This is a genomic window from Pseudomonas sp. M20 (assembly GCF_045037865.1).
Classification (GTDB): Bacteria; Pseudomonadota; Gammaproteobacteria; order Pseudomonadales; family Pseudomonadaceae; genus Aquipseudomonas.
In genome coordinates this window covers 4832097-4889547 of the sequence record NZ_CP173611.1, presented here as the reverse complement: position 1 = coordinate 4889547, position 57451 = coordinate 4832097, and the positions used below count along the sequence as shown (strand labels likewise).

Here is a 57451-nt window from a genome sequence, read left to right as displayed (position 1 = left end):
ATAGCGACTTGAACTGTCGACTTTTGAAATCTCTTATTATTTTCGTAGCTCCCTACTGCGCGCCTAAGAGCGGCCTTTTGACCAGCATGTACACCTAAATCCGAACAGATATCGCTAAATAGCTGTTCGTGCAGATCAGGCAAACCTTTTTGAATATTTGCCATCGTGACCTTGTCAACATCTAGACTGGTCAATCCCTTATTTTTCAGGAGCGCATCCCACTCTCTAAAATCATGGACGACAATTCCTTTTCTTCTAAGGTCGTCCATTAGGCTCCGATATATGGTTTGCGGACTACATAAAGCTCCGCTATGCTTACTGTCAACCACGTCAGCGATTTTACTAATCACATAATGATTAAATCCAGAGGAGGGCAGTTGGGGTCTAACGAAATTTAGAATTGTAGGAAGCTCAGTCTTCTTTCCGAACTCCTGGTTCAGCGCGGCTTCGATTTCCGTTATGCACTTATCATGCAAATCACCAACCCGTAAGAGACTTAGGTTTAAGCTTTCATCTTTTAGCTTTAGTGAGAATCCACACGTTGCAACCAAATTTAATTGATTGATTTTTTCTTTAAATGTCTTTCCTTCGACACCATGAAGCATTTTTCCAATTATTGAGTTCTTTTTAGAGTCTTTGGCCCCTTTTGGTCGATAGACCATTTTTTTTAATGTGTATGCGCTGCCAGAAATATTTTTAACCTGGTTGAACTCAAACATTGCATGTTCGGAGCTCAAGGAACTTCCAATAACTACATCCTCATGTAGTTCTACAAATACGACAAATTCGCGGTCTTTACTATATTCATCTAGAGCGCGAAATAGCGCCCAGTGGTATTGGTAATCATACTTTTCAAAAGTACTAGCTCCCGAGGTTTCACGCTGGGTAGCCAGCAGGGGATTTGAATCGCCCATGAATACTTTGCCTCCTTGTGTCAGGGCTGAAGAGGAATCTCAATGCAGCTCTACCGTCGTGCTCTGTGCACTCAGCTTCCAAAAAAGCTCCTTGGGGGCTGATCTACCATTTTCATTGATGATTTTTAACTCAATGGCCACCAAAATCAAATAGCCACTATAGCTCAGATGCAATGAGTCGAAACGGAAGGGGGGGCAGGAGGAAATTGAGCTCCCAAGCAAGTGCTTAATGGATAGGTGGTAACCCCGCTAGCGACGCCTCGACTCGGAGCTGAGTTTCTAGAAGGTCGCGCCCAGTGACCTTCGAGCAGAACACAGCCAATCAAATTGGTGATTCACACTGCCTTTGAAAAGATAGTTCATCCGGCGGTGTAACAAGTGCTGTCACAACTCGTGACACAAGCAATTGCAATCTAGTGCCTTGCGTCGTTACGATTCGGCCACCTGATTCCTTGAAATTCTGACTAGTCAGCGAACTGCATTTCACGGGTCTGCCCCATCAACAGACCCTGATTACGCTCAGTCACCTCCCTGATGTAATCCCACAACAAAGTGATCCGTTTCAACTTCCTCAGATCCTCCCGGCAGTACATCCAGAACTGCCGGGTAATATCGATTTCCTCCGGTAACACCGGCAGCAGGCGCGGGTCCTGTGCGGCGAGGAAGCACGGCAGAATCGCCAGCGAGCGCCCTTGCTGCGCTGCAACGAACTGCGCGATCACGCTGGTGCTGCGCAAGTTGGCGCTGGCGCCGGGCAACACGTTCGCCAGGTACAGCAGCTCCGAGCTGAACGCCAGATCATCCACATAACTGATGAATTGATGCTTGCTCAAGTCTGCCGGGCGGCGGATCGGTGGGTGTTGGTCCAGATAGTCCTGGGTCGCGTAGAGCTGCAAGCGGTAGTCGCAGAGTTTGCAGCACACGTACGGCCCATGCTCCGGGCGTTCCAGCGCAATGACGATGTCGGCCTCGCGCTTGGACAGGCTGATGAAGTGTGGCAGCGGCAGGATGTCCACCGAGATGGCCGGGTAGGCGTCGACGAAATGGCTCAGCTGCGGCGTGATGAAAAAACTGCCGAAGCCTTCCGTGCAACCCATGCGCACATGCCCGGACAACGCCACGCCGGAGCCTGACACCTGCTCGCAAGCCATGTGCAATGTGCTCTCAATCGACTCGGCATAACCGAGCAAACGCTGACCTTCGGTGGTCAGGACGAAGCCGCTGGTCCGCGACTTCTCGAACAGCAAAGTCCCCAATGCCGCCTCCAACGAACTGATCCGCCGCGACACCGTGGTGTAGTCGACAGCCAGCCGTTTGGCAGCAGTGCTGGCCTTGCGGGTGCGGGCGACTTCGAGGAAAAACTTGAGGTCGTCCCAGTTCAGCGAGCCTAGAGAGGTGATGTTTTTTTGCATGATGGACGGGCTTATATGTGCGTTCTTATTAGAAGTTTGCACATCTATACTCCAAAAACAGTCCGACAACCAATTCGTGACACACGCCTCATCTCAAGGCGAACCTTTCGCCTTGGCTCCTACGATAAAAACAAGTTTCGGAGACCAGCATGAACGCATCGCTTACGCCCAACGAAACCACCGTCCAGAAGGTCAAACTGCTGATCAATGGCGAATGGGTCGAGTCGCAGACCACCGAATGGCACGACATCGTCAACCCGGCGACCCAGCAAGTGCTGGCCAAAGTGCCGTTTGCCACCGCAGCTGAAGTCGATGCCGCCGTAAGCGCCGCTCAGCGCGCCTTCCAGACCTGGAAACTGACCCCGATCGGCGCGCGCATGCGCATCATGCTCAAGCTGCAAGCGCTGATTCGCGAACACTCCAAACGCATCGCTGTCGTCCTGAGCGCCGAGCAAGGCAAAACCATTGCCGACGCCGAGGGCGATATTTTCCGTGGCCTGGAAGTGGTCGAGCACGCCTGCTCCATCGGCAGCCTGCAAATGGGCGAGTTCGCCGAGAACGTCGCCGGCGGTGTTGATACTTACACGCTGCGTCAGCCGATCGGCGTGTGCGCTGGCATCACGCCGTTCAACTTCCCGGCGATGATTCCGCTGTGGATGTTCCCGATGGCCATCGCCTGCGGCAACACCTTCGTCTTGAAGCCTTCGGAACAGGATCCGCTGTCGACCATGTTGCTGGTCGAGTTGGCAATCGAGGCCGGCGTTCCGTCCGGTGTGTTGAACGTGGTCCACGGCGGTAAAGACGTGGTCGATGGCCTGTGCACGCACAAAGACATCAAAGCCGTGTCCTTCGTCGGTTCGACCGCTGTCGGCACTCACGTTTACGACCTGGCGGGCAAGCACGGCAAGCGCGTGCAATCGATGATGGGCGCGAAGAACCACGCCGTGGTGCTGGCCGATGCCAACCGCGAGCAAGCGCTGAATGCCTTGGTCGGCGCCGGTTTCGGTGCGGCCGGGCAACGTTGCATGGCCACCTCCGTGGTAGTGCTGGTCGGCGCGGCGAAGCAATGGCTGCCGGATCTGAAAGCGCTGGCGCAGAAACTCACCGTCAACGCCGGCAATGAGCCGGGCACCGATGTCGGCCCGGTGATCTCGAAGAAAGCCAAAGCACGAATTCTCGATCTGATCGAAAGCGGTATCAAGGAAGGCGCCAAGCTGGAACTGGACGGTCGCGACATCAAGGTGCCGGGTTACGAGCAAGGCAACTTTGTCGGCCCGACCCTGTTCTCGGGCGTGACCACCGACATGCAGATCTACACCCAGGAAATCTTCGGCCCGGTGCTGGTGGTGCTGGAAGTCGACACCCTTGATCAGGCGATTGCGCTGGTCAACGCCAACCCGTTCGGCAACGGCACGGGCCTGTTCACCCAGAGCGGTGCGGCGGCGCGTAAATTCCAGACTGAAATCGACGTCGGCCAGGTCGGCATCAACATCCCGATTCCAGTGCCGGTACCGTTCTTCAGTTTCACCGGTTCGCGCGGTTCGAAACTCGGCGACCTCGGCCCGTACGGCAAGCAAGTGGTGCAGTTCTACACGCAGACCAAAACGGTCACCGCGCGCTGGTTCGATGACGACAGCGTCAACGACGGCGTGAACACCACCATCAACCTGCGCTGAGGAATCGACCATGAAAATCGCATTTATCGGTCTTGGCAACATGGGCGCACCAATGGCGCGTAACCTGATCAAGGCCGGCCACTCGCTGAGTCTGGTCGACCTGAACAAAACCGTGCTGGCGGAACTGGAGCAACTGGGCGGCAGCATTCGTGCCTCGGCCCGCGAAGCCGCTGAGGACGCTGAACTGGTCATCACCATGCTACCGGCGGCGGTGCATGTGCGCAGTGTCTGGCTCGGTGATGACGGTGTGCTGGCTGGCATTCGCCAAGGTGTGCCAGCGGTGGATTGCAGCACCATCGATCCGCAGACTGCCCGTGACGTAGCGGCCGCTGCGGCAAAACAGGGTGTGGCCATGGCCGACGCGCCAGTGTCCGGTGGCACCGGCGGTGCGACCGCCGGCACGTTGACCTTCATGGTTGGCGCCACGCCAGAACTGTTCGCCACGCTGCAACCGGTGCTGGCACAGATGGGCCGCAACATCGTGCATTGCGGTGAAGTTGGCACCGGGCAGATCGCCAAGATCTGCAACAACCTGCTGCTGGCGATTTCGATGGTCGGCGTCAGCGAGGCGATGGCGCTGGGCGATGCGCTGGGCATCGACACCTCGGTGCTGGCCGGGATCATCAACAGTTCGACCGGGCGTTGCTGGAGTTCGGAGATGTACAACCCGTGGCCGGGAATTGTTGAAACCGCGCCGGCCTCGCGTGGATATACCGGTGGATTCGGTGCGGAACTGATGCTCAAGGATTTGGGGCTGGCGACCGAAGCGGCGCGTCAGGCGCATCAGCCGGTGGTTCTGGGCGCAGTGGCGCAGCAGTTGTATCAAGCGATGAGTCAGCGTGGGGATGGCGGGAAAGACTTCTCGGCGATCATCAACAGCTATCGCAAGCCTGCAATAGACGGACAGCGCTGAACAAACTGTGGGAGCGAGCCTGCTCGCGATGACGGCGGTCGCTTCAACGCGGAGGTGACTGACCGTCCGCTTTCGCGAACAGGCTAGCTGCCACAGGGGACTTTTGTGTAACAGACATTGTTTGCCGGGACATCACGTCGGGTGATCTCCCGGCTTTTTTGCATCAGGCAAACACGAAATATTTGCGCACGGTCTCAACCACTTCCCACGTGCCTTTCATGCCCGGCTCAACCACGAAGATGTCGCCGGCACGCAGGTGAATCGGCTCCATGCCGTCCGGGGTGATCACGCAATAGCCTTCCTGGAAATGGCAGTACTCCCACTTCACATAATCGACGCGCCACTTGCCCGGTGTGCAGATCCATGTGCCCATGATCTTGCTGCCGTCTTCGCTGGTGTAGGCGTTGAGGTTGACGGTGTGCGGGTCGCCTTCGAGTTTTTCCCATTTGCAGGCGTCGAGTACCGGCAGCGGATGGGTGTCGCGTAGAACGGTGATAGGGGCAGTCATGTGTCGGCTCCAGACAAGGCGATCAAACGGAAGCTGCACCCTATAGCGCCGTGCTTTTGCCCAGATGTCTGTGCTCGACATGCAGATATCCAGAAACGCTGCCAGCGTCTACGGATGGAGACGTAAACCTTCCAGCAAAATCAATTAACGGCAGTACTGATCTAAAACAAAGGTTATGAAGTTATAACTATTTTACTTGTCTGGTTTTTACTTTTAGTACGTCTGTTCCGTTGCGTCCTTAGTTGCTTTCGATAGTCGGCCTGCCTGATACCGCGGGCGCCCCACCTTACCCCGTCTTTGTTAAGTAAATAAGTCGTTCATCGCACCAAGGAGGTGCGGTGTCAGTAGGGTTTTGCAGACTTTTTTCGAGTTGTAAAAAAACCTTGAATAGTTCGTTGACTCTCCCCTTAAGGGCAGAGTTTAGATTTCCGCCGCGTGAGAAGTTGCTGTGGGAAAAGTTACTTTTCATAAGTCGAATTCATGAAGTAGTCACGACATATAGGGAGATAGAAATGAATAATCCATTGGACTTGGAACATGTCGTTGCCAGCACTCGCGAAATCCTCGCACAGCTGTTGGTGATGGATGCGAATGACATCGAAGAAAACAGCAGCATTGTCGAAGACCTCGGTGCCGATTCCCTGGACATCGTCGACCTGAGCTTCCAGCTGGGCCGTCAATATGGCTGCACACTGCCGAAAACCAGCGTGCTGGATCATGCGGTGGCGGTTTGCGGTGATGCCAGCGAGTTTCTCGCCAGCGGTCGCATTACCGAAAGCGGCAAAGCCCTGCTTGAGCAAAGCCTGAGCGCCTACACCCCGGATCAACTGAAGGCGGGCATGCAACCGGCTCAAGTGTTCGCCGCGACCACCGTGCGCAACTGGGCCAACCAGTGCCGCAATCTTTTCAACTACCTGCCGGCGACCTGCCCGGATTGCAACGCTCACCAGGCGGTTCTGAACGAGCGCCAACAAGTGGTCTGCGGCGCGTGCAGTGCGCGTCTGGTGCCGGCGGATGGCGATGAAGTGTCCCGTCAATTGGTTGAGCAGTTTGTTACCACTCACGCCAAAGAAGCGGTGTAGGAGTTCTCATGCGGGCACGAGAAGTCTATGTGAGCGGGTTCGGTCTGGTGGCGCCGATGGCGCTGGACGCTGCCACGTTGTTCGAGCGGATTTGCCGGAAGCAATCCTGTGTCCGCGAACATCCTCGGTTCAAGGCGCTGGGATTCAACAACAGCGCCGCCGGATTTATCGACGATACGCAGTGGCAGCGCATCGCGGCCGGTTTCGGCGGCAACGCGGCGCTGCACCCACGGCAAAGTGTGCTGGCCGAGTACGTCGCCCGGCAGGCGCTGGAGCACGCCGGCCTGACGCCGGCAGACTTTGCCCACAGTCGCAGCGGTCTGTTTCTGGGCGCCAACAAGTACTGTGCCGACAGCCACGATCTGCAGCGGCTCAGCCGTTGCATGGATGAGGCCGGACGGGTCGACCTCGACCGTCTGCTGGACAGTCCGGCAGCGTCCAGTGCGACCTTCATCCGGCGGGTCGATCAACAGACGCAGCATCTGGCTGATCGGCTCGGCATCCGCGATCACATCTCGACCCATTCCGATGCCTGTGCCGCCGGCACCATGGCCATCGGCAGTGCTTACCGGGCCATCGAGCGCGGTGAGATCGATCTGGCCATTTGTGGTGCCGTCGAGTTGATGGCCAACGAATTGCCCTACTACATGTTCAACAGCCTCGGCGCGCTCTGCCAGGCCGACTTGCCGGCGAGCGAACAAAGCCGCCCGTTTATGCCTGACCGTAGCGGTTTTGTCCTCAGCGAAGGCTCGGCGATGGTGATTCTCGAATCCGCTGAACACGCGCAGCGGCGCAAGGCTGCGCCACTGGGCCGGGTGTTGGGTTACGCGAATGTCTGCGAGGCGCAGAAAATGACCTCCAGCAGTCGCGACGGCAGTAAATACGAGGAATGCATGGAAGCCGCAATCGAAGACGCCGGGCTGCTGCGCAGCGCCGTGCAACACGTCAACACCCACGGCACCTCCACGCAGGCCAATGACAGTTGTGAAGCGTTGGCGCTGCAGCGTCTGTTCGGCGGCTGCCAGGACTTCATGACCTTCACCGCCAACAAGTCCGCCATCGGTCATTCACTGGCAGGCAGTGGCGCGATCGAAGCGGTGCTGTCGCTGATGAGCCTGCGTGACGGTGTGCTGTTGCCCACCCTGAATTACGACCCCGAGCGTGCCGAATACCCTTCGCTGAAGTTCTTGAGTGAGCCGGTGCGACAGCCGATCAGCGTGGTGATGTCCAACTCGTTCGGCTTCGGCGGCATCAACAGCTCGCTGGTTCTGGGGAGGGCATGACATGAACCGAGCTATCTATCTCAATGCCGCTGCGGTGCTGAATGTGGCGGGCAGTGAATGCGCTGACTTGCTCGGCACGCCCTGCGCGGCGCAACCGCTGGCATTTGATGCTCAGCGTCAGGCATTTGCATTGCCGACACCGCGACTGGCCAGTGACCTGTTTGATCGCAAGATCCAGCGCAGCGTCGAACCGCAGGGCTTGCGCCTGTTGCATTGCGCCGCACGGTTGGCGCCAGCACTGGCGGCGCTGCAATTGCCCGCGCCACGCATTGCCCTGACAGCGGCCATTCCCGAAGTCGATGCGCCGAGTCCTTGCTGGGATGCGGTGCAGGCGATCATCGAACAGCCGCACAAACAACTCAGCCAATTGTTGGCCAACACACCGCCCCTGCATGCGCTGACCCTGCTCAACAGCAGCGTGATGGCGTATGTGGCTGAAGCGCTCAATTGTCACGGGCCGATGGGCGGATTTTGTTCCCAGGACAACGCCGGGCTGGATGCGCTGATCGAAGCTTGCCAGCAGATTGGCGAGCGACATGCCGACGCCGCGTTGGTGGTCAGCAGCAGCCCGAATCTGACCCCGGCCCTGTACCTGCGCGAGCCCGATCAGACGAGCGAAGCGATTTTCGGTGAGGGCGCCGCCGCGCTGTTGCTGGCGTCGACACCACCGCCGGGTGCGGCACACGTCGTGCGCATTGCCGGGTTTGCCCGTGGTTACAGCACCGATCCACAGCGGTCTGTGGCGGTGGGGCGGCGCGTCATCGACCAGGTCCTGAGCGTCGAGAAACTGCGGGTCGGCGACGTCGAGCATATCGTCGGCAATTGCGCTGACGGGCAAGTGATGAAGTTGCTCGAAGCTTTCCCGCGCGAGATTCGCAGCACTCGCGCCATGACCGGTGAACTGGGCGCCAGCGGTTTGCTGACAGAGATCGCACTGACCTTGCACCTCAGTCGTGAAGTCGCGGCGACGCCGGGCTACACGTTGCTTGTCAGCCACACTCGCGCCGGTCACTGGGGCGCATTGCTGTTGGCCAGTGAAACCATGGAGAAGCACGCATGAGTGCGACACGGATTGTGATCACCGGCATGGGCGCCGTCACCGGTTTCGGTTTCGAATGGCAGACCCTCTGGGAAAAAATGCTCGGCGCCGAACATTGCGTGCGGCCATGGCAGCCGGACGACTTGCAAGAGGCGTCGTTCGCGGTGCGTTATGCCGCGCCTGTCGACATGCGCCTGTTGCCGGAAAAACTGCAAAGCCATCCGGCCTGGACGATGCCGCTGGAAAAGCGCAGCCGGTTTGGCTGGGTGGCTGCCACGCAGGCCGTCGGTGACAGCGGCTTGCAGCCAGAACAGTTGCGTGGCGCGGCGGTGCTGTGTGCCTCGGGAGCACCGCAGCATATGCTCGCCGACATGCTGCTGAGCGAAGCCCCGAATGGCGGCACCCCGAGCTGGTCATACCTGATGCCGCGGGCCGGGCAAGTGAATGCCGACGGCTCGCTGCGTCAGAGCAACGATCGTCTGGCGCGGGTAATCGCCGACGACCTGGGCTGTGAAGGGCCGGTGATCAACATCAGCAGTGCCTGTGCCGGCGCTTCGCAAGCCATTGGCAATGCCTTTCAGATGATTCGTCGCGGCGAAGTCAGCGTAGCGCTGGCGGGGGGCGCCGACTCGGTGCTCAATCTCGACACCATGGCTGCGTTGTATCTACTCGGTGCTGCGTCCGGCGAGCAGCGCTGGGGCGCGGATCTGTGTCGCCCGTTCGATCGTGATCGCAGCGGTCTGATTGCCGGCGAGGGCGGTGGTTTCGTCGTGCTGGAAAGCCTCGAACATGCCTTGGCTCGTGGCGCGACACCCTATGCCGAAGTGCTCGGTTTCGGCAGCAGCCTGGACGCTTATAAAGTCACTGCACCGCAACCCGAGGGACGTGGCGCGGCACTGGCGATGCAGGCCGCGCTCGACGACGCCGGGCTACGCCCGCAGCAGATCGATCTGATCAACGCCCACGGCACCTCGACACCGCTCAACGACGTTGCTGAAACCCTCGCGATCAAAAGTGTGTTCGCCGAACACAAGCATTATCAAGCCTTGGCTGTCAGCGCCAACAAATCACAGTTCGGTCACCTGATCGCAGCGGCCGGCGCACCCGAATGCATCGTCACCGCATTGGCCTGCCTGAACGATCTGGTCACACCCACGGTGAACCTGCACGACGCCGACGAACAGTGTGATCTGGATTACTGCGCCGGTCAGGCCGTCAGTCGTCGAGTGGATTACGCACTGAGCAATTCCTTCGGTTTTGGCGGCCTCAACACCTCGCTGGCCCTTGGCAAATATCGGGAGCACGGACAATGAGCAATGCCTCTGCACGTATCGCCATCACCGGCAGCGGTTGTGTGTTGCCCACCGGCTGGGGCGTTGAGGGTTTCTGCTCGGCGGCCCGCGAAGGGCGTAGCGCGATCTCGCCCCTGAACTCGTCGTTGTTCCACAGCGAGCGGGTCACTGCATTCGGACACATCGCTGATCGAGATCATCAACGTAGCCGTCAGGACATTGCGCAAAACCTCCAGCGTTACTGCCCGCCGGCGGTGATCTGGGGCGTCAGTGCGGTGCGCCAGGCGCTGGCCGAGGCCGGGCTTGAACCGGGCCGCGACAACGTGCGTTTTGGTCTCTATTGCTGCCAGGGCGGTTACACCCATCCGTCGCTCGCGTCTTACGGCGAACTGTTGCACGAGTGTCAGACCGAGACCGGTGCCGACATGCAGCGTCTGGCCAAACGCGTGTTGCAGGAGCGCGCGCTCGATCCGTTTCTAGTCCTCAAAAGCCTCAGCAACGGTTTGCTCGGCGTCGTCAGTCTGGCCTTGAAGCTTGAGTGCGAATGCAACGCCTACATGCAAGGCGTGGCCGGCAATCTGGCGGCGTTGCGCGAAGCCTGCGCGGCGTTGCAGAGCGGTCGGATCGACGCAGCCATTGTGGTGGGCGCGGGCAGTGAACTGGATCCGCTGGCGCTGGCCGCACTGGCCGAGGCTGGCGTAATCAGCACCGATGCTTCGCAAAGCCTGCGCGCCTTCGATCGCCAGGGCAGTGGTGGTATTGCCGGCGAAGGTGCGGCGGCACTGGTGTTGCGCCGCGCCGATGATCTGCCGGCCGGGCCGCAAACCTGTCTGACCGCTCTGTTCGCACACCCGCGTCTGGATTCGCTGAACCTGCCGGACAAACAGGTGGATCTGCTGATCAGCAGCGCCACGGGCGATCCGCACAAGGATGCCGATCTGGCCCGCACGCTGGCGCGAACCGGCGCGGCGCACATCACCAGCAGCACACCGCTGACCGGCATTCTGAGTGGTGCACCGAGTCTGGTTGACCTGATCTTTGCCCGGCAGGCCTTGCAGGCGCAAAGCATCCCGCCGGTCAGCGGTCTGCAGCAACCGCTGGATGCGCATCTGCCGTTTGTGATCGGTGGGCCGCGCGATGCCGTGCTGCACGATTGCCTGGTGATCAACCGCGACGACAACGGTTTCAGTGCCGGTTACCAACTCGAATTTCACGCGGCCGACTGACCGTCGGCACGCAACGAAACGCAGCTGATTTTTTACTTAAGGGATAGAACTGTCATGGATTACCGCGATTACGTACGGCCGAAATTCGTAGAATTGATGCAGGCCCTGGGCCTCGAATGCCAATTCCACAGAGCGCTGGGCAGCAAACTGTTTTACCGCGACCGCCAGGGCGAAGAGGTGACTGTCACTGACTTCCTCGGTGGTTACGGCGCCGCGCTGTATGGCCACAACGATCCGCAATTTGTCGATCAACTCGTCGACCTGCTGCGTGCCGATGTGCCGTTCAACGCGCAGATGTCGGTGCGCGGTGCGGCGGGGCAGTTGGGGCGTGAACTCAGTGAAGCGTTCAATCGTGAACTGAACAACAGCGAACGCTACATCTCGACCTTCTCCAACAGTGGCGCCGAGTCGGTGGAAATCGCCGTCAAGCACGCCGAATACCGTCGTCAGAATAACCTGCAGAAGCAATTCGACGAGCGTGATTTCGCCCTCGCCAGTCTGGTTGCCAGCGACAAGGCTTACGTCGAACTGGACATCGACGATCTCGATTTGCCAGCCGGTCTGCTGCCGCAGAATCTGTCCTGCGTCACCGTACGCCAAGTGGCCGAAGCGGTGCGTCAGCACAACCTGGCGCAGTTGCATGTCGAGCCGGTGTTCCTGGCGGTGCGCGGCAGCTTCCACGGCAAACTGGTGAACACCGTTCAGTTGACCTATGGCAAGCAGTACCGCAAGCCGTTCGCCCGTTTCGGTCTCAACGTCGAGTTCATCGACCCGCAGCAACCCCAGCAATTGCAAGAGCTGCCGGCCCGTCATATTCGTCACTGGCTGAGCCTGGAATGGCGCGGCGAAACCCTGCAAGTGCGCCGCGAAGCATTCAGCGCGATCACGGCGGTATTGCTTGAGCCGATTCAGGGCGAGGGCGGCATCAATGAGTTCGCCAATGAGTTCTATCTCGGCCTGCGGCGTCTGTGCAACGAGCAGCAATGCCCGCTGATCATCGACGAAGTGCAATCAGGTTTCGGCCGCACCGGCACTTTGCTCGGCGCCAGCCATTTCAACTTGCAGGGCGATTACTACTGCCTGTCGAAAGCGCTCGGCGGTGGCCTGATGAAGATTGCCGCGACGGTGATCCGCGCCAGCCACTACGAAAACGATTTCAGCTACATCCACAGTTCGACCTTTGCCGAAGATGATGCGTCCTGCCATATCGCCCTGTCGGCCTTGCGCCGTCTGTTCGAGAACGACAGCGCGATGCTCAAGGACGTGAACAAGAAGGGCGAGTACCTCAAGGCTTCGCTGCTGGAACTCAAAGCAGCGTACCCGGACGTGATCGCCGACGTGCGTGGGCGCGGCTTGCTGCTGGGCTTCGAACTGCACGATCTGACCGGCACCAGCTCACTGGTTCAGGCTTCGGCGCAGTACAACGATGCGTTGGGCTACATCATTGCCGGCTACCTGCTGCAATTCGAATCGCTGCGCGTGGCGCCGTCGGGCAGCAACGCCAATGTGATTCGTCTGGAACCGCCGGTGTGCATCACCTTCGAAGAAATCGATGGCTTGATCGGCTCCCTGCAGAAAGTCTGCGACACGCTGCGCCGCCGCGACGCCTTCCCGCTGGCCGCTGGTGTGTGCGCCGACAGCATCGCGCAAGTGCCGGCCCGCGAAATCAGCTTCAAGGAGACTGAAACCCGCCCAAAGTCTGACGAGAACGTGCGCGTGGTGGCGCGCGTCGCGTTCATCAACCATCTGATTGATTCGGACATGCTCAGCGACGTCGATCCTTCACTGTCGACCCTGAGCGCTGAACAGAAACGCGAGTTCATCAAACGCATGGCCCCCGAGCGCCGTGCCGCGCCAATCGGCCCGGTACAGATTCGCTCGAAACTCGGCACCGCCGTGGAATTCACCCTGTACCCGCTGTGCATGGATTCCGATGCCATGGCGGCGTACATCGCCAGCGGCGATCTGCAAACCATCCGCGAAGAAGTTGGCAACCGCATCAAGGATGCCCGCGCAGATGGCTACACTGTCGCCGGGCTGGGCATGTACACCTCGATCGTCACCAACAACTGCCAAGCGCTGCAGATCCCCGACATGGCGCTGACTTCCGGCAATGCGCTGACCATCGGCATGGGCCTGGAAGCCATCGAACAGGGCTGCAAGCAGCAAGGCCTTGAGCTGGGCGAGCAGACCGCTGCAGTGGTCGGTGCCGCCGGCAATATTGCCTCGACCTACGCCTCGCTGCTGTCGACCAGTGTCGAGCACCTGATCCTCATCGGTAGCGGCCGCGACGGTTCCCTGCGTCGTCTGGAAAAAACCGCGCAACAGATTTACGCCGAAGCCGCCCGCGCGATTCTCAAGGGTGTCGCCGAACACGATCGCCTCGCCCGTCGCCTGCAGCAAATTGATGGAATCGATGGACTCTTGCAGGCCCACGGCAGCAGTGCCGATCTGGGGCTGCGCGTAGCGAAACTGGTCGAAGAACGCTTGGGCGCGAACGCCTTCATCACCGTCAGCAACGATCTTGATGTGCTGAAACAGGCACGCATCGTGCTCTGCGCGGCGAACGCACCGCAGCCGTTTCTCTTTGCCGAACACTTCGCCGAAAACAGCGTGATCTGCGACATCGCCGTGCCGCTGAACGTTGACCAGAACCTCGCTAGCCAACGCTCCGACGTGCTCTACATGCACGGTGGCATCGTACAGACGCCGCTGGGCGATGGCCTAGTGAAAAACGTTCGCGCCTATCTCAAGCAAGGTCAGTTGTACGCGTGCATGGCCGAGTCGGTGCTGATGGGCCTGTCCGGGATGAAACAGCATTACTCCTATGGCGACATCAGCCGCGAGCAAGTGCAGCAGATTCGTGCACTGGCGGCGACTCATGGCTTCAGCCTCGCGCAGTTCAAAACCGACAACTCGCTCTAAGGAACGGTCATGCCGAATAAAGTAGCAGTGGTGACCGGTGGCAGTCGTGGCATCGGTCGGGCGATTGTCCTGGCTCTGGCCGGGGCGGGTTATCAGATCGCGTTCAGTTACGTGCGCGATGAAGTCGCGGCAATGACCTTGCGCGATGAGGTTCAGGCGTCGGGGATCGATTGCCTGGCGTTGCAGTGCGATGTCAGCAGCGGCGACAGCATCAAGGCGTTTTTCGAGCGGGTCGATCAGCATTTTCAGCGTATCGATCTGTTGGTCAACAACGCCGGCATCACCCGCGATGGTTTGCTCGCGACGATGTCGGCGCGCGACCTGGTCGAGGTGATCCAGACCAACCTGATCGGCACGATGCTGTGCTGCCAGCAGGTGGTGCCGGGCATGTTGCGCCAGCGCAGCGGTTGCATCGTCAACATCAGTTCGGTGGCGGCGCAGAAGCCCGGTAAAGGGCAGAGCAACTATGCGGCCGCCAAGGGCGGGGTCGAATCGTTGACCCGTGCCTTGGCGGTGGAGCTGGCGCCGCGCAACATTCGCGTCAACGCGGTCGCACCGGGCATCGTCAAGACCGAGATGAGTACGGCGCTGATCGGCAGTCAGGAGGAGGAAATTCAGTCGCGTCTGCTGATCAAGCGCTACGCGGAACCGGAAGAAATTGCCGAAGCGGTGCTGTACCTCGCCGATCGCGGTTTGTACCTGACCGGGGAGGTCCTGTCGGTTAACGGCGGGTTGAAAATGCCATGAGCCGGACCATTCTGATCACCGGTGCGGCGAAAGGCATCGGCCGTGCAGTCGCCGAGAATTTTGCCGCCGAGGCTGGCAATCGGCTGATTCTGCTGGATCTCGATCTGGCCGAACTGCAGCGCTGGGTCGACGAGCAGCAGGAGCAGATCAAGGCGCGGGTCGAAACCCATGCAGCAAACATTGCCGACCTGCCGGCCATGGAGGCGTTCTTCAAAACCCTTGGTTCGCAAGTCGAATACGTCGATGTGCTGGTCAACAGTGCAGGTATCTGCAACGAGAACGAGCCGGAGGATCTGCATAACTGGCACAAGGTGATTTCGGTCAATCTCAACGGTACGTTCTATGTGACCTCGTTGTGTCTGGCACTGATGCCCGACCGAGGGCGAATCATCAACATGTCGTCGATCCTCGGCCGTGCCGGCAAGGTGCGCAACACCGCGTACTGCGCGTCCAAGCACGGCATCGTCGGCATGACCAAGGCACTGGCGCTGGATCTCGCTTCGCGGCAGATCACCGTCAACGCGATTCTGCCAGCGTGGATCGATACGCCGATGTTGCAGGGGGAACTGGCGACGCAAGCGGCAATTGCCGGGCTGACCCAGGAACAGATCGTGCGCAACGCGAAGAAGAAACTGCCAATGCGCCGTTTCATCCAGAGCGAAGAAGTCGCGGCGATGGTGCGTTACCTGGCCAGCCCCGAGGCTGGCGGGGTGACCGCGCAGAGTCTGGTGATCGATGGCGGTGTCGGGTTGGGAATGTAGCGATGCCTCGATTTCACAACAGTCACATCGTGGGTGCGGTGTGGGCGTGCATGGCTGCGCCCGCCGCGATGGCCGAATTTACTGTCGATGATCTCAAGCCCGATTACGCCGACGGTGAAGTCGGCGTGGCCACGGCCATGCGTCTGCACGGCGACGATCAGGTCACGCAAAAAGCCGTGTATTTCAAGGCCAACCTGGAAGACAACTGGGAGGGCGGTTACTACAAGGCCAAGGGCCGCGTGCGTTATGACGCGCGCTATGACGGCAACAATCCGTACAGCGAGCGGGCGCGGGACAAGTACCGTTTCGACGCCGATTGGCGGCACCTCTACGTCGGCCATTCGTTGGGTGACGGCGAAGTGACGGTGGGCTGGCAGCAGGTGGTCTGGGGTCGCGCGGATGAATTGCGCGTGCTCGATCAGATCAACCCGCTGGACTATCGCGATGGTCTGACGCCGCTGCTCGAAGACAGCCGCATCGCCGTGCCCATGGTGCGTTTTGCGCAACCGGTGGGCGAGTGGGAACTGGAGGCGTTGTGGATCACTGACTTCGTGAAAAACCGGGCGCCGGTTGAGGGCAGTGAATTTGCCGCGCCACTGTTTGCTACGCCGGACCCGCAGTATTTCCTGCTCGACTCCAAGCCCGGCTATGACGGCGACAAGGGCTATTCCTATGGCCTGAGCGCCAACGGCCGGATCGGCGCGGTGGACACCAGTTTTGTTGCCTTGAGCGCCCGTCAGCAAGACCCGGTGTACGCCGTCGAAGGCCTCGCCGATGACGGTCGCACGCGGCTGGAGCGGCAATTTCCCCGTTACACCATGGGCGGTGCCGGGCTGGCGATCGACGCCGGGCACAGCATCGTGGTGCGCAGCGAGGTGGCGTATTTCGACAATTGGCGGGTGACCAATCCGACCCGCGTCTACGGTGCGGACAGCACGCCGATGGTCAAGTCGCTGCTGGGTGTCGACTACCTGTTGCGCGACTGGCTGATCTCCGCGCAGTGGCAGGAGCAGGTGTTACTCGACTGGCAGGACGGCATGTTGCAGGACAAATACGAACCGCTGTTCACCCTGTCGGCCGAAGGCACCCATTGGCAGGACCGCCTCAAGAGTCGTCTGGTGGTCGCTGGATCACCGCCGTTTCAGGACGACGCCTTGCTGCAAGGCATCTTCACCTACAAGCCGGTCGACTACATCAAGCTCGGCCTTGAAGTCGACGTGTTCTTCGGCAAGCCCGAGAAGACTTTTGGCGAGTACAGCAAGCGCGATCAAGTGCGGCTGTCGGCCGGTTATCTGTTCTGACCCATCACGCCTGCCGCTCTCGCGCGCAGGTGCATTCATCCAACGAAAAGGAAGTTGTCATGTTGCCGTTTTTGAAAAGTCTGACCACCGCCGCACTGATCCTCGGCAGCGCCTGCGCCAGTGCCGCCGAGGCCGGCAATGCCGATGAGATCATCCGTCAGGTGCGCGATCGCAATGACGGGAACAGCTTCATGTCCCAGGTTTCGCTGATCCTGCATGACAAGAAAGGCAATACCCGGGTTCGCGAGTTCACCTACCTGCAAAAGGATTACCCGGACAGCGACAAGTTCAGCATGTACTTTTCCGCGCCGACTGACGTGCGTGACGTTGCCTTCCATATCGAAAACCCGCACGAGCCCCTCGGCCTGGAAGACAGCCAGTGGATGTACCTGCCAGTCAGCCGTCAGACCCGCCGCATCTCCACCACCGACAAGCGTGGCTCGTTCATGGGCAGTGAGTACTCGTACGCCGATCTGGACAAGATCCGCGTCAAGGACTACTCGCAGAAACTCGTCGGCGAAGAACAGATCAAGGGCCGCGACTGCTACGTGATCGAGCGCGAACCGGCGTCCCCCGAAGTGCTGGCGAAGACCGGTTACAACAAGCTGAAGGTGTGGATCGACAAGCAGAATTTCCTGGTCATGCGTCAGGATTTCTTCGACGTCAAAGGTGTGCTGATCAAGCAGATGCGCACGCAGAAAGTCGCGACCATCGACTCGATCGACAGCATCGTGCTCAGTGAAACCGAGCACTTCATCGACGGGACCCGCTCGGAAATGCGCTTCAACCAGTTGCAGTACAACGTCTCGCTGGAAGATCGCCTGTTCACCCAGACCGCCATCAAGCGCGGGCTGAAAACCGGTGACCTGCCGGAATTTGCCGTGTCTGCCCGCTAAGCGCCGACCCCGACGACCTGGAAACGCATGATCATGGAAAGATATCTGAATTTCGTTGAGCGCTATGCGCGGGCGATTGTTTTCCTGCTGGTGGCGATTACCGCGTATTTCACTTATACGCTGGGCGCGCTGGTGTCCGACACCAACCCTTATCTGCTCAAGGAAAGCCACCCGGCGCGCAAGACCATCATCGATTTGCAGGGTGAATTCACCGGCACGTTCGACTCGGTCATGGTGGCGCTGAACAACCCGCAAACGGTGTTCAACAAAAACACGCTCAACGCGCTGTTTTCGATGTCGCAGTCGGTGCGCAAGATGATCCTGGCCAACGATGCCGACAAGGATCAGTTGGCGCAAATCGTCGCCCGGCACCCGGACGACAGCCGTGCGCAGTTGTTGACCCGGGACATTCTCGAGGGTGGTTTTTCGCAGAACGATTACGCCAACGCCAAGGCCTTGCGTGATCATGCCCAGAGTCAAAACTGGGATTCCCATGATCAGTTGTTCCTGACCTTTCTCGCCGAACGGATCAACCCGATCCGCGAAATGGCCTCGATGGGCGACCTGGAAAACATCGTCCTGACCGACGACGGCGAGCTGTTGATCCACAAAACCCTGAATGCCTATGACATGGACCCGGCGCTGGTCGAGTCGCAGATCATGGGCAACGAGTTGATGGTCGACGGGGTGGTGTCCAAGGACAAAAAGGTCGCGATGCTGGTGGCTGAGCTCGGCACCAAGCAGGACGACGCTCAGGCGCAACTGCGGGCTTATCAGATCGTGCGCGGCATCGTCGCGCAATATCAGGCCGAGCACCCGGAGTACAAGGACGAAATCTTCATTGCCGGCATGCCGATCTTCATCGCCGCGCAACAGGAGATCATCGATCACGACCTGGCCGTGCTGTTTCCGATCGTGTTTCTGTTGATTACCTTGCTGCTGATCTTCTTCTTCCGCAAACCGCTGGGCGTGCTGCTGCCGCTGTTCAATATTCTGTTCTGCACCATCTGGACCTTGGGCCTGATGGCGCTGTTGCGGGTGCCGTTTGACCTGTTGACCAGTGTGCTGCCGGTGTTCCTGTTCACCATCTGTTGCTCGGATGCGATCCACGTGATGGCTGAATATTACGAGCAGAAAAACGCTGGCAAGAGCAATCGCGAGGCCAACCGCGAAACCCAGCGCTTGATGGTGGTGCCGGTGGTGTTGACGACCGTGACGACCATCGCCACGTTCATGATTTCCACCACCAACAACATTGTCAGCATCCGTAATTTCGGTGTGTTCATGTCGATCGGTCTGACCGCGGCGCTGATCATTTCGCTGTTGCTGATTCCGGCGTGGATTTCCATCTGGGGCAAGGATCAGCCGCAGCAGGCCAAGGCAGTGGTGCACCAGGACTCGATCATCTCGCGGTATCTGGTGGCGTTCTGTGCCTGGATGATCCGCTTTCGCAAACCGATCCTGATGGTCATGCTGCCGCTGTTGGCGCTGGCCACCGTGTTCACCTTCCGCGTCGATATCGAAGACTCCGGCATCGCTTACTTCAAGCCGGAAAGCCACATCCGCGTGTCCGATCAGTTCATCAACCACGCCAAAGTAGCGGGCACGGCGCCGGGCTGGATCGCCATCGACAGCAAAGAACCACGCGGCGTGCTGACCACCGAAGTGGTGCAGTTCATCGACAAGCTCGACCACTTCATCAAACAGCAACCGAACGTCAGTTACGGCTACTCGCTGGCCACTTACGTCAAGCGCATGAACCTGGTGCTCAACGACATGAACCCGGAGTATCTGCGGGTGCCGAATGCCGTTGAGAAGGTCTCGTCGGTCAATGACGACGGGCAGGTCGAGCAGTTTGAAGTGCCGGGCAATTCGCTGATCGAGCAACACGTGATGCTGTTCGAAAACGGTGGAGGTTCGGACCTGAACAACGTGCTCAACGCCGATTTCTCCAAGGCCTTGACCCTGTACACCATGACCTCGTCGGTCGCCAGCGACTATCAGGGCATGCTCGACCGCCTCGATGCCTGGTTGCTGGTCAACAAACCGGCCAACCTGGAGGTGACCCACGCGGGCACGCCGTTGATCTGGACCGGGGTGTTGCAGGAAATCACTCAAGGCCAGGTGCTGAGTTTTTCCCTGGCCTTGCTGGTCGTCACGCTGATGATGATGTACTGGCTCAAATCGGTGCGCCTCGGTGTGCTCGGCATGCTGACCTTGCTGACCACGTCGGTGACGGTCTACGGCTTCATGTTCCTGTTCGGCATCGAGCTGAACATCGGTACGACGCTGGTGACGTTCCTCGTGGTCGGGGTGGTCGATTACGCGGTGCACCTGCTGTCGCGGATCAAGTTGCTGGTGCAGCAGGGCATTGAGATCGACGCGGCTATTTTGCAGGCGATGCACAGCGTCGGCCGCTCGACGGTGATCAACGTGGTGATCTTCTCCGTAGGCTTCATGGCATTGCTGTTTTCCGACTTCAAGCCGATTGTCGATCTCGGCGCACTGGTGGCGATGGCGCTGTTTTCCAGCGGGGTCATGACCATTGTCCTGGTGACGCTGGTATCGCCGTGGTTCTTTGCGGCGATTGTGCCGGTGCATGCGCCGGTTCAAGCACTGCGCACAGAAGGGGAGGCGGTACCGGGCTGATTCGCCAACGACCGGGCACGCCTGCCCTGAGACGACAGGCGAGCCCGGTCATGCGGCGCAGCAGGGCTTTCAGTTCAGGGTAGTGCCCGGGTTTTTTTCGCCATAACGGGCAATGCGCTCGAACTGACATTCCTGTCGCGCATCGTTGAGGTTGTTTTCGAACGCTTCGAGGCCGTCGTGCAACTGCTGCAAATCGCCGATCTGGGTTACCAGTTCGGCTTTTTTTTCGGCGATGGCTCGTTGCGCCATGTCCCACGGGAATTCGTCGCCGCGGTAGTTGTTGAGGATCACCTGCAGCTCTTTGAGCTTGAAGCCCAATTGCTGGGCGCACTTGATGAACGTCAACACTTCGACACTTTGCTGGCTGTAGATGCGGTATTTGCCTTCACGCTTGGGCTCGGGCAACAGGCCGATTTCTTCGTAATGGCGAATGCTTTTGACTGTGGTGCCCGACAGCTGGGCGGCTTTGCCGATATACATAAGGTCCGTCTCGATGATCAAACATAGCGTAGCGCGATCAGGCGTCATGCCGGATCGGCGGCGATTATATGTCCAATACCATCGGAAAATTGCAACTGCGCGTAAATGACGTACACAGGCGACGGACGGGCTCATGAAGGGAACCCGAAGAGGCACTGACGGCGGCGGGTGCGCCGTCAGTTGAGGCGGCTGGAAAACCTTAGACGGCGGCGGTCACGCGCGCCTGTTCCAGCCAGGCATCGCGCTGGTTTGGCTTGGAGCCAAGGATCGGCCCGAAGGTCAGCGTCTTCAGTGGCTTGATGCCGCAGAATTCCAGCGTGGTCTTGCGCATCTGATTCAGCCCGGGCATGCCGTAGATCCATTTGTAGTACCAGTACGGCGTGTCCATGGTCACCAGCAAATGCGCGGTGCGGCCCTTGAGCAGCTTGTCCGGGAAGGCTTTGCCTTCACGATATTTGAAGGCGAAACCCGGCAGGAAAATCCGGTCGACAAAGCCTTTCAACAGCGCCGGAATCCCGCCCCACCAGATCGGATAGACGAATGTCAGGTGCTCGGCCCAGGTGATATCGGCCTGGGCTTGCAGCAGATCGGGCTCCAGTGGCTGCACCTTGTTGTAGCCTTCGTGCAGGACCGGGTCGAACTCCAGCGCATCCAGACGCAACAGCCGCACCTCATGCCCGGCGTCCTTGGCGGCCTGAACGTAAGTCTCACTCAATGCCCCGCAAAAGCTGTCGGTGGAGGGGTGACCCAGTATCACGAGCATTCGTTTGCTCATTGTGTGTACTCCTGAAATGAAGCGCACAGGATAGAGTCTGCCCCTAGCGGTAGAGTCAAGGCACCAGCGCATCAAACAAGGCCCGGGCGTAACCGGGCAGGTGGTCGAAGTCCCGCGCGCACAGTTGCAGAGTGCGATGGGCCCAGACTTCGTCCAGCGGCCGGCACGTTATCGAGTGCACCGCCGCCCAGCGCTCGATGGCCACCTTGGGCACGATGGCCAGCCCCGCACCTCGCGCCACCATGCGCATGACGCCCTCGAAGCCATCGGCACGGATCCGGATCGACATGCGCTGGCCGATGTGCAGCGCTTGTTCCTCCAAGTGAATCGCCAGCGCGCTGTGATTGCCTAGCGCTACATAGTCGTGCGCCAGGGTTTCACCAAACGTCAGCGACGCCTGACTCGCCAAAACATGCTCAGGGGGCAGGATCAGCACCAATGGATCGTCGCGAAAAGGCCGGGTCTGCAGGCCGTGGGTGTCGACCGCATCGGAGACGATCCCGAGGTCCGCCGCGCCTTGGCGCAAGGCATGGGTGATGCGCGCGCTGGGCAACTCCTGCAAGTCGATGTCGAGATTGGGATGATCGCGCAGGAAGTCCGCGAGCACTTCCGGCAGGTATTCGGTGATCGCCGTGGTGTTGCACAGCAAACGCACCTGACCTTTGACGCCTTGGGCATAGTTGGCCAGATCCTGCTGCAGGCGTTCGGCCTGTTGCAGGAGGATGCGCGCGTGCTGGGCCAACGCTTTACCGGCCGGCGTCGGGGTGACGCCACGACGGCCGCGTTCGAGGAAATCGATGCCGAGCGAGGCTTCCATTGCGCGGATTCTGGCGCTGGCGGCGGCCAGGGATAAATGGCTGCGGGCAGCGCCGGCGGTGATGTTGCCGGTGTCGAGGATGTGCAGATAGAGGCGCAGGTCGGTGAGGTCGAAGTGCATGGGCAGCCTCTGAAAGTTCTGGTGTCTGGGCTGGCCTCATCGCGAGCAGGCTCACTCCTACATGGGATCTGTGGCGAACGCAAAACCTGTAGGAGTGAGCCTGCTCGGGATGAGGCCAGAAGCCTCAAAAATATATCAGCCTCTTGTTAGGGCGGAGGCACCCTCAGTATATGGCAGATTTTCAGCCAACCCCGACTGGCGCAAAGTAGCGCCATGCACACACTCACAGATTTCTACCAAAACCTCGGTCTGGCCCTGTCCTTGCTGGTCATCATGACCTTCATCCTCGCCGGCATGATCAAAGGCGTGATCGGCCTCGGCCTGCCCACCGTCGCCATGGGCTTACTCGGTCTGGCTATGGCGCCGTCGCAGGCAGCCGCGTTGCTGATCATCCCGGCAACCCTGACCAATGTCTGGCAACTGGCATTCGGCGGGCACTTGAAAGGACTGGTTAAACGCCTCTGGCCAATGCTGCTGATGATCTTCCTCGGCACCGGAATCGGCACGTTGTCGATCGGCATGGCAGGCGGGCATTGGGTGGTGCGCGGGTTGGGCGCGGCGCTGTTGCTTTATGCGTTGAGCGGTTTGTTTCTGCCAACGCTGAGCGTCAATCCCCGCCATGAAGGCTGGCTGGGTCCGGCGTGCGGTTTGATCACCGGTGTCATCACCTCGGCCACCGGCGTCTTCGTGATTCCGGCGGTGCCGTACCTGCAAGCGCTGGGCTTGAATCGCGATCAACTGGTGCAGGCACTGGGCCTGTCATTCACCGTTTCGACGCTGGCATTGGCCGCAGGATTGCTCTGGCGTGGCGCCCTCGGTGGCGGCGAACTGAGTGCTTCGCTACTGGCGCTGATCCCGGCCATTCTCGGTATGTTGCTGGGCCAATGGCTGCGCGAACGGATCAGCGCCGTGTTGTTCAAACGGGTGTTCTTTGTCGGTATGGGCGCGCTCGGCGCCCACTTGTTGATCAGCGGTTAGCCGAGGCTTCGCTGAGCATTTCGATCTGGCGGATATCGAAATCACGTTCCAGATAATCCATGCGCCGCTCAAAGAATGCCTTCATGTGCGGCAGGTTCAAGTGCACATCCAGGTGCGCTTGCGATGCCCAGATCTCGTAGAAGATAAACAGCGTCGGATCTTCCTTGTCGCGCAGCATGTGGTACTCGATACAACCCGGCTCAGCGCGACTCGGCTCGACATAGGCGCGAAACAGCGCTTCGAAAGCCTCGGCTTGTTCCGGGCTGGTCTTGGCGTGCAGGATAAACCCCAAGCGTTCACTCATCACAACGACTCCTCAAATTCAGAACGCCGCGGATGTTATTGCAACAATCTGCTTTAGATTCGTGCCTTTTGATCAAATGTATTTTGCGCAACCACGGCTTATTCCGCGCGAGGCGGATCGTTAATCTGCCGCCATTCCAGTTTCCCTTCTCCATCCAGCCCAATGGTTGCACCGAGGCTTTCTCATGAAAAAAGTGCTGTTGCTCAATGGCGGTAAAAAATTCGCCCACTCTGACGGTCGCTACAACGCCACCCTGCATGAAGCCGCGTTGAGCGTGCTGGATCGCGGCGGCTTCGATGTGAAAACCACCTTCATCGACGAGGGCTACGACGTCGCCGAAGAAGTGGCCAAATTCCTCTGGGCCGACGTGATCATTTATCAGATGCCGGGCTGGTGGATGGGCGCGCCATGGACGGTGAAAAAGTACCTCGACGAAGTTTTTACCGAAGGCCACGGCAGCCTCTACGCCAGCGACGGCCGCACCCGTTCCGATGCATCGCAGAAGTACGGCAGCGGTGGCCTGATTCAGGGCAAGCAGTACATGCTGTCGCTGACCTGGAACGCACCGCAGCAGGCCTTCGATGATCCGACTGATTTCTTCGAAGCCAAAGGCGTCGACGCGGTGTACTTCCCGTTTCACAAGGCCAACGAGTTTCTGGGCATGACCGGGTTGCCGACGTTCCTTTGTGTGGACGTGATGAAGCGGCCGAATATCGAGGCTGATGTGGCGCGTTACGAGCGGCATCTGACCGAGGTGTTTGGTCTCAAGGCCTGAATGGTTTCGGGCTACTATCGGTGGTAACAGCAAAAGATCGCAGCCTGCGGCAGCTCCTACAGGGAGCTGCAGTCATCTGCGATCTTGGCGATCTCAAAGAGGACACCCGTGAAAGCCAGATCCGATGAGTTGCAGATTTTCGTCTGCGTAATCGAATGCGGTTCGATTTCTGCCGCCGCTGAGCAGGTCGGGCAAACGCCGTCGGCGGTCAGCCGCACGTTGTCGCGGCTGGAAGCCAAGCTCGACACCACGCTGATCAATCGCACCACGCGGCGCATGGACCTGACCGAAGAGGGCAAGTATTTCTTCGAGCAGGCCAAGCTGATTCTCGATCAGATGGAGCAACTCGAAGAGCGTCTGTCTTCACGTCAGCAAACCCCGTCCGGGCGCTTGCGCATTAATGCCGCGTCACCGTTCATGCTCCACGCGGTCGTCCCGTACATCGACGAATTCCGCCGCCTCTATCCGGACATCCAGCTCGAACTCAACAGCAATGACCTGATCATTGACCTGCTGGAACAAAGCACCGACATCGCCATCCGTATCGGCACCCTGGCTGACTCGACGCTGCACGCGCGCTCGCTCGGTTGCAGTCCGCTGCTGATCGTCGCCAGCCCTGCCTACCTGGAAAAACATGGCGCGCCGCAGCAAGTCGCCGATCTGAGCGAACACAACTTGCTCGGCTTCACCCAGAACGAAGGCCTCAACCAATGGCCGCTGCGCTATGTGCACGGCGACCGCTGGCCAATCACCCCGGCGATCAGCGCCTCCAGCGGCGAGACCGTGCGCCACCTGGCGCTGGAAGGGCAGGGCATCGCCTGTCTGTCGCACTTCATGACCATCGATGACATCCGTGCCGGGCGCCTGAAAGTCCTGCTCGGCGAATTCAACAGCGGTTATCGCCAGCCGATCAACGCCGTGTACTACCGTAACTCGCAACTGGCGCTGCGCATTCAGTGCTTCCTCGACTTTATCCAGAGCAAACTCGCCGCTTACGCCAGCGCCGACTTTAAGGGCTGATTCGTGACCTCTGCGCAAGAGTGAATTGGGCGGCGGCGGGTTTTTCCCTGCGGCTCACGGGCCGATACTCGTCTCATCACTTACTCACGCAGGGAGTTTCTCCATGAACGTATTTGTCACCGGCGCTGCCGGATTTATCGGCGGCTCGATTGCTACCGGTCTGGCTCAGGCCGGTCATAAAGTCACCGGTTTGGTGCGCAGCGCCGAACAGGCTGAAGAGCTGAAAGCCATCGGGATCATCCCGGTCATCGGCACTCTCGACGACAAAACACTGCTCGCCGAACAGGCCCGCGCTGCCGACGCGGTGATCAACGCCGCCAGCAGCGATCATCGCGGTGCAGTTGAAGCGTTGCTCGATGCCTTGCGCGGTTCCAACAAAGTGTTCCTGCACACCAGCGGTTCGAGCATCGTCGGTGATGCCTCGGGCGGTAAATCCAGCGACGTCATCTACTACGAGGACAACCTGCCGGAGCCGACCGTCGACAAGGCCGCCCGCGTGGCCATCGACAACCTGATCCTCGCGGCGGCGAAGGACGGCGTGAATTCGGCAGTGATCTGCAACACGCTGATCTATGGCCACAGCCTGGGCGTCAACCGCGACAGTGTGCAATTGCCGCGACTGCTCAAACAAGCACGCAAAAGCGGGGTAGTGCGCCACGTCGGCACTGGCCAGAACATCTGGTCCAACGTGCATATCGAAGACGTCGTTGCCCTGTATCTGCTGGCGCTGACCAAAAACGTACCGGGTACTTTCTACTTCGTCGAAAGCGGCGAAGCGTCGTTCATCGACATGACCACCGCCATGGCTGAAGCGCTGAACCTGGGCCAACCGCAAGACTGGCCGTTGAAAGACGCTGAAGCCGAGTGGGGCTACGAAATGGCCAACTACGGCCTCGGCTCCAACAGCCGAGTGCGCGGCAAACACGCCCGCGAACTGCTGGGCTGGGCACCGAAGCGCACGTCGGTGGTTGAATGGATTCGTAACGAAATGGTGTGATTGCTGTTTGAGCCCCGCCGGGCTTTGTTATCACCCTTTAGAACGGCTGCCATTGGGCAGCCGTTTTCGTTTCGGGCTTTGCGCTTGTGTCACGCCAGACCTATGGTGCTCTGAACATTGCCAGTTCAGCAGGTACAAGGATGATTAACCGTTATGACGCAGAAGGTGCACAGAGCCGCTTTCAGCCTGGCTCTAAGGATCAAGTGCTGAGCAATAAACTGGGAATTATCGAACCCGAAGACATGGATGATGCAGAGCTGGTTTTGTTGGAAAAGCTCTACCAATCTGTACTCATCGAGCATTTGCCTGATCGGTCACTCACTGTTCAGGATCTGAAGGATTGGCATCGACACTGGCTCGGGAACATCTATCCATGGGCGGGCGATGTCCGTGCGGTAAATTTGGGCAAGGATGGATTTTTCTTCGCCGCTGCGCCGCTGCGCCGCAGATTCCTCGGTTGCTCGACGTATTTGAAAGGGACTGTCTTGCCAAATACATGCCATGCCGGCCCGATCTGGACGAGAACCTGATTCGCGCCATTGCTGTAACGCACGTCGAGTTCATCCTTATTCATCCCTTTCGCGAAGGTAACGGACGCTTGTCGCGATTACTGGCGGATGTCATGGCCGTGCAGGCGGGCTACGTGCCGCTGGACTACAGCAGTTGGGAGCGAAACAAAGAGGCTTATTTTGCAGCCATCAACCAAGGGCTGAACTGCAACTACGAACCCATGGAGTATTGGGTCCGACAAGCATTATGGACTTGAGGCGGGACTACTTGGCCAGGGACAAGTGCAGGAACTTACTGGACCTGAGTTTGAGTTTGCGCTCAATGGTCTCGACGCATTGACCTGTCTCGATGGCTGTCGAACTGGCAACTGCGCGGATCAACGTTTCGGTTGTCAGTTTTTTTTTGGTGCGAGGCGTGGGGCTCATGGCAGGGACTCCGCGGAGGTTGTCAGGCGAGTATAGCGCTTGGCTGGATTTGAAAAACATGTCCATGGCTGGGCACCGAAGCGCACGTCGGTGGTTGAATGGATTCGTAACGAAATGGTGTGAGTCGTCCACCAGCTCCCACAGGTTTTGCGCATTCTGTCTGGAGGAATGCGATCAAAACTGTGGGAGCGAGCCTGCTCGCGAAAGCGCTGGATCAGTCGGCAGAGATGTTGAATGTGATGCCGCCTTCGCGAGCAGGCTCGCTCCCACATTGATTTCTCGTTCACCGAAAAGCCATGTAAATCCCGCCCCGTGATTTTCATTAATCACGACAAGACATATCCATCTGCGACACGCCTTGCCTCTCCACGAAAATTACTTTCATGTGGTTTGAAATCTCGATCTCGAAATGATTTATGAGTTTCACAACCCATTCGAACGTGACCCTTTCGAGGAGTACCGCATGACGCCTTCCTTCGGCTATTGGCTGCTGGTCTATGCCGCCGTCGCCATCATCGCGCTGATCGTGTTGATCGCCCGTTACCGGCTCAACCCGTTCATTGTCATCACCCTGATTTCCATTGGTCTTCCGCTGGTCGCGGGCATGCCGCCGTCAGGCGTGGTGGGGGCGTATGAGGCCGGGGTGGGCAAGACGCTGGGGCATATTGCGCTGGTGGTCGCGCTGGGGACGATGCTCGGCAAGATGATGGCCGAGTCCGGCGGCGCCGAGCAGATGGCGCGCACGCTGATCGACAAGTTTGGCGAGAAGAACGCGCACTGGGCGATGGTCTGCATCGCCTTCCTGGTCGGGCTGCCGCTGTTCTTCGAGGTCGGTTTTGTCTTGCTGGTGCCGATTGCCTTTACCGTGGCGCGCCGCGTCGGCGTGTCGATTCTGATGGTCGGTCTGCCGATGGTCGCCGGCCTGTCGGTGGTGCATGCGCTGGTGCCGCCGCACCCGGCGGCGATGCTGGCGGTGCAGGCTTATCAGGCTTCAGTCGGGCAGACCTTGCTGTACGCGATTGCCATCGGCATTCCAACGGCAATCATTGCCGGCCCGCTGTACGCCAGATTCATCGTGCCGCGCATTCACTTGCCGGCCGATAACCCGCTGGAAAAGCAATTTCTCGACCGCGAACCGCGCGACAAACTACCGGGTTTCGGCATCACCATGGCGACCATTCTGTTGCCGGTGGTGTTGATGCTGATCGGCGGCTGGGCCAACCTGATTTCCACCCCGGGCAGCAGCTTCAACCAGTTTCTGTTGTTCATCGGTAACTCGGTGATTGCGCTGCTGCTGGCGACCTTGTTGAGCTTCTGGACGCTGGGTATCGCCCAGGGTTTCAACCGCGAATCGATTCTGAAATTCACCAACGAATGCCTGGCACCCACCGCCAGTATCACCCTGCTGGTGGGTGCTGGCGGTGGCTTGAACCGCATTCTGGTCGACGCGGGCGTCACCGATCAGATCGTCGGCCTCGCTCATGAGTTTCACCTGTCGCCGCTGATCATGGGCTGGCTGTTCGCCGCGCTGATGCGTATCGCCACCGGTTCGGCGACCGTGGCCATGACCACCGCGTCCGGCGTGGTCGCGCCGGTGGCCATTGGTCTGGGTTATCCACACCCTGAACTGTTGGTGCTGGCGACCGGCGCTGGCTCGGTTATCTTTTCCCACGTCAACGACGGCGGCTTCTGGTTGATCAAGGAATACTTCAACATGACGGTCGCGCAGACGTTCAAGACCTGGACCGTGCTCGAGACGTTGATCTCGCTGGTCGCGTTCGGGCTGACTGTCGGCCTTTCTTATCTGCTGTAACCGGAGCCCGCCGCCCATGGACATCCTCTACCAGATCCGCGCCCGTCAGGATTCCTTCAGCGCGGGCGAAGGCCGTATCGCCCGGCTGATGCTCGACGACGTCGGTTTCGCCGCGAGTGCCAGCCTCGAAGACCTCGCGCAACGCGCCGAAGTCAGTACCGCCACGCTGTCGCGTTTTGCCCGTACGGTCGGTTGCCGCGACCTGCGCGATCTGCGCCTGCAACTGGCTCAGGCCAGCGGCGTTGGCAGCCGGTTTCTCGACCCGGCGGGCACGCCTGAACAGTCGGCGTTCTACGGGCAGATCGTCGGCGATATCGAAACCACGCTGCGCCAGCATCTGGCCGGATTCGACGAATCGCGCTTTGCCGATGCGGTGAAAATGCTCGGCCAGGCACGAATGATTCACGCCTTCGGCTTGGGCGGTTGCTCGACCCTGTGCAGCGATGAATTGCAGGTTCGCCTGGTGCGCCTCGGCTATCCGATCGCGGTGTGCCATGACGCGGTGATGATGCGCGTCACCGCCGCCAGCCTGAACGCCGAGCAAGTGCTCATCGTCTGCTCGCTGACCGGCATCACCCCGGAATTGCTCGAGACTGTCGAGCTGGCGCGCAACTACGGCGCACGCATTCTGGCGATCACCCGCGCCGACTCGCCACTGGCAGAACTGGCCGACATCGTCCTGCCGCTGCAAGGCGCAGAAACCTCGTTCATCTACAAACCGACGGCGGCCCGCTACGGCATGCTGCTCGCCATCGATGTGCTGGCGACCGAGCTGGCGCTGGCCAGTCCTGAAGACAATCAAGAACGTCTGCGGCGGATCAAACTCGCCCTCGACGAATACCGTGGCGGCGACGATCACCTGCCGCTGGGAGACTGACATGCTGTACGACACGCTGATTCGCAACGCCCTGATCATCGATGGCAGCAACATGCCCGGTTACCGCGCCGACGTGGCGATTCGTGAGGGCCGCATCGAGCGTATCGGTGCCTTGCACGACGCCACGGCAACCGAAGAAGTCGACGCCGCCGGCCGCGTGCTGGCGCCGGGTTTCATCGACGTGCACACCCACGACGACACGGTGGTGATTCGTCAGCCAGAGATGCTGCCCAAGCTCAGCCAGGGCGTGACCACGGTGATTGTCGGCAACTGCGGGATCAGCGCTTCGCCCGTGACATTGAAGGGCAATCCGCCCGACCCGATGAACCTGCTCGGTACAGCGGCGGCATTCGTTTATCCGCGCTTCAGCGATTACCGCGCGGCGGTGGAAGCGGCCAATACCACGCTGAACGTGGCGGCACTGATCGGCCACACGGCGCTGCGCAGCAATCATCTGGATGATTTGTTCCGTACCGCGACGCCAGAAGAAATCGCCGCGATGCGCGAGCAGTTACGCGAAAGCCTTGAGGCCGGTGCATTGGGTTTATCCACAGGTCTGGCGTATGCGAGCGCCTACAACGCCTCCACCGATGAGGTGATGCAACTGACTGAAGAACTCACGGCCTTTGGCGCGGTGTACACCACCCATTTGCGCAGCGAATTTGCCCCGGTTCTGGAAGCGATGGACGAGGCGTTTCAGATCGGTCGACATGCGAAATCGCCAGTGATTATTTCCCACCTCAAATGTGCCGGCGTCGGTAACTGGGGGCGCAGTCCGCAGTTGCTCGCGTCGTTGGAAGAGGCAGCGAAAACTCACCCGGTCGGCTGCGATTGCTACCCGTATGCGGCGAGTTCTTCGACGCTGGATTTGAAGCAAGTCACCGATGCTCATCGCATCACCATCACCTGGTCGACGCCGCACCCGGAAGTCAGCGGTCGCGATCTGATCGACATCGCTGCCGAATGGAATCTGAAGCTGCTCGATGCCGCGAAACGCCTACAACCGGCAGGCGCGGTGTATTACGGCATGGACGAGGCGGATGTACGAAGAATCCTCGCCCATCCGTTGTCGATGGTGGGTTCTGACGGACTGCCGGAAGACCCGTTCCCGCACCCACGCCTGTGGGGCGCTTTCCCACGGGTGTTGGGACATTTCAGTCGTGATGTCGGGCTGTTTCCGCTGCACACCGCCGTACACAAGATGACCGGTTTGTCGGCGGCGCGATTCGGGCTGAAAGAGCGCGGTGAGATTCGTGAAGGTTATTGGGCGGATCTGGTGTTGTTCGATCCGGCGACGGTGCGTGATGTCGCGGATTTCAATGATCCACAACGGGCTGCGCAGGGGATTGATGTGGTTTGGATCAATGGCGTGTTGAGTTACCGCGATGGACAGGCGAATGGTCGCAGGGAAGGGCGGTTTCTCGCTCGACAGGGTGATCTGCGCGACAACTTTCACTGAGGTTTCGCGGACTGGATCACAGTGATGGCACATTGCGACTAAAGAAAGTCATCAACAGGCCGAATTGCTGACATCCACCCCGTCTACACTGTGGGGCCAATCAGTCAGGGAGCACCCCATGAGCTTCGGCAAAACCACCCCGATCCTGCGGATCTTCGATGAAGCCAAAGCTGTCGAGTTTTACGTCGACTTCCTCGGTTTCAAGATCGACTGGCAGCATCGCTTCGAGGCGAATTTTCCGTTGTATCTGCAGGTGTCGCGTGGCGAATGTGTGTTGCATTTGTCCGAGCATCATGGCGATGCGTGCCCGGGTTCGGCGCTGCGTATCGAGACGGATGAGCTGGAGGCGTTTCAGCAGCAGTTGGTGGCCAAGGATTACAAGTTTTCGCACCCGGGTATTCAGGCGATGCCGTGGGGGAGTCAGGACATGACGATTGTTGATCCGTTTGGTAATCGGCTGGTGTTTACCAACGCGATTTGTCTCTGAGCTGAAAAGCCCCTCACCCTAGCCCTCTCCCGGAGGGAGAGGGGACTGAACGAGTTGTCTGGCGCTGTACATCGACCTGAAAGACCGAGTCGATTATGGATTCACAGCAGCACTCTCAGGTCGGTGTATCTAGTGAACATCCCCCGGTCGGCCCCCTCTCCCTCGGGAGAGGGCTGGGGTGAGGGGAAAATGGCACACCGCAAAAAGAAGCCCGCCACCTGACCATCACAGTCGGGCAGCGGGCTTTTTCGTTACTCGGTCGGCACTAACCTGTCCAACACGCGATTGACGGCCATTTCCGCCACCATCACCACTTGCGCGATGCCCTGCAGGGTTTTGCGGTGAGTGCCTTCAACCTGCGCGGCATGGTTGTTGAGCATGACGGTCGCCGAGCCAAGAGTTTCGCTGGCGTCGGCCAGCAGGGATTCGGTGCCTGCCTCGGGGTTGGCCATGTACAGCGTGTTGGGCGAGTAGGGCGTTGCCATGAGGTCGGCGTTCGTCGGACCGAGGTAGTGATCGAGGGCGCGTTCGGCGGCTTCGTGGAATTTCTTCGAATCAGCGGATTCGTAGGGGGAGGCCGGGTCAGTGACCGGCGGGTTTGGCGTTATCTTGAACATAGCTGTGTTCCCTTTGTTGAGCGGCAACCCTTTGGCTACTAAACGAAAGGGTGGCAGCTGTACGCAGGTTAGTAGACCGGGGAACTCAGCTAAGCCGGCGCGCCGAAGCGCCCTGCGTACAGCCACCATATAGCTCAGGTGCGGGAGCACCTGTGATGAGTGTACGACCAGCAGAGTTACCGCCGGGCTACTAAACCCGATCACTGGGAATCAGTGACGCAATCAAGTTACGCAGCATGCTCAGGGCGCACAAGCCGGCGGATTCTGGCTTAGGCGTAGGTTACGGCGCAAGGATTTGTGGGCTGTTTCGCGTAACGCTGAGTGTCTTTAAACACCTATAGATAAAAGTGTTTATTGTGTTGTGGCGGCTGGCCTCATCGCGAGCAGGCTCACTCCTACAAGGGATTGTGCCGGACACGGAATCTGCGTTCACTGGAGATCAATTGTAGGAGTGAGCCTGCTCGCGATGAGGCCCGTGCAATCACCCGCGATGCATCTGCCGAAACTCCCCCGGCGGCATCCCGCGTCGGCTCTTGAACGTACGATGAAACGAGCGCGGTTCGGTAAACCCCAGATACTGCGCAATGTCCTGAATCGGCAGCGCGCTGTTGAGCAAATAATGCTCAGCCAGCTCCTGGCGCAAATCATCGAGAATCTGCTGATACGACGTCCCCGCCTGATGCAATTGCCGCTGCAGCGTACGCACTGAAACAGCGAGCTGTTCGGCGACCTGCTCCTTGCGCGGCAGACCTTCCTTGAGCAACTGCCGCAGGATGTTCTTCACCTGCTGCTCCAGCGACGCATCCTCCAGCGTCGCCATCAATCCCAACGCATGTTCTTCCAGCGTGCGCAGCAACTGCGCATCGGCCTGACGCAACGGCAGCTGCAAATACGCCAGCGGCACGACCAGCGCCGAATACGGCTGATCAAACAGCACCGGGCAATCGAAAAACGCTTCGTACTGCGCTGGCGTCACCTCGGCCGGGCACGAATGTTCGAGCCAGACCCCGGCCGGCGACATCTGCGTGTCGGCGATCCAGCGTGCATAGTGCAGCCATGAGCCGAGGACGTTTTCCACCAGATGCCGGCGGATTCGCGGGCGCTGATAACGGCAAGTCCAGATCAGGTGCACGTGGCCGTCCTGCACCTCGGCGCGGCTGACGCCCATGTCCCCCACCAGTTTCTCGAACGGCATGATCCGGCTCATCGCATCACCGAGCGTCGCACAGTTCATGGTGATGTAACCGAGCACGCTCCACGAATTGGGCAGGACGAAGTTCGCCGCGTTGAGCCCGAACAATGGATCGCCCGAGTGCTCGCAGAAATAATCCAACAGCCGTTCATGCGCCTCACCGGGCAAACGCAGGGTGTTGTCGCTCAACTGCTGCGCCTGCAAACCCGCCGCCGCCAACGCAGGTTCAATCGCCATGCCCAGTTGTTCAGCATGGCGCAGGTACTTGAGCAGCGGCGGAACCGAGGTGAAGCCGAGCGATTGCATGAACCCATTCCTTTGATCAACGGCAGCGGAGGCGGACGAATAGCCTGAAAGGTAATTTGAAACCCCGGCTAAAGTAAATGGCTGACGCTTGCGCGACGTTTGACTCAATTGGCTACACGAACTGGCCGGATGCGACCGTGACACTTTGCGGCCGCTGGCTAGTATGGAGGCCTGAAATAACACTGATCTGACGGCAAAAAAGGACACACGCATGCGACGCTGGAACGGCTGGGGAGATGCAACTACGGTGGTCGAACTGCCGGCCCAGGGCGCGGAGTTTCTTCATGAGCGCCTTGGCGAGGGGCGCGCGCTGCCCGATGCTTCGCTTGAAGCGGCATTGGCGCGTGTGCCAACGTCGCGGTTGCAAGCAAACGCCTTATACAGCGTCGATGCCCATGACCGCTTGCTGCATGCGCGGGGCCAGAGCCTGCCGGACTGGCTGGCATTGCGCGAAGGTGCACTGGGCAATTATCCCGATGCGGTGGCGTTTCCCGAAACGGCTGAACATATTCGCCAGTTGCTGGCGCTCGCCCATGAACAGGACTTGTGCCTGATCCCTTATGGCGGCGGTACGTCGGTGGCCGGGCACATCAATCCGCCGGATTCTGCGAGGCCAGTGGTGACAGTATCGATGGCGCGGATGAATCGCCTGATCGATCTCGACGAACAGAGCCTGCTGGCGACGTTCGGTCCCGGTGCGAGTGGGCCGCAGGTGGAAAGTCAGTTGCGTGCGCGGGGCTACACCCTGGGGCATTTCCCGCAGTCGTGGGAGCTGTCGACGCTGGGCGGTTGGGTCGCCAGCCGTTCCAGCGGTCAGCAGTCGTTGCGCTATGGCCGGATCGAACAATTGTTTGCGGGCGGAACCTTGGAAACCTTTGCCGGGCCTTTGGAAATTCCAACGTTCCCGGCCTCAGCGGCGGGTCCTGATCTGCGCGAAGTAGTGCTCGGTTGCGAGGGCCGTTTCGGGATCATTTCCGAGGTCAAGGTGCGGGTCAGCGCATTGCCTGCTGATGAGCGTTTCTACGGTGTGTTTCTACCCGATTGGCCGCAGGCGCTCAGGGCCATTCGCCAATTGGCTCAGGCACGCGTACCGCTGTCGATGCTGCGTTTATCCAACGCCGTGGAAACCGAAACGCAACTGGCGCTGGCCGGTCATCCGCAACAGATCGCCTGGCTGGAAAAGTATCTGAAGCTAAGGGGGGCAGCAGAGGGCAAATGCCTGCTGACCTTCGGCGTCACCGGCAATCGCCGACAAAACGCATTGTCGCTGACGCAGGCGCGGCAACATCTGAAGGCCTTCGGCGGCGTCTTCACCGGCACCCTGCTCGGCAAGAAATGGGCGCAGAACCGCTTCCGTTTCCCTTACCTGCGCGAGAACCTGTGGAACGCCGGTTACGTGGTCGACACCCTCGAAACCGCCACCGACTGGAGCAATGTCGACAACCTGCTCAACCTCATCGAAAGCAGCCTGCGCGACGCCTTGGCTGCCGAAGGCGAACGCGTGCATGTATTCACCCACCTGTCCCACGTCTACGGCGAAGGCTCGAGCATCTACACCACCTACGTGTTTCGCCCGGCGGCGGATTACCCCGCGACGCTTGCGCGCTGGAAAGCGCTGAAACACGTGGCCAGCCAGACCATCGTCGACAACCACGGCACCATCAGTCACCAGCACGGTGTCGGCAAGGATCACGCGCCGTACCTGCTGCGCGAGAAGGGCGCATTGGCGATGGACACCTTGCAGGCGCTGAGCAAGCACTTCGATCCGGCCGGGCGCCTCAACCCCGGCACGCTGCTGCCGGAGTGACGGCCATGAGTCAGGACTGGAACACCGCGTGGCGCCAGCAGATTCTGCCGACGCTGGCCGAGGAAACCTGGGATCTGATCGTCATCGGCGGCGGTATCAGCGGCGCCGGCATCCTGCGGGAAGCCGCGCGTCGAGGTTGGCGTTGCCTGCTGCTGGAGCAGCGCGATTTTGCCTGGGGCACCTCCAGCCGTTCTTCGAAAATGGTTCATGGCGGCTTGCGTTACATCGCCAAAGGCCAGTGGCGCCTTACCCGTGATTCGGTGCGCGAACGTCAGCGCTTGCTCGACGAAGCGCCGGGGCTGGTCGAGCCGATGAGTTTCATGATGCCGCACTATCGCGGCGGCTTTCCCGGGCCTCGGGTGTTGGGTGGCTTGCTGAGCGTTTACGACGCCTTGGCGGGGCGGCGCAGCCATCGTTTTCATGATGTGCAACAGCTTCGATATCTGGCGCCGGGCGTGAAGGAAAACGACTTGCTCGGTGGCACCTGTTTTGTCGATGCACTGACCGACGATGCAAGGCTGGTGATGCGCGTGTTGAGCGAGGCGCGAGCGGATGGCGCGGTCGTGGTCAATGGCGTTCGCGTCGAGCATTTGCTGCGAGAAAACGGGCGAGTGTGCGGCGTTCAGATCGAAGACTGCGAGGCGGGCGCGACCCTGCAGTTGCGCTGCGGCGTACTTGCTGTGGCCACCGGCGCATGGGCCGAGCGCTTGCGGCCGATGGAGGCACCACGGCAATTACGGCCGTTACGCGGCAGTCATTTATTGCTGCCGGGTTGGCGTTTGCCGGTGGCGCAGGCGTTCACGTTTCTGCATGAGCGTGATCGGCGACCGGTGTTTGTTTTCCCTTGGGAGGGCGCCACGGTGGTGGGCACCACGGACCTTGATCACCGTGAGGATCTGGATCAGAGCGCGAGCATCTCTAACGAAGAGCTCGACTACCTGCTGGCCGCCTGCACGCAACAATTTCCCGGCGCGCAAGTGAGTGCTTCGGATGTGCTGTCGACATGGTCCGGCGTGCGTCCGGTGGTCGGCAGTGCAGCGGGTAATCATCAAGACAAACCCTCGAACGAAACCCGTGAACATGTGCTGTGGCAGGAGCCCGGTTGCGTGACCCTGGCCGGCGGCAAGCTGACCACGTTTCGTCCACAAGCCATCGAAGTGCTAAAGGCCTGCGCGGCCATGCTCGAACGTCCGTTGGTCGATGACGCCGCGCCGGTGTTTGCCGCTGTCCCTGCGCTGGCGATTCCAGAGTTGAGCAGCCATCAATGGCGACGTCTCGCCGGGCGACATGGGCGCGACTTGCCAAGGCTGGCGCAACTGCTCAGGGAGATCGGCCATGACACGGTCGGCGCTACAGATACGCTGTGGGCCGAACTGGCTTTCGCCTGTGAGTCGGAAATGGTTCTGCACCTCGACGATCTGCTCCTGCGCCGCACGCGTATCGGTCTGCTGTTGCAGCGCGGTGGCGAAGCGTATTTTGCTGCCATCCGCCATCTCTGCCAGCCGCGACTGGCCTGGAGCGACGAACACTGGCAGCAGGAAGAACAGCGTTATCAGGCGTTGTGGCAACGCCATCACGGTTTGCCGGATGCCACGCGTTGATGCCCCTTGAAGAGAGCTCCATGGACAACCACCCGAACAAGCGTTACCTGCTGGCCATCGACAACGGCACCCAGAGCGTGCGTGCGCTGCTCTTCGATTTGCAGGGCAATCTGCTCGGCAAAGGCAAGGTCGAGTTGCAGGCGTATTACTCGACGCAACCGGGTTGGGCCGAGCAGGATCCGGAATATTACTGGGCGAAATTGGGGGAGGCGTGCCAGCAAGTCTGGGCGCAGACCGGCATCGACCGTTCGCAGATTGCCGGCGTTTCCCTGACCACGCAGCGCGGTACGGTGATTAACGTCGATGCCGAGGGCAAGCCATTGCGCCCGGCGATTCTCTGGCTTGATCAACGCCAGAGCGAAGTCGAAGGCGGGATCAAAGGGCCGTGGGGCTGGCTGTTCAAACTGGTCGGCGCCCAGGCGACTGTGGATTATTTTCGTGCTCAGGCTGAGGCGAACTGGATCGCTCAGCATCAGCCGGAAGTCTGGGCGGCAACAGACAAGTTTTTGCTGCTGTCCGGTTTTCTCACCCATCGCCTGTGCGGGCGTTTTGTCGACTCCGTAGGCTGCTGCGTCGGCTATCTGCCGTTCGACTTCAAACGGCTGAAATGGGCCGCGCCGAGTGACTGGAAATGGCAGGCGCTGGCGGTGCGCCCCGAGCAATTGCCGAGCCTGCACAAACCCGGTGAAACCCTTGGCTACATCACCGCTGAAGCCGCTCGCCACACCGGTATTCCCGAAGGTTTGCCGCTGATTGCTGCAGGCGCCGACAAGGCCTGCGAAGTGGTCGGTTCCGGCGTGGTCGATGCGAGCACGGTGTGCCTGTCCTACGGCACCACGGCGACGATTACCAGCACCCGCTCGCGCTATCTGGAAATCGTCCCGTTGATCCCGCCGTACCCGTCTGCGGTGCCCGATCAGTACAACTGCGAGGTGATGATTTATCGCGGTTACTGGATGGTCAGTTGGTTCAAGAACGAGTTCGGTTTGCGCGAGATGCAGCAGGCCAAAGAGCAGGGTATCGAGCCTGAGCAGTTGTTCGATGCACTGGTTGAGGCGGTGCCGCCGGGGTCGATGGGCCTGATGTTGCAACCGTACTGGTCGCCGGGGATTCGCGAGCCGGGTGTCGAGGCGAAAGGCGCGATGATCGGCTTCGGCGATGTGCACACCCGGGCGCATATTTACCGGGCGATTCTTGAGGGACTGGCGTATGCCTTGCGTCAGGGCATGGAGAACATCGAGCGGCGTTCGAAGGTGTCGATCAAGCGGTTGCGCGTGGCCGGTGGCGGCTCGCAGAGTGATGCGGCGATGCAGCTCACGGCGAATATTTTCGGCTTGCCGGCGGAGCGTCCGCATGTGTATGAGGCGTCCGGTCTGGGCGCGGCGATTTGTTGTGCGGTGGGGTTGGGGCTGCATGCGGATTTCCCTACGGCGATCGCTTCAATGACCAGAGTAGGGGCTGTCTTCACCCCACAACCCGATGCGCAAAAAATCTACGAGCAACTGTACAAAGAGGTCTACCTGCGCATGTATCGCCAACTCAAACCGCTGTATCAGAGCATCCGCAAAATCACCGGTTACCCCGCTTAGCTGACCACCACAAATCCCCTGTAGGAGCTGCCGAAGGCTGCGATCTTTTGATCTTGTTTTTCAAGATCAAAGTCAAAAGATCGCAGCCTTCGGCAGCTCCTACAGGGACCGTATTGCGATTCGATGTGGCGCCATCGGAGACTTTTTCTGGTGAGATCGGACAGTGTCAGCGGCGGGGGCGGTTGTTAGGCTCATCCCCCACGGCACCGCCAATAAGAACCAGAAGCAATGAAACTGACCTTCCTCCTGTTGCTGCTTTGTGCAACGGCCCCGAGCGCTTGGGGCTGGTCGAACCATACGGTGGGAAGCTATCTGGCGTTGCAGGAATTGCCGGCGTTGCGCGATGCGCCTGCGGTCGAAGTCGAGCCACTGGAGCGGTTTCTCAGCGAGCAATACCCGGCCGTGCTGGCACTGTTGGAACAACAGGAAAGCTTCGCCCGCGAGCACTTCGCTCAGTACCCGCCACGCCCCGACAATCTGAAATTGCCCGCAGTCCCAAGTGACAATCTGCGCCACGACTTTCTCACGGCACTGCGCATCAACCCCGAGATTAATCTGGCGATGGTTATCCAGCCATTACCCGGTAAAGACCTCCCCGAACGTGAACATTTGCAGGCCAATCAAGTCATGGTCGAGCAAACCCTGTCACCGTGGAATCGTCAGCGTTTCATCGTCATTGCCAATCACGAAAAAGTTGCCCCGCTGGCCGTGCTCGCCAGCGCTGCTGATGAGCCGGATTACGGCCACGACATCAATCTGTTCAGCGACAACCCTGGCGACGTCGGCGCGCTCTACGGCTTCGGCCCGCAACCGTTCGGCGATGCGCGTTTCCAGTACAGCTCGCAGGCGCCGTTTCATATGGGCTTCTTCCACGAAAGCGCGGTGGTGTATGCGGCTGCCGGTTTCCTCGAACGCAGCTGGCCGGACTGGCGCGCGTATCAGTACATGGGCCTGGCGCGACTGGCGTTTGCCAGCGGTCATCGGTATTGGGGGTATCGCTTTCTTGGCTGGGGCCTGCACCACATTCAGGACCTGACCCAGCCGTATCACGCCAAACCATTGCCGGGCGTCAACCTTGCCAATCTTCTTCTGCTGGAAGGCAAGGCAATCGCCGGTTTCGCCGCCGACAAACAAGCCTCCATCGAGCGCGTCGCGACCCGGCACATGGAAGTGGAGAAATATCAGTCGACCTGGCTGCGCCGCGTGCTGCATGCCGGTCAGCCGCATCCGATGCTCGCGGCTTACGCCGATGTGGCTCAGGACAAAAGCTACCCGCCGTACTCGGTCGACTACCTGCGCGAAGTGGTCAGCGCCGAAGCCGTCAACGACTCCGCCGCCTTCGACGAAGCCATCGGCCAGTGGCTGGAAACGGCGCCCGTCAGCAGTGATTTCAGCAGCGGCAATCAGCTGCAACGAGAAGACTTCGACCACCCGGCACTCAACCAGCAGTTGTTCAGGTTGCTCGGACATTTCGGCGCTCACAGCCGAATTTACGTCAGCACGGGTTTGGCGCCGTAGTGCGCCGCAACGCACACCACAACAATAAAAAACAGGGAAGGAGGAACAGATGATCAACACTCGATTGCGCCTGACGGGCGCCGCGCTCCCCGGTGTCGGCCTGGCAGGGCTGCTGCAGTTGTGCGCAGTCGATGCGGCGCACGCGGTGGAGTTCAGCCTGATGGACAAACAGGTCACCGGCTCTGTCGACACGACCTTGTCTTACGGCCGTTTGTGGCGGGTGCAGGGCCGCGACAAGACTAACGATGACGTCAACACCAACGACGGCAATCGCAACTTCGACACCGGGCTGGTTTCCGAGGTGTACAAGATCACCTCCGAGCTTGAAGCCAGCTATCAGAACTATGGCGTGTTCGTGCGCGGCACCGCGTTTTACGACACGCAACTGATGGACAAGCGCAACGACTACTACGACAACAACAGCCCCTCGCAACCGAGCCAGAGCTACCCGCAGGATAACCATTTCACCAGCCAGACCCGCGACATCGCCGGCAGCCGCATCGAGATGCTCGATGCCTATGTGCATGGCAGTTGGGACGTCTTGCAGATGCCAGTGACGGCGCGCGTCGGTCGTCAGGTGTTCAACTGGGGCGAGGGGATTTTCTATCGCGGCGGGATCAACACCACCAACCCGGTGGACGCTGCCAAGTACCGTTTGCCCGGCGCCGAAGTGAAGGAAGTGTTGGTGCCAGTGGAGGCGCTGAGCTTCAACGTCGGCCTGACCGATTCGCTGACCATGGAGAGTTTCTACCAGACCAACTGGAAGGAAACCCGCATCGACCCGGTCGGCACCTTCTACTCGCAGACCGACCTGTTCGCCGACGGCGGCAACACCGGTTACAACAACTTCAGCGGCACCGCGCTCGACACGCCGGTTCCGGGGTTTGGCAACGTCATCGGTTTGTACAGCGCGCTGGGCAACAACCCGTTGCTCAACTCCGCCCTGCAAAGCACCGGGCTGTACGCCAATGGCGTGACGCCGGCCTATGGCAACACGCTGAAAGTGGCGAGCATCGGCAAGGACTACAACGCGCGCAACGACGGGCAGTTCGGTTTTGCCTTTCGCTACATCGCCGAACAGCTCAATAGCACCGAGTTTGGTTTGTACATGGTCAATTATCACGCCAAGGAGCCGACCATCGCTGCCGATCTCGGCGGCTACAAAGGCATCGACATGGATGCCCTGACCAACCTGTTGTCCGGCGTTGCGGGCAGTCAGGCCGGGGCGCTGGCCAATGGTCTGGCCACGGCTGATGTGATGGGCAACATCCAGGCGCATCGGCGTTATGCCGAAGACATCCGGATGTATGGCTTCAGCTTCAACACTACGCTGGGCGAGGCCTCGGTGTTCGGTGAAATTGCTTACCGGCCGAATCTGCCGATTGGCGTTGCGGCCACTAACGATTTGATTGGCGACCTGGCCAACGGTGCAGCTGTGGCGGTGACGGGTCGGTCGATCAACGTCGGCGGGCAGATGGTCAATCTCAACAGCGAGATCAATAACGCCGAACGTGTCGAAGCGTTCAACACCTCGCTGGGGACCATTTACAACTTCGGCCCGACCGCTTCGTTCGACTCGCTGTTCGGCATCTTCGAACTGGCCTCCGAGCACCTGCGCGGCAGCAGCCTGCAATACACCGGGTATGACGGCAGCCGTCGCTACTACGCAGGCACCGGTAACTATTCCTATGTGTCGGGCGGTGATCGCGACGATCAGGTCAACCGCAATTCCTACAGCTACACGGCGATGCTCAACGGCACCTGGAACGACGTGTACGCCGGGGTCAACGTCTCGCCGTACATCGTTTACAAGGATGATTTCGAGGGCAACAGCTATCAGGCCGGCAACACCATCGAAGGGCGCAAGGCCTACACGCTGGGGATCAAGGCCAACTACCAGAACAAGCTTGAAGCCGAGTTGCAGTACACCGAGTTCTACGGCGGCGGGCAGAACAACGGCATTCGCGACCGCGATAACGTCGGGTTCAACCTCAAGTATTTCCTTTGATATCCAGAACACAGGCGCACCCCCTGTAGGAGTGAGCCTGCTCGCGATAGCGGATTTTCAGTCGCTGTAGATGTTGTCTGACACACCGCTATCGCGAGCAGGCTCACTCCTACAGGGGATCTACGGTGATTTGCAGACCTCACTCCCGTTTCGGAGATCGATTATGTTTCACACTTCAAGATTGACCAAAGCTTCGCTAGGGCTTGTGTTGGGCCTGGCTGCCAGCGCCGCTCTGGCCGCCATCACCCCAAAACAAGCCGAACAACTGAAAACCACCCTGACCCCCATGGGCGCCGAGCGCGCGGGCAACGCTGCCGGCACGATTCCCTCCTGGACCGGCGGCATCACCCAGGCGCCCGCCGGCTACAAACCCGGTCAGCATCACCCCGATCCATACGCGGCGGACAAACCGCTGTTCACCATCACCAAAGCCAATCTCGACCAATACAAAGCCCACCTCAGCCCCGGCCAGATCGCCCTGTTCAACAGCTACCCCGACACCTTCCAGATGCCGATCTACCCATCCCGCCGCTCCGGCTCAGCGCCGCAATGGCTGTACGACAACACCCTGAAAAACGCCACCTCGGCCAAATTGCTCGAAGGCGGCAGCGGCTTCTCCGATGCTTACGGCGGCGTGCCATTCCCGGTGCCCAAGGACGGCGTTGAAGTGTTGTGGAACCACATCACCCGCTATCGCGGCATCTACGTCGTGCGCCGCGCCTCCGAAGCGCCAGTGCAACGCAATGGCAGCTTCGCGCTGGTGACCTCGCAGCAGGAAGCGCTGTTCAACTACTACCGCCCGAACGGCCAGTTCGCCGACCTGAAAAACATCCTGTTCTACTACCTCGCCTTCGTGAAAAGCCCGGCGCGACTGGCCGGCGGTGCCGCCCTCGTGCACGAAACCCTCGATCAGCTCAAGGACGCACGCCAGGCCTGGATCTACGACGCCGGCCAACGCCGCGTGCGTCGCGCGCCGAACCTCGCCTACGACACGCCGATCGCATCCTCCGATGGACTGCGCACTGCCGACGACACCGATCTGTTCAACGGCTCGCCTGATCGCTACGAGTGGAAGCTCAAGGGCAAACAGGAAATCTACATCCCCTACAACAACTACAAAGTCGCCAGCCCCGAGGTGAAATACGCGCAGTTGCTCACCCCCGGCCACCTCAACCCGCAATACACCCGCTACGAACTGCACCGGGTTTGGGTGGTGGAAGGCAACCTGAAACCGGGCTCGCGGCACATCTATTCCAAGCGTGTGCTGTTTCTCGATGAAGACAGCTGGGGCGCCGCGCTGGTCGATCAATACGATGGGCGAGGGGAGTTGTGGCGGGTGTCGATGGCCTACCTGAAAAACTTCTACGACCTGCCGACGACGTGGAGTGCGCTGGATGTTTTCCACGATTTGCAGGCGCGTCGTTACTACGTGCAGAACCTTGATAACGAAGAGGCGGAGACTGTCGATTTCGCGCAGCCGGTGCCGGAGGATGCGTACTTCATGCCGTCGGCGTTGCGGCAGCGTGGCACTCGGTGAGATAGCAGACCTGTCTATGCTTTTCTGGCGTTACAACCTGAAACCGTCGCAGCAAAAGCTTCATGGTAGCCTCCGCTGCTGCGATTTCAGTAATGACGGAGAGCATTGTGGCAAGTTTGATCATCGACAATCTTGACCCTCAGCTCTATGAAGCGCTGAGGGTAGCGGCCGACCTCAATGGTCGATCGATGGAAGAGCAAGCGTGTCTGATTTTGAAGAATGCTCTGGAACAGACTCAATCCACTGGCGGCTTGGGGAGTCGGATCCAAGAGCGCTTTAGAAGCGTTGGCGGAGTTGAGCTGGATTTGCCTTCGCGTTGAAAGCGGGGCACGCAGTTTCACGGTATGACCACGCATCAGTAGGGCAAGCCATAACGCAATCGCGAGCAGGCTCACTCCTACAGGGGAATTGGCGTCGCCCACATAATCTGTGATCGACGCGTTACCTGTAGGCCTTCGCCTGCTCGCGATTCGGTTGTAGCTTCAGCGCGAAATCAGGATCAAACGCGGAAGTGGCTGACCATCTGCTGCAACTGCCCACCCAGACGCGCCAGTTCAACACTCGACGCTGCCGTCTCATCACTCGCCGCTGCGGTCTGTTCCGACACGTCGCGTACGTTGATGATGCTGCGGCTGATCTCTTCGGCCACGGCGCTCTGCTGTTCTGCAGCGGCGGCGATCTGCTGGTTCATCGACTGGATGTTCGACACTGTACGGGTGATGTTTTCCAGCGATGCGCCGGCCTTGCGGGTCAGGGCGACGCTGCTGTCGGTCAGGGCGCGGCTGTTGCTCATTACGGCCGAGACTTGCTGGGTGCCGTTCTGCAGACCGGCGACCAGGCCTTCGATTTCTTCGGTGGATTTCTGCGTGCGCTGAGCCAGGCCACGAACTTCATCGGCAACCACGGCAAAACCACGACCGGCTTCACCGGCACGGGCGGCTTCGATCGCAGCGTTGAGCGCCAGCAGGTTGGTCTGTTCAGCCACAGCCTTGATCACGTCCATGACGCTGCCGATCTTGTCGCTTTCCTGTTGCAGCACGCTCATGGCTTCGGTCGAACGCACCACTTCGCTGGCCAGACGTTCGATCTGGGCGATGGCTTCGTTGACCACTTTGTCGCCTTCGCGGGCTTCGCCGTCAGCGGCGGCAGCCGCTTGCGAGGCTTCTTCGGCGTTGCGCGCGACTTCCTGCACGGTGGCGGTCATCTCGTGCATGGCGGTGGCGACCTGATCGGTCTCGACTTTCTGGCTGTTCACGCCGGCGCTGGTCTGCTCGGTCACGGCCGAGAGTTCTTCGGCAGCGCTGGCGATCTGGGTGACGCCGTCGCGGATGCCGCTGATCAAGTCGCGCAAGGTTACGCCCATGCGCGCGATGCCTTGTTGCAGCACACCGAGTTCGTCGCGGCGGGTGACGGTGACGTTCTGGGTCAGGTCGCCGCTGGCGATGCGCTCGACCACGGCCAGGGTTTCTTGCAGCGGACGGGTGATCTGACGGGTGATGATCACCGCAGCAATCACGCCAACCAACAGTGCCAGCAGGGTGCTGATCAACTGGAAGGTACGCGCCTGGGCGCTTTCGATGTCACGACGGTCGAGTTGGATCTGGTACAGCTGCTCGCTGGTGTTGACGATCGCGGTACCTTGATCGGTCATTTCCTTGCGGGCCTGCACGGCGTCGGTGTTGGCGTTTTTATACGCCATCAATGCGCTGCGATAGTTAACCAGTGCGGTTTCCAGCTGACGCAGGGCGTCTTGCTGAGAGTCGGCGAAATGCACGTTCAGTTGCTTGAGGCTGGCGATCGCCACATCCAGTTGGCCAACGGCTTTCTGCTCGGTTTCGGCATTGGTGGTAGCGGTGTAACCGCGCACTTCGTAGCGCGCGAGGATGAACGCTTCCTTGGCGGCGGTGATCGCCTGGAACTGATCGAAACGCTGCTCGCTCATGTCCATCTGCTGCACGCGTTTGCTGATCGATTCGATCTGGTTGTACGCGGTCTCGGCACTCACGCTCATGCTGTCGCGGGCACTGTTGCCGGTGCGATAGGCGTTGCGCATTTTGTTCAGCGACGTCTGGTATTCAGCGATGGTCGCGGCCTGCTCCTTGAGCAGTTTGACGTTTTCCGGGCTCTTGAAGCTGTTGATCAGCTTCTGTTGTTGCGCGGCGAAGCTTTCAAGGGTGGTCTGCACATTCTGTGCGGCGGTTTCATCGCCATTGGTCAGCATGTATTGCAGGCGCACCACGCGCAGTTTGGTCAGACCGGCATTGAGCTGGGTGATGTCGCTCATCCAGTTGCTGCGGTCGATCAGGCCACCGAGGCTGGTCCAGCCTGTCAGGGCCAGCACGCAGGTCAGGGCCAGCACGAGGCCGAAGCCCAGGCCCAGTTTCATGTTCACGCTGATGTTGCCGAACCAGCTATTCATCAAAAATCCTCCAGAAACGTTGGGTTTCTTGTCGTCGGTTAGGCTGGAAGATTGTTGTTTTTTTGAGCCAGCAAGGGTGTTAGCAGGTTTGTATCGGCCGCATTTCCCAGAGCTGAAAGGATTTTGTCCTACGGAATTTGTAACATCGGATCCCAAGACTTTTTTCACATGGGTTTCACTGGCTGCCCACGCGCGCCTCTGTACCTTCGCCGCATCGAATGAACCCGTGATGCACAGTGGCGAGGCGGTTTTTGTGGAATTGAGACTGAGTCTGTTCGGCGTCAAACGCTCGATCGATCTGAGCTTTTTGGCGCGTTTTCGCAACACTTGGGTGGTGTTGGCGGCATCGGTATTGGTGATCCCGCTGACCCTGTGGTTGCTGGCGCCGGCGGCGGTGCCGGATCTGGCCCACGGCAATGTCGCCGGTGCGCAGGCGCTGACAGCCGGTTGGGCCAAGGGCGAGATGATCGTGCTGGTGCGTCACGTCGAGCGCTGCGATCACTCGAAAGCCGCGTGCCTGAGTGGCAACGACGGCATCACCGATCGCTCGCGCAGTGTCGCGGTGGCGGTCGGTGCAAGGTTCGAACAACTGGGCCTGAACAACGTCGACATCTATAACAGCCCGTCGATGCGCACGGTGCAGACCGCCGGTTACATGTTCAACCATGCCGCCCGCGGTGACGACTGGTTGATCAACTGCCGGGGCCGCATGTTGCAGGACGCCTTGGCCCACAAGGTTCCCGGTCGCAATCTGGTACTGGTGACCCACAGCGAATGCATGGCGCAGATCGAGAAAGACCTCAAAGTGCCGACTTCGGACATGGGTTACGGCTCGTCATTGTTTGTTTCCGCTGCCAGCCCGGCGGCTCCCAAGATGCTCGGCTTCATTGAAGCCTCCGACTGGCGCACGGTGACCACCCGATGAAATCTCGTTTCTACCTTTATAACTTCGGCATTCCGCTAGCCTGCGCGGCGCTGGTGTTCCTGATGTTCGACATGACCAAAATCGACATCGCCTTCAGCAACCTGTTGTTCGATCCGCTGACGCAGTCCTTCCCGCTCGACAAAATCCACTTCTTTGAAAAGCTCACGCATAAATGGGCGCGGATCATTCCCAACTGGACGGCGGAAATCGCTCTGATCGGCGCGCTGCTATCGGTGGTCTGGCCGTTGGTCAATCCGCACAAACGTCCGCGACTCGGTGCAATGCTGGAGCGCAGCAAAGTCGCGCCGGTGCTGCGATTTGCCGCTGATCACCGTAGGGATTTTCTGTTTGTAGTGTTCGCATTTGCGGTCTGCACGGGAGTGATTCACTTCCTTAAATCCCACACCAGCGTTTACTGCCCGATCGAAACCACGCTGTACGGCGGGAAAATGGCTCACATTGAGTGGTACAGCAACTTTCAACTGTTCCATGAAGCCGGTAGTGGCCGGTGCTGGCCGGGTGGTCATGCGTCGGGCGGCTTCACCATGCTGGCGCTGTATTTCGTGGCGCGGCGCTATCAATGGCGTTTTTCCAGTGCAATCTTGTGGGGCTCGCTGTTGCTGGGATTCGTTTATGGCACTACTCGCGTCCTGCAAGGCTGGCACTACATGTCCCACACCTTCTGGGCCGGGATCTTCGTCTGGCTGGCGTGTTTGCTGACGGCGCTGGCCTTTTACGGGCGGGCACGGCTGGATGTGCCGGTGCTGAGCAAGCGCACACAGAAAGCGTTCAGTACTCAGCCTGAGATTTCTCTCTGAACCCGTTCGGATGAAATGAAAAACCCGCCAATCACCGGCGGGTTTTTTTATGTGGCTGCGCAGGCCTCAATAGCCGACGAAGTAATACGCCTGACGCCCGACCATCATGGTCTTGAGTACTTTCAGTGGCGGCGTGGGTTCACTGTCACCAGCCATCACCACGACATGCGAGGGCGAGGCCGTGAGGAAATCTCGCAACTGCGCTTCGGTATCCAGCCCTTTGAGTACTTGCTGGGTATAGAAGACCGTAGCGCCACCGACCCGCTCATTGGCCTGAAACAGTGCGACCTGATGTCCGGCGGTTTGCAGCGTCTGAATCTCTGCACTCAATGGCAGGAACGATAGCTTTTTGTCGGCGTGGGGCAGTGCCCATTGCGCGGCGGCGAGATAACTGCCGATCACCAGCGTGAGCACAGTCACTGCCAATGTCTGACGGTGACGGGCGATTCGGCCTATGAACTGATTGGCGGATTCGTACAGCTTCAATCGTTCGAACAACACGCCTGCATATTCTGCCGCGATCACCGCTGCGGCTGGCGTCATCGACATCAGGTACACCGTGCGCTTGCTCGACGCCAACGTCAGCATCACGAACTGCGCAACGATCCACAGGCTGAAAAACAGCAAGTAGCGGTTGGCCTTCAATTGTTTGCGGAAATGCCAGAGCCCCAGGTACACCAGAATGTTCCAGGGCAGAAAGGCTTCCGGCAGTTTGGCGAGGTAGTAATAGAACGGCTCATAGTGCCCGGCCTCGACGAACGATCCGCTGAAGCGTCCGACGCTGTTGGTCAACAGCACTTCTCTGACGGCTTGTGCGCCGCCGTGCTGGAAGAGGATGACGAGCCAGATCAGCAGCGGAATCAAGCCGACCAGGGTCAGTAAGCCCGGCCGCAGCCAATCGGTGATTTTCAGGCGCTTGTCCATCAGGTTGTCGGCCAGCAGATAGGCGAAAATCACCACTCCCGGCATGGCCAGCCCCAGCACACCTTTGCTCAATGTAGCGATGGCGATCCCGACGACAAACAACAGCAAGTTGCTCGCGGTCGACGCCCGTTGCGCCTGGAAAAAGGCCAGCAGCGCCATGGTCACTCCGAGGGCGAGCAAAGCATCCTCACCGACCCCGCGCACATTGCTCCAGTAACTGGCCATAGTCGCGAGCAGAATGCCCGCCGTCCAGGCAATCATTTTCGGCCGTTCAAAGCGGCGCAACATGCCGTACAGCAGCATCACGCTGAGCAAGCCAGCCACCGCCGACGCCAGCCGCACGGCCCACGGTGAAACACCGAACACACGCATGGCGCCAGCATCCAGCCACAGACTCAGTGGTGGTTTTTCCAGAAACGGTTCGCCGAACAGGCGAGGCGTCACCCAATCGTTATCAAGGTGCATCTCCATGGCGATCCCGGCGACGCGGGCCTCGGTGGAGCCTTGCAATTGGTGGCCGCCCAAGCCGAAGAAAAACAGCAGGGCGGCAAGCAGAAACAGCGAAGTGGCGGCACGCGACATGGCTTTCAGGCAACCGGAAGGGGCGGGAGCCTGAGCATACGGCGGCAATCCTGAATAAATTGTGAAGCTAGGCCAGTTGTCGTGACCAACGCTTCTCCGGCGTTTCGAACAGCGGATTGACCAGGGCCGTCAGCACATGATCCTGCCAGCGCCCGGCAATGTTCAGATACGCCTTGGCGTAACCCTCACGTTCGAAGCCCAGACGCTCAAGCAAGCGCTCACTGCGCTCATTGCCGGGAATGTAGTTAGCCATGATCCGATGCAGGTTCTGGATATCGAACATGTAGTCGATACCAGCCTCCAGCGCTTCATGCATCAAGCCCTGTCCCTGTTGGGCTTCATCAATGTGATAGCCCAGATAACACGCCTGAAAGGCCCCGCGAATAATGCCGCTGAAGTTGCAGGCGCCGATCATTTGCTGGCCGTCCGGGGTCAACAGCGCGAAGTGCATGGCCAGCCCGGCCTCGAATGCGCTGGCCTGTATTTCAAGGCGTCGGCGAATCTGCTCGGTGGAAAAATATTCGGTGGTGCGGATCGGCGACCATGGCGCGAGGTGGCGCCGGTTGCGCTGGTAGAACTCGCTTTCAAGTTCGGCCTGATCCGGAGCGAATATTGCGAGCGTCAGGCGTTGGCAGGGCAGGGTCAACAGCGGCATCGGATACTCCGGAGTGGCGGATCTTCCGGCAGGTTGGCGCACTCACCTGTGGGAGAGCAAGCCCTCACAGGCTGACGCGGTAAATCCGAGGCAAAAAAAAGCCCGCAGGAGCGCGGGCGAACCGTAGTTTCTTGAATGAGCGAGCGGACTGTACAAGGCTTGGCCGCGCAGCTGCAGTGAAGAAAAATTCATCTCGATGGGCGGCTCGGCGTTGTCCGATGCTCACCCGAGCGACGGTGCGACTCTACAGTTTCACCCGTCAATGGCGGGTTTCAGGCCCGCTGGTTTGCGGTCCCTGCGGGTCAAGATTGTCCCGCGCCCGGCAGACCAGGATCTCGGCCAGTGCGCTCAGTTGCTTCATGGCCACCGCCACATGGCGTTTCGAGCCGTCGAACTCATCGGTAAGGTTTGCGCTGATGGCGACGAGGGAGTCGAGAATCTCGCTGGCGTGGGTGAGCAGGGTCAGTGTGTCGACATCGTCGCGCACCCTGATGAGTTGATTGAGCGGGACGCTACGCCGCCGACGGGTCGCCTCGGCGCGTGCGGTGGTGTTCGACTGAGGTTGGGGGCTGGAAGCGGGCGCGTCGGAAGGTGCCGAGCCAACCAGCGAAAGTTGTGGGGTCTTTTTCATGACGTAGCTCCGTGGAGTGAACATTCACTGCAGTTGCGGCTGCCAAACCGTCCGTTGGATGGCAGTGGTCGTGGAGCGTAACGTCCTGAGGAACTGTCCACCAGTTCACCAAAGTCGACGCGTGTTGCGGGAATTTTCCTAGGACGTTCGGTGTGGGAAGGAGGGCGTGGCGATAAAACCAAACAGCAGTCGTGATGATCACGGAAGGTCATTTCAAGGCATGTGGTCAGCTGGCGAAACCGTTCACATAATTCTCACCTGAGTTTTGCCATGATCGTTGCCAATATTTCATCGGCCCGAGCGAGTGATCCCGTCATGAATGTGAGCGTGCTCTACGCGTTGGTTGCGGCAGCGTTGTTTGGCGCCAGTACGCCACTCGCCAAGCTGCTGGGCGTACAGATTTCACCGATTCTATTGGCCGGATTGCTCTATCTGGGCAGCGGTCTGGGTTTGACCGTCCTGCGCTTTGCCCGCGATCGAGGTTGGCAGCGTTCCGGACTCGGCACCGGCGAATGGCCGTGGCTGGTCGGAGCCATCGGCTTCGGCGGCGTGCTGGCGCCGGTGGCATTGATGTTCGGTTTGACCAGAACCTCCGGCGCGAGCGCGTCACTGATGCTCAATCTGGAATCAGTGCTCACGGCGCTGCTGGCGTGGGTCGTGTTCAAGGAAAACGCCGATCGGCGAATCGTGATCGGCATGCTCGCCATCGTGGCCGGCGGTGTCGTGTTGTCCTGGCCGCAAGAGGCCGTGTCGGCGCAAGATTGCACAGGCCCGCTGGCCGTCGCCTTCGCCTGCTTTTGCTGGGCCATCGACAATAACCTCACGCGGAAAGTCTCTGCCTCGGACGCACTGTTCATCGCCGGCAGCAAAGGCCTAGTCGCCGGTCTGGTCAACTGCGGCCTGGCCTTGCTCATCGGCACGCAAATGCCTGCGGCCACCACGCTGGTGCCCATCCTGCTGGTCGGGTTTCTCGGTTACGGCGTCAGCCTAGTGATGTTCGTCCTCGCCCTGCGCGGGCTGGGCAGTGCGCGCACCGGCGCGTACTTTTCCACCGCACCGTTTCTGGGCGCAGGTATCTCGATTCTGCTGCTGGGCGAGTCGGTATCGCTGATGTTCCTGCTCGCTGCGGCGTTAATGGCCGTGGGGGTATGGATTCACTTGATGGAAAACCATATTCATGAGCATCAGCACGAACGGCTCGAGCATGATCATCGCCACACACATGATGAGCATCACCAGCATACGCATGGGGCTGACTGGGATGGAACGGAGCCGCACAGTCATCCGCATGTGCATACGCCGATGCGGCATAGCCATGCGCATTTTCCGGATGTGCATCATCGGCATGAGCATTGAGGTGTGTGGGGAGGGATTGGTTTTTTGCGGTGGGGGCTGGATGGGACGGCGAGATGCGACAAAGCCCGCACTTGGCGGGCTTTGTCGTTGAGAGTTGGTGGGCCGGGGTAAGTTGAACTGTTATTTCAACTTATTGAAATTATTAATATAAAATGTATTTTTTTTCGTTCTGGAATACCAATTGGAATACCGCCTATACGGAAAGAGGTGCAGCTCCGTCTAATCAACGCTCTCATTCTTAGGGGACTCATCTGCCTCGAGCCCGCACATTAATGTTTTCTAGTAGTTTCTGCATAGCGCATTCGGAGCCCGCCGGCTGACACGCATTGCGGATGAGGTTGAAATAATGGATACTGTTTATATGTACAGTGTTTCATTTTTTGACGACTCGTTGTGCCTAGGCTTGGGGCAGCCGGCAAGGGTGATGCGAGATTTGAGCTTCCCTGACGCTGGTGGGGACATTTTGCCACTATCGGCGGTAGAGGTTATCCTGCCTGACCCGCATGACCGTACTGCCTATTTGGTAGACGTTTGCTCATCTTCAAGGAAGTAGTTAGGAATGCACGAGACGCTGAGAATAAAAATTGACTTTTTGAAGGAGCGTCAACGGCCAGCTGAAATTTTTCAGGCTATGAGTAGTTATATTGAGGCCTACGAAGCGATAGGCCAAGTCATGGTCGGGAGCCTCGGTGCGCAGGGAGAATTCGCTCTTCGGCTTGAAGATGTCGAGACTGGTTCAGTTGCTAGTGTGCTCAAGGCCGTTCCTGGACGCCTGAAGGGATGGTTCGAGACTGCTGTTTTCGAATCAAGCATGAAATTAGCGGAAGACCTAGCGGGTCTCGAAAGTACCACTACTGAAGAAGAGGTTGATCAGCTAGCGTCAGGAGTTGAAGCTGAACTAGCTAAGTTTAATGATGAACAGATGTTTGCCCCAAAAATTGATCGAAAAGCTTTTGCACACGCATTGAATAAATTGTCAGAAGCAAATAAGAGGCTGCTTCCTGAGGAGAGCGCTTCTGCTAGCATCGTTGAATCGGAAAATGTTACAGCTATCAATACTCACTGGCGTTTTAACGCGAATCCCAAAGAGATGTTTCAAGGGACGACTGAAACTAAAGGCTGCGTGGATAAACTTTACGTCAGAGCGCCAGTCAACATCGGTAAAGGAGCTTGGGCTATGCTCAGCGCCAGTACGAACAATCGCTACAATGCCAAGATCACTGACTTCCCGTGGCTTGAGCAGTACCAAGATGGCTCTATAGCACCTATTGGTCCCAGAGACGTTATGGAGGCTGAGGTTTCAATTGAAATTTACTCTCCGCCTCCGGGGAAAGGTAAACCCTTCATTTCGGGTGCGAAAGTCGTAAGAGTTTTGCAAATTCACCGCGATGTCGGATTACAGCATGAAACAAAGCCTCTCTTCTAAAAAACGAAACACGATGTGGGCGGAGCTTTTTTCCGAGTACATCTTCATAGTCACACCTTTTGTCTTTCTTGTGGCAATTAAACTTTATACATCGTCTTGGAAAGATATTTTACTAGCGCCTGATTGGTCGTTAGTGTCCTGTATTATCTTTGGCCAGATCGCGGTGAGAATGTCTCGATCTGCAATTAAGTATCGCACTGCGGATGATACGCAGTTTGGGCTGTATTCGGCGAAGCGATTTTTCTTGGTTGCAATGTCTTTGCTGTTTTACTTTGGGATGGTGGCGCAGCCCACAATATATCTCGGATGGGGGCAACTGGTTTTATTTTTAATGGCTAGCTATTTTCATTTTAAAGACGGTCTTGCCGCTCGAATTCTTGAGGGGGGTGTCAAAATTTAGTTGTTGGGGCGCGTCGAAGTGCGGGCTGATTATGGCTAAGATGAATAGGGCCACAAGCGAATCGTTGGTACTGAATTAACTTGCGTCGGCGTATATCACCAATTTGACGAATCATGTTCGGATCGTTCCCGATTCAGATAGACAGCTGGAAACAGCACCGGATCGTCCGAGATGACGTCCAGCGTGTCGATTCCATATTCTACATAAACACGTTTGCCGAGCTGCGTCAGGGCTAAGGCCTTAATTCGACGGATATGTTCTGGTATGCACCGGTATCCGTCATGGGCGAGCAAGTCGCGTAGGTAGTGTTTCGCAGAGCGAAGTGCAATCTTGAACCGCAATGATTCCCGGTGCGGTCGATCCTGCCAGTACGCGAATAGCTTGAACAAGCGGAACTTCAGGCATGTGATGGGGTCGATGACGGCTATCTGCACACCTTCGATCATAAATATTCTCTTTGCTTTAAATCGAATAGCAACTGAAAACATCAGAAATAGACGTCATTGATCTACACGGTTGAATAGCATCCGTGCAGCGAGCTTCTGTGGTAGGCAGTGTCCGCTGACTGTAGACACGAGAAGTGTGCCTGCGGTTAGCAACGTCTGAGGATTTCTAGGAGTGGGCCCGCTCAAATTCAAGAAGATGAATCAGACCATCACTTCGACGTCCCAGTTCGCTATTGGGCGGGGATTGAGATGTCTTTTCGAGTGTCTGCGCCAGCATGTTACAGAGCAATGAACTGGATACGAGATGGTGGTTGCCTCCCATATTCTTAGAAAATACAGCCGCTTCCGGTCACTACTGAAGCGGCTATTTTTATGATGGGTGCAGACATGGTGTCATGTCACACCTGCTTTTCGCGCTTTCCCAATGGAAAGGGCCAAAATATCTCAGCGAGCTTTCATCCAACTGGCCATGGCTTTGAGAGGGCGTCGCTCCAAGTTGAAAGTATCAACGAAGCGTAACTCTGGCGACCAGTCATTTCCCAGTAGGTCAGATAGCGCGCTAGTCTCTAAACTCCAAAGTGGGTGAACAATCACGTATCGGGTTTCACCGCTGCCTTTACGTTCCAGCAGGAAAGGTAGCCCCGAATGGCTAAGTTTTCCGGGAGTTAAGACCCCGGGGCGCATCTGAGCAATGTTTTCTGCTAACCATTCCGCTCGTTCACGCCAGCCCATGATCTCTGGATAGGCCGCATCCCGCACGTCTATGCCACATGAGTAATCCGGCGTGACCATTGAACGTAGATAGGATAATCCCAAGCGCCAATCAAGAAGACCATGATATCGACGGTTACCAAACCGCTGAATACAACGGTAGCAAGACGTATGGCATTGAGCTGAGTGATCCCCATCTGCCGACATACTAAGAAAATCTAGAAGCGGCCATTGATCGTGTTTTTCCAAGGCATCGTGAAGGATATCTAGAATTTTCGGTCGCGAGCCGCCAGGAACTGTTTCACCTAAACGGCGGCAGAGGCCAGATCCATTGATTAGCGCGTCGGCGATCTGTAGGAGAGGTTTTCCCGAACGCACGCGCGGTTCCAGCGCCTCAAACTCATCGGCAGAAACGTCTAGTTCTAGAGCAGCCTTTTGGACTAGTATTTGCGTCGCACTAATCGCAGCAGCTCGGATTGAAAGACGATCATATTTACCTCGTCGCGCTACATGTGCCAGATCAAGCCGAAAATCAAACCTCCCCAATTCAAGCTGAACAGATTCTGTCTGTTTGCATGAGATCAATCCAAATCGAGGTAATGGATTTCCGATATTTCCCCAGCGAGCCAGCCCCCCACTTGTGCTGCGAGCATTTCCGAGCCAGCCTGCCTCATAAGCTTGGAGCTCACCATCAATTTTAGGGGGCTTTGTGCTGCCCGACGGTATAGTGACCCTCAGGTCTGAAGCTTCCTGAACAAGGAAGCCTTCCCCCTCTCCATCAATATTTGCGACCCCGTCGTTCATTTGCATGATCGTTATGCCGGCACCGTGCATTACAGTTATGTTCCCATGTTCCAGTCGATCACCTGGACTCACCAAGGTAGCCATGCTGCGAACGGACATTCGCCCAACGTCTTCTTCGCCGTCTTTTGGATTAAAGTCAGTGCGAAATCCAGAGGGAGTTACATATCGTTTCAGTTCTTCAGGAAGAATTTCCGCTTGGCAGTCATCACACCTCAGCGATGCTTGTGGTATCAAATCTCTCCTAGTTGCTGAGCCGCAGTCTTTACAAACAGCTACCCAAGTTTCAGTCTCATACCAACGGGACAGCGCCCTTATCGATAGATCATTTTTTTTGAAACCCTGAGGAGTAGATAGACTCCCGGTAAAGCCGACAACACGATGTTTCTGCTTATCTTTGACTAGCACCGCACCTGGTGCATACTCGAACACAGCAAGATCAAGGTCACGATCCATAGTGGACCACTCGTAATCATCTGTAGCGCCTACTTTTACAGAACGAAGGCCCAGGTATAGGTTACGAACACGCGTAGGCATACCATACATAGGTAATAATCCCCACTCAGCCAAGAAGCGTGCAAGTCCCATCTCCGAATTTGGTGCGTATGCTTTAAGGTCGTCGATTTCTTTAATCAAAATATTGACATCAGATTTATTTTTAAGGCGATTTTGCTGTTCGGGGTCAAAGGATGCTGCTGTAATAAAATTATCACGTTCAGTG

50 protein-coding genes and 1 pseudogene (2 of these 51 only partly in view) are annotated in these 57451 nt (G+C 58.8%); 35 read left to right on the top strand and 16 right to left on the bottom strand.

Annotated features, from left to right (window positions below; all coding sequences use genetic code 11):
- Both ACI514_RS21770 and ACI514_RS21765 read right to left on the bottom strand, forming a co-directional pair.
- A protein-coding gene (locus tag ACI514_RS21770) for a dsDNA nuclease domain-containing protein (RefSeq protein ID WP_405122356.1) crosses the window boundary here: on the bottom strand, positions 1-914 show its 5' portion. 181 nt of this gene lie to the left of the window's left edge; 914 of the gene's 1095 nt are visible here — the first part of the coding sequence; the start codon lies at positions 912-914; its stop codon lies off the left edge, out of view.
- Positions 915-1378: 464 nt separating this feature from the next.
- On the bottom strand, positions 1379-2326 hold the full coding sequence (locus tag ACI514_RS21765; RefSeq protein ID WP_405122355.1) for a LysR family transcriptional regulator: 948 nt from the start codon (positions 2324-2326) through the stop codon (positions 1379-1381).
- Between the two features lie 149 nt (positions 2327-2475).
- Between ACI514_RS21765 and ACI514_RS21760 the strand changes: the two genes are divergently transcribed.
- Both ACI514_RS21760 and mmsB read left to right on the top strand, forming a co-directional pair.
- The gene (locus ACI514_RS21760; RefSeq protein WP_160055590.1) at positions 2476-4002 is read left to right on the top strand and encodes a CoA-acylating methylmalonate-semialdehyde dehydrogenase; all 1527 of its coding nucleotides are present in this window, start codon (positions 2476-2478) and stop codon (positions 4000-4002) included.
- 10 nt (positions 4003-4012) lie between these two features.
- Positions 4013-4915, top strand: coding sequence for a 3-hydroxyisobutyrate dehydrogenase (gene mmsB / locus ACI514_RS21755; RefSeq protein ID WP_160055591.1), 903 nt, complete (start codon positions 4013-4015; stop codon positions 4913-4915).
- 163 nt (positions 4916-5078) lie between these two features.
- Here the strand turns inward: mmsB and ACI514_RS21750 are convergent, their stop codons facing one another.
- On the bottom strand, positions 5079-5423 hold the full coding sequence (locus ACI514_RS21750) for a cupin domain-containing protein (protein ID WP_039592382.1): 345 nt from the start codon (positions 5421-5423) through the stop codon (positions 5079-5081).
- 512 nt (positions 5424-5935) lie between these two features.
- On the opposite strand from ACI514_RS21750, the gene ACI514_RS21745 reads away from it, so the two are divergent.
- Genes ACI514_RS21745 through ACI514_RS21695 form a run of 11 tightly spaced genes read left to right on the top strand, consistent with a single transcriptional unit; the run spans position 5936 to position 20624 of the window.
- Positions 5936-6505: an acyl carrier protein gene (locus tag ACI514_RS21745; protein WP_160055593.1), complete on the top strand. Its 570-nt coding sequence runs from the start codon at positions 5936-5938 to the stop codon at positions 6503-6505.
- Positions 6506-6513: 8 nt separating this feature from the next.
- A complete protein-coding gene (locus ACI514_RS21740) occupies positions 6514-7788 on the top strand; it encodes a beta-ketoacyl-[acyl-carrier-protein] synthase family protein (RefSeq protein WP_405122354.1) in 1275 nt (424 codons plus the stop codon).
- Between the two features lies 1 nt (position 7789).
- Entirely contained in the window at positions 7790-8848 is a 1059-nt protein-coding gene (locus ACI514_RS21735) for a beta-ketoacyl synthase (RefSeq protein ID WP_160055597.1), read from the top strand.
- Positions 8845-10140 (top strand): beta-ketoacyl synthase, encoded by a 1296-nt coding sequence (locus tag ACI514_RS21730; RefSeq protein ID WP_160055599.1) that lies wholly within the window; start codon positions 8845-8847, stop codon positions 10138-10140. The genes ACI514_RS21735 and ACI514_RS21730 overlap by 4 nt, the downstream gene beginning before the upstream one ends.
- Entirely contained in the window at positions 10137-11345 is a 1209-nt protein-coding gene (locus ACI514_RS21725; RefSeq protein ID WP_405122353.1) for a beta-ketoacyl synthase N-terminal-like domain-containing protein, read from the top strand. The genes ACI514_RS21730 and ACI514_RS21725 overlap by 4 nt, the downstream gene beginning before the upstream one ends.
- 54 nt (positions 11346-11399) lie before the next feature.
- Entirely contained in the window at positions 11400-14270 is a 2871-nt protein-coding gene (locus ACI514_RS21720) for an aminotransferase class III-fold pyridoxal phosphate-dependent enzyme (protein ID WP_405122352.1), read from the top strand.
- A gap of 9 nt (positions 14271-14279) precedes the next feature.
- Positions 14280-15017, top strand: coding sequence for a 3-oxoacyl-ACP reductase family protein (locus ACI514_RS21715; protein WP_150749631.1), 738 nt, complete (start codon positions 14280-14282; stop codon positions 15015-15017).
- Positions 15014-15778, top strand: a complete 765-nt coding sequence (locus ACI514_RS21710; protein WP_160055605.1) for an SDR family NAD(P)-dependent oxidoreductase — start codon at positions 15014-15016, stop codon at positions 15776-15778. The genes ACI514_RS21715 and ACI514_RS21710 overlap by 4 nt, the downstream gene beginning before the upstream one ends.
- Positions 15779-15780: 2 nt before the next feature.
- Positions 15781-17079 (top strand): DUF1302 family protein, encoded by a 1299-nt coding sequence (locus ACI514_RS21705; protein WP_405122351.1) that lies wholly within the window; start codon positions 15781-15783, stop codon positions 17077-17079.
- A gap of 59 nt (positions 17080-17138) precedes the next feature.
- Positions 17139-17975 carry an outer membrane lipoprotein-sorting protein gene (locus tag ACI514_RS21700; protein WP_310868422.1) on the top strand — a complete coding sequence of 279 codons (837 nt, stop codon included), beginning with the start codon at positions 17139-17141 and terminating at the stop codon, positions 17973-17975.
- 33 nt (positions 17976-18008) lie between these two features.
- The gene (locus ACI514_RS21695) at positions 18009-20624 is read left to right on the top strand and encodes an RND family transporter (protein ID WP_405122350.1); all 2616 of its coding nucleotides are present in this window, start codon (positions 18009-18011) and stop codon (positions 20622-20624) included.
- A gap of 69 nt (positions 20625-20693) precedes the next feature.
- On the opposite strand, the gene ACI514_RS21690 is transcribed toward ACI514_RS21695, so the two are convergent.
- From ACI514_RS21690 to ACI514_RS21680, 3 genes are all read right to left on the bottom strand, one after another.
- Entirely contained in the window at positions 20694-21104 is a 411-nt protein-coding gene (locus ACI514_RS21690; RefSeq protein WP_100846316.1) for a MerR family transcriptional regulator, read from the bottom strand.
- 199 nt (positions 21105-21303) lie between these two features.
- Complete coding sequence (locus ACI514_RS21685) at positions 21304-21879, bottom strand: NAD(P)H-dependent oxidoreductase (protein WP_137218889.1); 576 nt, start codon at positions 21877-21879, stop codon at positions 21304-21306.
- Positions 21880-21934: 55 nt separating this feature from the next.
- Positions 21935-22816: a LysR substrate-binding domain-containing protein gene (locus tag ACI514_RS21680; RefSeq protein WP_405122349.1), complete on the bottom strand. Its 882-nt coding sequence runs from the start codon at positions 22814-22816 to the stop codon at positions 21935-21937.
- A gap of 213 nt (positions 22817-23029) precedes the next feature.
- Here ACI514_RS21680 and ACI514_RS21675 point away from each other — a divergent pair, with 213 nt between their 5' ends.
- A complete protein-coding gene (locus ACI514_RS21675; RefSeq protein WP_405122348.1) occupies positions 23030-23794 on the top strand; it encodes a sulfite exporter TauE/SafE family protein in 765 nt (254 codons plus the stop codon).
- Here ACI514_RS21675 and ACI514_RS21670 read toward each other — a convergent pair.
- Positions 23784-24098 (bottom strand): putative quinol monooxygenase, encoded by a 315-nt coding sequence (locus ACI514_RS21670; protein ID WP_405122347.1) that lies wholly within the window; start codon positions 24096-24098, stop codon positions 23784-23786. The genes ACI514_RS21675 and ACI514_RS21670 overlap by 11 nt on opposite strands.
- Positions 24099-24282: 184 nt before the next feature.
- Here ACI514_RS21670 and ACI514_RS21665 point away from each other — a divergent pair, with 184 nt between their 5' ends.
- From ACI514_RS21665 to ACI514_RS21625, 9 genes are all read left to right on the top strand, one after another.
- Complete coding sequence (locus tag ACI514_RS21665; RefSeq protein WP_160055619.1) at positions 24283-24873, top strand: NAD(P)H-dependent oxidoreductase; 591 nt, start codon at positions 24283-24285, stop codon at positions 24871-24873.
- A gap of 108 nt (positions 24874-24981) precedes the next feature.
- Entirely contained in the window at positions 24982-25893 is a 912-nt protein-coding gene (locus ACI514_RS21660; protein ID WP_160055621.1) for a LysR family transcriptional regulator, read from the top strand.
- 103 nt (positions 25894-25996) lie between these two features.
- Entirely contained in the window at positions 25997-26890 is an 894-nt protein-coding gene (locus tag ACI514_RS21655) for an NAD-dependent epimerase/dehydratase family protein (protein ID WP_160055623.1), read from the top strand.
- Between the two features lie 140 nt (positions 26891-27030).
- A complete protein-coding gene (locus ACI514_RS21650; RefSeq protein WP_405124253.1) occupies positions 27031-27420 on the top strand; it encodes a hypothetical protein in 390 nt (129 codons plus the stop codon).
- Positions 27348-27656, top strand: a complete 309-nt coding sequence (locus ACI514_RS21645; RefSeq protein ID WP_405124237.1) for a Fic family protein — start codon at positions 27348-27350, stop codon at positions 27654-27656. The genes ACI514_RS21650 and ACI514_RS21645 overlap by 73 nt, the downstream gene beginning before the upstream one ends.
- Positions 27657-28288: 632 nt before the next feature.
- Positions 28289-29638: a GntP family permease gene (locus ACI514_RS21640; RefSeq protein WP_160055625.1), complete on the top strand. Its 1350-nt coding sequence runs from the start codon at positions 28289-28291 to the stop codon at positions 29636-29638.
- Between the two features lie 16 nt (positions 29639-29654).
- On the top strand, positions 29655-30515 hold the full coding sequence (locus ACI514_RS21635; protein WP_160055627.1) for a MurR/RpiR family transcriptional regulator: 861 nt from the start codon (positions 29655-29657) through the stop codon (positions 30513-30515).
- A gap of 1 nt (position 30516) precedes the next feature.
- Positions 30517-31974 (top strand): amidohydrolase family protein, encoded by a 1458-nt coding sequence (locus ACI514_RS21630; protein ID WP_160055629.1) that lies wholly within the window; start codon positions 30517-30519, stop codon positions 31972-31974.
- A gap of 118 nt (positions 31975-32092) precedes the next feature.
- Entirely contained in the window at positions 32093-32461 is a 369-nt protein-coding gene (locus ACI514_RS21625; RefSeq protein WP_007911550.1) for a glyoxalase superfamily protein, read from the top strand.
- A 251-nt stretch (positions 32462-32712) separates the two neighbouring features.
- On the opposite strand, the gene ACI514_RS21620 is transcribed toward ACI514_RS21625, so the two are convergent.
- Positions 32713-33078 (bottom strand): DUF6124 family protein, encoded by a 366-nt coding sequence (locus tag ACI514_RS21620; protein ID WP_099757938.1) that lies wholly within the window; start codon positions 33076-33078, stop codon positions 32713-32715.
- A gap of 481 nt (positions 33079-33559) precedes the next feature.
- Positions 33560-34576: an AraC family transcriptional regulator gene (locus ACI514_RS21615; RefSeq protein ID WP_160055631.1), complete on the bottom strand. Its 1017-nt coding sequence runs from the start codon at positions 34574-34576 to the stop codon at positions 33560-33562.
- Between the two features lie 211 nt (positions 34577-34787).
- On the opposite strand from ACI514_RS21615, the gene ACI514_RS21610 reads away from it, so the two are divergent.
- The 7 genes from ACI514_RS21610 (at position 34788) to ACI514_RS21580 (ending at position 44956) form a co-directional block, all read left to right on the top strand.
- Entirely contained in the window at positions 34788-36383 is a 1596-nt protein-coding gene (locus ACI514_RS21610; RefSeq protein WP_405122346.1) for an FAD-binding oxidoreductase, read from the top strand.
- Between the two features lie 5 nt (positions 36384-36388).
- Complete coding sequence (locus ACI514_RS21605; RefSeq protein WP_405122345.1) at positions 36389-37984, top strand: glycerol-3-phosphate dehydrogenase/oxidase; 1596 nt, start codon at positions 36389-36391, stop codon at positions 37982-37984.
- A gap of 20 nt (positions 37985-38004) precedes the next feature.
- The gene (locus tag ACI514_RS21600; protein ID WP_405122344.1) at positions 38005-39573 is read left to right on the top strand and encodes an FGGY-family carbohydrate kinase; all 1569 of its coding nucleotides are present in this window, start codon (positions 38005-38007) and stop codon (positions 39571-39573) included.
- 228 nt (positions 39574-39801) lie between these two features.
- Positions 39802-41091 (top strand): phospholipase, encoded by a 1290-nt coding sequence (locus tag ACI514_RS21595; RefSeq protein ID WP_405122343.1) that lies wholly within the window; start codon positions 39802-39804, stop codon positions 41089-41091.
- A 49-nt stretch (positions 41092-41140) separates the two neighbouring features.
- Entirely contained in the window at positions 41141-43099 is a 1959-nt protein-coding gene (locus ACI514_RS21590) for a DUF1302 domain-containing protein (RefSeq protein ID WP_405122342.1), read from the top strand.
- A 163-nt stretch (positions 43100-43262) separates the two neighbouring features.
- Positions 43263-44636: a DUF1329 domain-containing protein gene (locus ACI514_RS21585; protein ID WP_405122341.1), complete on the top strand. Its 1374-nt coding sequence runs from the start codon at positions 43263-43265 to the stop codon at positions 44634-44636.
- A gap of 107 nt (positions 44637-44743) precedes the next feature.
- Positions 44744-44956 carry a FitA-like ribbon-helix-helix domain-containing protein gene (locus tag ACI514_RS21580; protein ID WP_026000704.1) on the top strand — a complete coding sequence of 71 codons (213 nt, stop codon included), beginning with the start codon at positions 44744-44746 and terminating at the stop codon, positions 44954-44956.
- A 179-nt stretch (positions 44957-45135) separates the two neighbouring features.
- Here the strand turns inward: ACI514_RS21580 and ACI514_RS21575 are convergent, their stop codons facing one another.
- Both ACI514_RS21575 and ACI514_RS21570 read right to left on the bottom strand, forming a co-directional pair.
- Positions 45136-45849 carry a methyl-accepting chemotaxis protein gene (locus tag ACI514_RS21575; protein ID WP_371042694.1) on the bottom strand — a complete coding sequence of 238 codons (714 nt, stop codon included), beginning with the start codon at positions 45847-45849 and terminating at the stop codon, positions 45136-45138.
- Positions 45850-45993: 144 nt separating this feature from the next.
- Positions 45994-46920 (bottom strand): annotated as a pseudogene (locus ACI514_RS21570) (methyl-accepting chemotaxis protein); the annotation flags it as partial.
- Positions 46921-47308: 388 nt separating this feature from the next.
- On the opposite strand from ACI514_RS21570, the gene ACI514_RS21565 reads away from it, so the two are divergent.
- Together ACI514_RS21565 and ACI514_RS21560 are read left to right on the top strand one after the other, a co-directional pair.
- Positions 47309-47980: a histidine phosphatase family protein gene (locus ACI514_RS21565; RefSeq protein ID WP_405122340.1), complete on the top strand. Its 672-nt coding sequence runs from the start codon at positions 47309-47311 to the stop codon at positions 47978-47980.
- Positions 47977-48798: a phosphatase PAP2 family protein gene (locus ACI514_RS21560; RefSeq protein WP_405122339.1), complete on the top strand. Its 822-nt coding sequence runs from the start codon at positions 47977-47979 to the stop codon at positions 48796-48798. Before ACI514_RS21565 ends, ACI514_RS21560 begins: the two co-directional genes overlap by 4 nt.
- 66 nt (positions 48799-48864) lie before the next feature.
- On the opposite strand, the gene ACI514_RS21555 is transcribed toward ACI514_RS21560, so the two are convergent.
- The 3 genes from ACI514_RS21555 to ACI514_RS21545 form a co-directional block, all read right to left on the bottom strand.
- Positions 48865-50304, bottom strand: a complete 1440-nt coding sequence (locus ACI514_RS21555; RefSeq protein WP_405122338.1) for an ArnT family glycosyltransferase — start codon at positions 50302-50304, stop codon at positions 48865-48867.
- A 67-nt stretch (positions 50305-50371) separates the two neighbouring features.
- The gene (rimJ, locus tag ACI514_RS21550) at positions 50372-50959 is read right to left on the bottom strand and encodes a ribosomal protein S5-alanine N-acetyltransferase (protein WP_405122337.1); all 588 of its coding nucleotides are present in this window, start codon (positions 50957-50959) and stop codon (positions 50372-50374) included.
- Between the two features lie 259 nt (positions 50960-51218).
- A complete protein-coding gene (locus tag ACI514_RS21545; RefSeq protein ID WP_405122336.1) occupies positions 51219-51590 on the bottom strand; it encodes a DUF6124 family protein in 372 nt (123 codons plus the stop codon).
- A gap of 315 nt (positions 51591-51905) precedes the next feature.
- On the opposite strand from ACI514_RS21545, the gene ACI514_RS21540 reads away from it, so the two are divergent.
- The 3 genes from ACI514_RS21540 to ACI514_RS21530 all read left to right on the top strand — a co-directional run bounded on the left by ACI514_RS21540 (position 51906) and on the right by ACI514_RS21530 (position 54772).
- Positions 51906-52946, top strand: a complete 1041-nt coding sequence (locus ACI514_RS21540; RefSeq protein WP_405122335.1) for an EamA family transporter — start codon at positions 51906-51908, stop codon at positions 52944-52946.
- Positions 52947-53505: 559 nt separating this feature from the next.
- On the top strand, positions 53506-54372 hold the full coding sequence (locus ACI514_RS21535; protein ID WP_257356984.1) for a hypothetical protein: 867 nt from the start codon (positions 53506-53508) through the stop codon (positions 54370-54372).
- Entirely contained in the window at positions 54350-54772 is a 423-nt protein-coding gene (locus tag ACI514_RS21530; RefSeq protein ID WP_257356985.1) for a hypothetical protein, read from the top strand. Before ACI514_RS21535 ends, ACI514_RS21530 begins: the two co-directional genes overlap by 23 nt.
- 95 nt (positions 54773-54867) lie before the next feature.
- On the opposite strand, the gene ACI514_RS21525 is transcribed toward ACI514_RS21530, so the two are convergent.
- Together ACI514_RS21525 and ACI514_RS21520 are read right to left on the bottom strand one after the other, a co-directional pair.
- Complete coding sequence (locus ACI514_RS21525) at positions 54868-55218, bottom strand: hypothetical protein (protein ID WP_405122334.1); 351 nt, start codon at positions 55216-55218, stop codon at positions 54868-54870.
- A 444-nt stretch (positions 55219-55662) separates the two neighbouring features.
- A protein-coding gene (locus ACI514_RS21520) for a DEAD/DEAH box helicase (protein ID WP_405122333.1) crosses the window boundary here: on the bottom strand, positions 55663-57451 show its 3' portion. Its footprint extends 4079 nt past the window's final position; 1789 of the gene's 5868 nt are visible here — the last part of the coding sequence; the start codon falls outside the window, past its right edge — the gene reads right to left on this strand; the stop codon is at positions 55663-55665.

What these genes read in the sequence shown, in the direction of transcription:
- ACI514_RS21595 (WP_405122343.1), top strand. Translation starts at nt 39,802, where the DNA reads ATGAAACTGACCTTCCTCCTGTTGCTGCTTTGTGCAACGGCCCCGAGC.
- ACI514_RS21560 (WP_405122339.1), top strand. Translation starts at nt 47,977, where the DNA reads ATGAAATCTCGTTTCTACCTTTATAACTTCGGCATTCCGCTAGCCTGC.
- ACI514_RS21735 (WP_160055597.1), top strand. Translation starts at nt 7,790, where the DNA reads ATGAACCGAGCTATCTATCTCAATGCCGCTGCGGTGCTGAATGTGGCG.
- ACI514_RS21640 (WP_160055625.1), top strand. Translation starts at nt 28,289, where the DNA reads ATGACGCCTTCCTTCGGCTATTGGCTGCTGGTCTATGCCGCCGTCGCC.
- ACI514_RS21600 (WP_405122344.1), top strand. Translation starts at nt 38,005, where the DNA reads ATGGACAACCACCCGAACAAGCGTTACCTGCTGGCCATCGACAACGGC.
- ACI514_RS21665 (WP_160055619.1), top strand. Translation starts at nt 24,283, where the DNA reads ATGAAAAAAGTGCTGTTGCTCAATGGCGGTAAAAAATTCGCCCACTCT.
- ACI514_RS21705 (WP_405122351.1), top strand. Translation starts at nt 15,781, where the DNA reads ATGCCTCGATTTCACAACAGTCACATCGTGGGTGCGGTGTGGGCGTGC.
- ACI514_RS21765 (WP_405122355.1), bottom strand. Translation starts at nt 2,326, where the DNA reads ATGCAAAAAAACATCACCTCTCTAGGCTCGCTGAACTGGGACGACCTC.
- ACI514_RS21625 (WP_007911550.1), top strand. Translation starts at nt 32,093, where the DNA reads ATGAGCTTCGGCAAAACCACCCCGATCCTGCGGATCTTCGATGAAGCC.
- ACI514_RS21590 (WP_405122342.1), top strand. Translation starts at nt 41,141, where the DNA reads ATGATCAACACTCGATTGCGCCTGACGGGCGCCGCGCTCCCCGGTGTC.
- ACI514_RS21685 (WP_137218889.1), bottom strand. Translation starts at nt 21,879, where the DNA reads ATGAGCAAACGAATGCTCGTGATACTGGGTCACCCCTCCACCGACAGC.
- ACI514_RS21710 (WP_160055605.1), top strand. Translation starts at nt 15,014, where the DNA reads ATGAGCCGGACCATTCTGATCACCGGTGCGGCGAAAGGCATCGGCCGT.
- rimJ (WP_405122337.1), bottom strand. Translation starts at nt 50,959, where the DNA reads ATGCCGCTGTTGACCCTGCCCTGCCAACGCCTGACGCTCGCAATATTC.
- ACI514_RS21650 (WP_405124253.1), top strand. Translation starts at nt 27,031, where the DNA reads ATGATTAACCGTTATGACGCAGAAGGTGCACAGAGCCGCTTTCAGCCT.
- mmsB (WP_160055591.1), top strand. Translation starts at nt 4,013, where the DNA reads ATGAAAATCGCATTTATCGGTCTTGGCAACATGGGCGCACCAATGGCG.
- ACI514_RS21750 (WP_039592382.1), bottom strand. Translation starts at nt 5,423, where the DNA reads ATGACTGCCCCTATCACCGTTCTACGCGACACCCATCCGCTGCCGGTA.
- ACI514_RS21720 (WP_405122352.1), top strand. Translation starts at nt 11,400, where the DNA reads ATGGATTACCGCGATTACGTACGGCCGAAATTCGTAGAATTGATGCAG.
- ACI514_RS21545 (WP_405122336.1), bottom strand. Translation starts at nt 51,590, where the DNA reads ATGAAAAAGACCCCACAACTTTCGCTGGTTGGCTCGGCACCTTCCGAC.
- ACI514_RS21585 (WP_405122341.1), top strand. Translation starts at nt 43,263, where the DNA reads ATGTTTCACACTTCAAGATTGACCAAAGCTTCGCTAGGGCTTGTGTTG.
- ACI514_RS21540 (WP_405122335.1), top strand. Translation starts at nt 51,906, where the DNA reads ATGAATGTGAGCGTGCTCTACGCGTTGGTTGCGGCAGCGTTGTTTGGC.
- ACI514_RS21695 (WP_405122350.1), top strand. Translation starts at nt 18,009, where the DNA reads ATGGAAAGATATCTGAATTTCGTTGAGCGCTATGCGCGGGCGATTGTT.
- ACI514_RS21715 (WP_150749631.1), top strand. Translation starts at nt 14,280, where the DNA reads ATGCCGAATAAAGTAGCAGTGGTGACCGGTGGCAGTCGTGGCATCGGT.
- ACI514_RS21725 (WP_405122353.1), top strand. Translation starts at nt 10,137, where the DNA reads ATGAGCAATGCCTCTGCACGTATCGCCATCACCGGCAGCGGTTGTGTG.
- ACI514_RS21760 (WP_160055590.1), top strand. Translation starts at nt 2,476, where the DNA reads ATGAACGCATCGCTTACGCCCAACGAAACCACCGTCCAGAAGGTCAAA.
- ACI514_RS21610 (WP_405122346.1), top strand. Translation starts at nt 34,788, where the DNA reads ATGCGACGCTGGAACGGCTGGGGAGATGCAACTACGGTGGTCGAACTG.
- ACI514_RS21690 (WP_100846316.1), bottom strand. Translation starts at nt 21,104, where the DNA reads ATGTATATCGGCAAAGCCGCCCAGCTGTCGGGCACCACAGTCAAAAGC.
- ACI514_RS21620 (WP_099757938.1), bottom strand. Translation starts at nt 33,078, where the DNA reads ATGTTCAAGATAACGCCAAACCCGCCGGTCACTGACCCGGCCTCCCCC.
- ACI514_RS21630 (WP_160055629.1), top strand. Translation starts at nt 30,517, where the DNA reads ATGCTGTACGACACGCTGATTCGCAACGCCCTGATCATCGATGGCAGC.
- ACI514_RS21555 (WP_405122338.1), bottom strand. Translation starts at nt 50,304, where the DNA reads ATGTCGCGTGCCGCCACTTCGCTGTTTCTGCTTGCCGCCCTGCTGTTT.
- ACI514_RS21670 (WP_405122347.1), bottom strand. Translation starts at nt 24,098, where the DNA reads ATGAGTGAACGCTTGGGGTTTATCCTGCACGCCAAGACCAGCCCGGAA.
- ACI514_RS21615 (WP_160055631.1), bottom strand. Translation starts at nt 34,576, where the DNA reads ATGCAATCGCTCGGCTTCACCTCGGTTCCGCCGCTGCTCAAGTACCTG.
- ACI514_RS21605 (WP_405122345.1), top strand. Translation starts at nt 36,389, where the DNA reads ATGAGTCAGGACTGGAACACCGCGTGGCGCCAGCAGATTCTGCCGACG.
- ACI514_RS21525 (WP_405122334.1), bottom strand. Translation starts at nt 55,218, where the DNA reads ATGATCGAAGGTGTGCAGATAGCCGTCATCGACCCCATCACATGCCTG.
- ACI514_RS21535 (WP_257356984.1), top strand. Translation starts at nt 53,506, where the DNA reads ATGCACGAGACGCTGAGAATAAAAATTGACTTTTTGAAGGAGCGTCAA.
- ACI514_RS21745 (WP_160055593.1), top strand. Translation starts at nt 5,936, where the DNA reads ATGAATAATCCATTGGACTTGGAACATGTCGTTGCCAGCACTCGCGAA.
- ACI514_RS21680 (WP_405122349.1), bottom strand. Translation starts at nt 22,816, where the DNA reads ATGCACTTCGACCTCACCGACCTGCGCCTCTATCTGCACATCCTCGAC.
- ACI514_RS21740 (WP_405122354.1), top strand. Translation starts at nt 6,514, where the DNA reads ATGCGGGCACGAGAAGTCTATGTGAGCGGGTTCGGTCTGGTGGCGCCG.
- ACI514_RS21730 (WP_160055599.1), top strand. Translation starts at nt 8,845, where the DNA reads ATGAGTGCGACACGGATTGTGATCACCGGCATGGGCGCCGTCACCGGT.
- ACI514_RS21655 (WP_160055623.1), top strand. Translation starts at nt 25,997, where the DNA reads ATGAACGTATTTGTCACCGGCGCTGCCGGATTTATCGGCGGCTCGATT.
- ACI514_RS21635 (WP_160055627.1), top strand. Translation starts at nt 29,655, where the DNA reads ATGGACATCCTCTACCAGATCCGCGCCCGTCAGGATTCCTTCAGCGCG.
- ACI514_RS21530 (WP_257356985.1), top strand. Translation starts at nt 54,350, where the DNA reads ATGAAACAAAGCCTCTCTTCTAAAAAACGAAACACGATGTGGGCGGAG.
- ACI514_RS21575 (WP_371042694.1), bottom strand. Translation starts at nt 45,849, where the DNA reads ATGCACGAGATGACCGCCACCGTGCAGGAAGTCGCGCGCAACGCCGAA.
- ACI514_RS21700 (WP_310868422.1), top strand. Translation starts at nt 17,139, where the DNA reads ATGTTGCCGTTTTTGAAAAGTCTGACCACCGCCGCACTGATCCTCGGC.
- ACI514_RS21675 (WP_405122348.1), top strand. Translation starts at nt 23,030, where the DNA reads ATGCACACACTCACAGATTTCTACCAAAACCTCGGTCTGGCCCTGTCC.